Below are 53,760 nucleotides of genomic sequence, written 5' to 3' on the forward strand. Positions count from 1 at the left end.
ACCCACCAGCGTCTCGCCGTCGTCGGTATAGGCGATGATGGACGGGGTCGTGCGTGCGCCTTCGGCGTTCTCGATCACCTTGGGGCTGTCGCCGTCGAGCACGGCCACGCAAGAGTTGGTGGTCCCCAGGTCAATACCGATGATGCGTCCCATAGGAAATCCTCGAAATTTTGCTGTTACGTGATTCGTTCGTTCGCGGCGTTTACCGCGGGATGCTGTCTATCTGGGGGCCCTCGACGCCATTTCAAGGGCCTCGCGCCGATTTCGCCTCGGCTTATTCGGCGGCCTGGCTGACCACCACCATCGCCGGGCGCACCAGGCGACCGTTGAGCAGGTAGCCCTTCTGCATCACGTCCATCACGGTGTTGGGCTCGAGCTCGGGGTTCGGCACCATGGCCATGGCCTCGTGGTACTGCGGGTCGAAGGGCTCGCCGGACGGCTCGACCTGCTCGACGCCGAACTTGTTGAGCACGTCGATCTGCATCTTCAGGGTCATGGAGACGCCCTCGCGGTGCGCCTCGGTGGCGTCCTCGCCCATGGCCTCGAGCGCCTTCTCCAGGCTGTCGACCACCGGCAGCAGCTCCTTGACGAACTTCTCCAGCGCGAACTTGCGCGCCTTCTCGGCCTCCTGCTCGGCGCGGCGGCGCACGTTCTGGGCCTCGGCGGCGGTGCGCATCGACTGGTCCTTGGCCTCGTCCAGGGCCTGCTCGAGCTCCTCGACCTTGGCCGCCAGCATCTCGGCCTCCGGGTTGTCGGAGGCCGCCTCGGCGCCCTCTTCGGCGGCCTCGGCGGCACCTTCCAGCTCGCCCTCGACGGGCTCCGGCTCGACCTGGGTGTCGGCCTCGTCCTGCTGGCGTGCCAGCTCGTCGTCCAGCGGGGTCTGCGGATCTTTGGCCATGCGTCTCTCCTGAAATGCCGGCCGGCGGCAGCGCCGCCAGCGAGACTGATATGTCGGTGAAAAAAGCCGTTGCCAGCTATATGGGGCTGGCCGCGTCGATCTCAAGGGACGCGAGTCGCGGGAATCGGGCCGTGCGTTGTTCCTCCGGCTGAACTACTGTATAAACGCACAAGCCAGTGGATGAATAACCAGTAGTTTCGCCAGTCGTTCCGAAACCGGCCCCGGGAGGCATCATGCTGACAGAGCTCGCCATTCGTGACTTCGCCATCGTCGACCATCTGGAGCTCGAGCTCGGCGGCGGCATGACCGCCATCACCGGCGAGACCGGGGCCGGCAAGTCGATCCTGCTCGGCGCCCTGGGGCTGTGCCTCGGCGAGCGCGCCGATGCCGGCAGCGTGCGCCACGGCGCCGAGCGTGCCGACCTCAGCGCGCGCTTCGACATCGCCGCTCTGCCCGCCGCCCGCGAATGGCTAGCCGGCCGCGAGCTGCCCGAGGACGACTGCCTGCTGCGCCGCGTGGTGACCCGGGGCGGGCGCTCCAAGGCCTGGATCAACGGCCAGCCCGCCACCGTCGCCGATCTCAAGGCGCTGGGCGGCCACCTCATCGAGATCCACGGCCAGCACGCCCACCAGGCGCTGCTCGGTGAAGAGACCCACCTGCGGCTGCTCGACGACTTCGCCGGCCACGACGACGCCGTGACCGCCCTCGCCGAGACCTTCCGCGAGTGGCGCGAGGCGAAGCGTCGTCTCAAGCGGCTGGCCGAGGACGGCGACGAGCTGCGCGCCCGCCGCCAGCTGCTGCGCTACCAGGTCGAGGAGCTCGACCAGCTGGCGCTGGCCGAAGACGAGCTTTCCGGCCTGGAGGCCGAACAGGAGGAGCTGGCCCACGCCGAGGAGCGCCTGCGCGAGGCCCAGTTCGCCGCCACCTGCTGCGACGGCGAGGAGGGCGGCGCCCTGCCGCTGCTGCAGCAGGCGGTGAATCATCTGTCCGCACTGCCCGGCAGCGACCGCGGCGCCCTGGCCGAGGCGCTGACGATGCTCGGCGACGCCTGCATCCAGGTCGAGGAAGCCGGGCGCGAACTCAACCATTTCGCCGCCGGCGTCGAACTCGACCCCGAACGCCTGGCCTGGGTCGAGGAGCGCCTCGGCGAGGTCCACCGCATCGCCCGCAAGCACCACATCTCGCCCGAGGAACTGGTCGCCCTGCACCAGCGGCTGGCCGCCGAGCTGGCCGAGCTGGAAGACGGCGGCGACGATCTGGAGGCGCTCGCCGCCGAGGTCGACACCCTGGAGACCCACTGGCGCCAACAGGCCGAGGACGTGAGCGCAAGCCGCCGCGACGCCGCCGCACGCTTCGGCACCGCCGTGCAGGACCAGCTGGCCTTCCTGGCCATGGGCAAGGCCCGCTTCGAGGTCGAGGTCAGCGAGCGCGATGCCCCGGCACCGGAGGGGCTCGACCGGGTGCGCTTTTTGATCAGCGCCAACCCCGGTCAGCCGGCCCGCCCGCTGGCCAAGGTGGCCTCCGGCGGCGAGCTGTCCCGCGTCAGCCTGGCCATCCAGGTGGTGGCGGCCCAGCATTCCACCATCCCCAGCCTGGTGTTCGACGAGGTCGACGTCGGCGTGTCCGGCGCCACCGCCGAGATCGTCGGCCAGCTGCTGCGCCGGCTGGGCGGCAATGGCCAGGTGATGACCGTGACCCACCTGCCCCAGGTGGCGGCCCAGGCCCACCAGCACCTGCACATCGCCAAGCAGGCCGAGGATGACACCACCCTGACCCGCATGGCGCTGCTCGACGAGGCCGGTCGCGTCGGCGAGCTGGCGCGCATGCTCGGCGGCATGACACTGACCGACCAGACCCTGGCCCACGCCCGGGAGATGCTCGACGCCAGCCAGCGCGCCCGCCACTAGAGCCACGGCGCTCGCCGTCACGTCATTCTTCCCATCAACGAAAACGGCCCCGATCCAGTGGATCGGGGCCGTTCGCTGTTCGGCGGTGCTCGTGCCGGGGCTTACTTCTTCAGGTTGAGTTCCTGACGGGTCGCCTTGGAGCCCTTCGGGCGTACGTAGAGCACCAGCGCATGATCGACGAGCTCGTAGCCGTGCTCCTCGGCGATCTCCTGCTGGCGGCGCTCGATGGTCTCGTCGAAGAATTCGACGATCTCCCCGCTGTCCAGGCACACCATGTGGTCGTGGTGCTCTTCCTGGGTCAGCTCGAAGACCGCGTGGCCGCCATCGAAGTTGTGGCGGGTCACCAGGCCGGCGGACTCGAACTGAGTCAGCACCCGATAGACGGTCGCGAGCCCCACGTCCTCACCCGCGTCCAGCAGCGTCTTGTAGACGTCTTCTGCGCTCAGGTGATGCTGATTGGTGGCATTCTCGAGGATATGCAGGATCTTGACGCGCGGCAGGGTCACTTTGAGACCGGCCTTGCGCAGTTCATGGTTCTGGTCGGCCATGGTTGCTCTTCGCAGTATCGGGTAGGGTCGGTTATGATCGACCGAAACCACGATAGTGAAGAACGGCCGCAAATGCAAAAGCTGAGCAGAATTGTCACCCTTTCCGTCGCCCTGACGCTGATCAGCGGCTGCAGCTACTTCGGCGTCTACAAGCGCGACCTGGCCCAGGGCAACCTGGTGACCCCGGCGATGACCGAACAGCTGCACGCCGGCATGACACGCCAGCAGGTCATCGATCTGATGGGCAGCCCGCTGCTCGAGGCACCCTTCGATGCCAACCAGTGGGACTACGTCTATCGCCTGGACAAGGCCTACGGCGACGTCGAGCAGCGCCGTCTGACGCTGACCTTCCAGGGCAACCGCCTGGCCTCCGTCGAGCACGAAGGCGACTTCTCCCGGCCGCCGGCGCTGATCTCCAAGCAGGGCATCGGCCCCGCTGGCGAGACCGACGGCTCGCGCGGCAACCTCTTCAACGTGGTGCCGAACGAGGAATAGACGAGGAAGACCTCAGGAAGAACGCGATGCGCGGGCGGCCCTGGCCGCCCGCGCCGCCTTGGGGTCGAGCTCGAGCGGGCGGTAGACTTCCACTCGGTCGTCATCCTCGAGCGCACGGGTCTCGGGATCGCGCAGCGCCTTACCGAAGATGCCGAGATCGGCCTCGCGGAAGGTCTCGGCCGGCACCTCGGGAAAGAGCGTCTCGAGCCCGGCCCGGGCCACCGCCTCGCGGGCCGTGGTGCCCTCGGGCACCGTCAGCTCGACGATGCGCTGGCGTTGCGGCAGGGCGAAGGCCACCTCGACACGCGGCATCTCAGTACCTCCCTCGGCCGTAGAGCTCGTCGGCACGACGGGTGAAGGAGTCCACCAGCTGGCCCGCCACCTGCTGGAAGAGCTTGCCGAAGGCCATACCCAGCAGGCGGTTGGCGAACTCGAACTCCATCTCCAGGCTGACCTTGCAGGCGCCATCGCCCATGGGCAGGAACTGCCAGCGGCCGCGCAGCCGCTTGAAGGGCCCATCGACCAGCGACAGCTCGATGCGATCGGGCTCGTGCAGGTCGTTGCGGGTAGTGAAGCTCTGCTCGATGCCGGCACGCCCCAGGGTCATCTCGCCGACCAGATGGACCTCATCCCGTTCGATCAGCCGCGCCCGGCGACAACCCGGCAGGAACTCCGGGTAGCGCTCGAAATCGTTGACCAGATCGAACATCTCCTGGGGGGTGTGCCGCACCAGGGCGGACCGATTGACCGTTGGCATTGACCTCTCCGCTGACTTCAAGGGGCCCAGGGCGTATCATGAGCGGTTATTTCGGCCTTGAATGGTATCACGCTTCCCCCCATATCGGAGGGGGCAGGCCGCCACCGGCAAGCACAGACACGAGGTTCCATGGCCAGCAAGAAAGGTAAAGGCAAGGGTCCCGGCAGCAACGCCATCGCGCTGAACAAGAAGGCGCGTTTCGAGTACCACATCAACGAGACCTTCGAGGCCGGCCTGTCGCTGGCCGGCTGGGAGGTCAAGAGCCTGCGCGCCGGCAAGGCGCAGCTCACCGACACCTACATTCTGGTCAAGAACGGCGAAGCCTGGCTGCTGGGCAGCCACATCACGCCGCTCAACACCGCCAGCACGCATGAGGTGGCCGACCCGACCCGCACGCGCAAGCTGCTGCTGCACAAGAAGGAGATCGCCCGGATCTTCTCGCGCACCCAGGACAAGGGACACACCTGTGTGCCGCTCAAGCTGTACTGGAAGGGCAACAAGGTGAAGTGCGAGCTGGCGCTGGTCTCGGGCAAGAAGCTGCACGACAAGCGAGCCACGGAGAAGGACCGTGACTGGCAGCGTCAGAAGGGCCGTATCATGCGCGAACAAAACCGCGCCTGAGGTGTCATAAGTTCGGCCATCCTGATAAGATGGCGACGTTTTGGGGGCGACATGGCTTCGACGCCGATGACAACCCCTGAGGTGCATGCCGAGAGCGTGATGTATCTCGTAAATCCAACATCACGATTAAATAGTCGCAAACGACGACAACTACGCTCAGGGCGCGCTGGCAGCTTAAACGCCGCTAGCTTCTAGTCCTACCCGGCGGTGATGTGCCCATTCATCACCAAAGGGCACGAGCTCAGATTGATGGGATCGCGGTTGGCCTTGTCCTCGCGTCAACCGTTAAATCTTAGAGGAATCGCGTTTCTGGATCCTGCCCGTCGGAGCCAGCGACGTTAAATCAAATGACGGAACTAAGCATGTAGAGCCGATGGGCGAGTGTCGGCGGACGCGGGTTCGATTCCCGCCGCCTCCACCAACACCAGAAAAGAGCCACCCTATCCGGGTGGCTTTTTTCGTTTGGGCGCTCTATCGAGCACCGCCGACGCCGTGCCGGCCCTCTCTCGACAACCTGGGCCCGATGCCCGCCGCCCCACCAGACTCAGAGAAAGGCCACCCTCCACGGGTGGCCTTTTTCGTTTGCGCATCCCCAACCCGCCGACGCGGTGTCGGCCCTCTCTCGACAACCCGGGCTCGATCCCCACCGCCTCTACCAAGCTCAGAGAAAGCCCCCAGCGCGACTGGCCTTTTTCGTTTGGGCACACCCAGTGCTGACGGGATATCACGTATAGAACCTAGCTTGCCTGGGGCGTGACCCGCTGCGATATGATGAGTCCTCCACCGCCGGACGCGAGCCCCGCATGGCCGACCATCTTCCGCCCATCCCCGAATGCCCCGAACCCGACTGGGCCGCCGTCGAGCGCCGACCGACCCTCGAATGCGACGAGCCGCTGGTGCCGGTCAGCCTGGCGCCCGCGCCGCTTCGTGCCTATCCCGTCTACGCCCGGCTCGGCATTCCCGGCGCCGTCCACGAATGCTACGTGCGCGAGGGCGTCTATCGCCGGCTGCTGGCGGTGGCCCGCGCCCTGCCCGAGGGGCTCAGCCTGCTGGTGCTGGACGGCTGGCGGCCCTGGCGGGTGCAGCAGTACCTCTTCGACACGCTGCAGGAGACGATTCAGGCACGCCATCCGGAGCTCGATGCCGAGGCCCTGGCGGCGCGCACCCGGGAATTCGTCGCCCTGCCGAGCCAGTCGCCGGAGGCGCCGAGCCCGCACCTGACCGGCGGCGCCGTGGATGTCACCCTGTGCGATGCCGACGGCCTGCCGCTGGACATGGGCACGCTGTTCGACGAGGCCGTGCCGGCCTCGCACAGCGCCGCCCTGGAACGCCGGGACGCGCCCGACGATGCCCAACGCCGTGCCCGCGACCATCGCCGCCTGCTGTATCACGCCATGGCCGCCGAGGGTTTCACCAACCTGCCGAGTGAGTGGTGGCACTTCGACCTCGGCGACCCGCTGTGGGCCCACTACGGCGACCATCCCGCCGCCCGCTACGGCCCCACCCGACCGATGACGCTGGAGAGCCGCTGGCGGCGCGGCGTCTAGCGCGACCTCATTTTCTCATGGCCAGACACGGCGACGCCGGGCCACTCGCGTGGCCCGGCGTCGCTCGGTTCGGCGCTTCTGCTGGAGGAATCAGGCCGTGGCGTGCATCGCCAGGGCGGTATCCAGCATGCGGTTGGAGAAGCCCCACTCGTTGTCGTACCAGGCCATGACCTTCACCAGGCGACCGTTGGTCACGCGGGTGTGGTTGCTGTCGAAGGTGGAGGAGTTGGCGTCATGATTGAAGTCGATGGACACCAGCGGCTGGGCGTTGACCGCCAGCACCGGCGACGCCTGGGCCGCCTCGGCGACGATGGCGTTGATCTCTTCCCTGGTGGTGTCGCGACCCGCGGTGAAGGTCAGGTCCACCAGCGAGACGTTGATCACCGGCACGCGCACCGCCAGGCCGTCGAGCTTGCCATCCAGCTCCGGCAGCACCAGCCCCACCGCCGCGGCGGCACCGGTCTTGGTCGGAATCATGGAGTGCGTGGCGCTGCGGGCCCGGTAGGGGTCCGTGTGGTAGACGTCGGACAGGTTCTGGTCGTTGGTGTAGGCGTGCACCGTGGTCATCAGGCCGTTCTCGATGCCCACCGTCTCGTTCAGCACCTTGGCCACCGGGGCCAGGCAGTTGGTGGTGCAGGAGGCGTTGGACACCACCTTGTGCTCGGCGGTCAGCACGTCCTCGTTGACGCCGAAGACCACGGTGGCATCGGCGTCCGGGCTCGGCGCGGACACCAGCACGCGGCCGGCGCCGGCCTCGAGGTGCTTGCCGGCATCGGCACGCTTGGTGAACAGGCCGGTGCACTCCATCACCAGGTCCACGCCCAGGCGCTCCCAGGGCAGCTGGGCCGGGTCGCGCTCGGAGCGGATCTCGATGCGATCGCCGTCGACCGTCAGGCTGCTCTCGTCGTGGGAGACCTCGAACGGGAAGTGGCCGTGCACGGTGTCGTGGCGCAGCAGGTGGGCGTTGAGGGCCGGATCGCCCAGGTCGTTGATGGCGACGACCTGCACCCGGTCGCGATAGCCACCCTCGTACAGGGCACGAAACACGTTGCGACCGATACGACCGAAACCGTTGATGGCGATCTTGAGCGTCATGGCGTGATCCTCTCGAAACCAGTTGCCGACTTGTCAGGTGGGAGCGTGTCGAACCAGGGCAGGCGGCGGGCAGAGGCGCCTGCCGTCTCGTGGGCGGCTCGAAGGCTCGTCATGCCTCCAATGTGGATCAGGATGACGCCCGAGACAAGTTGTTTTTAGTAATTTTACAACACAGATCCCCTCGCCACCCCTACGCCCCCCGGTTAGAATCGCGAAACCAAAGGGTTTCAATGAAGAAAGCCGCAACACGGCGCCTCGGGCTCGACTTTCGTCGCGGACGCTTTGTTTCGTAATATCACCACTACTACGCTATCTTGACCCTTTCACTTCTCGCCTCGCCGCAACGGCCGCGCCCACAGGAGAACCGGCATGTCTGATCGCCCCACCCCCCTCCGCCGCACCAAGATCGTCGCCACCCTCGGCCCCGCCAGCGACCGGGAGGGCGTGCTGGAGCAGATGATCGCCGCCGGCGTCGACGTGGTGCGCCTCAACTTCTCCCACGGCGCCGCCGACGACCATCGCCGCCGTTTGAGTGCGGTGCGCGAGATCGCCGCCCGCCAGGGCCGAAGCGTCGCCGCCCTCGGCGACCTGCAGGGGCCCAAGATCCGCATCGCCCGCTTCACCGAGGGCAAGGTCGTGCTGGAGGAAGGCGCACCCTTCGTCATCGACGTGGCCCTCGAAGGCCAGGCCGGTGACGCCAGCCGCGTCGGCTGCGACTATCGCGAGCTGGCCGACGACGTCACCGCCGGCGACCGCCTGCTGCTCGACGACGGCCGGGTGGTGCTCGACGTCGAACGCGTCGACGGCAGCGCCATCCACACCACCGTGGCGGTGGGCGGCGAGCTGTCCAACAACAAGGGCATCAACAAGCAGGGCGGCGGCCTCTCCGCCCCGGCGCTGACCGACAAGGACCGCGCCGATCTGGAGACCGCCATGGCCATCGGCGTCGACTACCTGGCCGTGTCCTTCCCGCGCAGCGCCGCGGACATGCAGGAGGCGCGGGACCTGCTGGGCGAGGCCGGCCGCGACATCGGCCTGGTGGCCAAGCTCGAGCGCGCCGAGGCGGTGGCCGACGACACCACCCTCGACGGCATCATCGAGGCCAGCGAGGCGGTGATGGTGGCTCGCGGCGATCTCGGCGTGGAGATCGGCGACGAGACGCTGATCGGTACCCAGAAGCGCATCATCAAGCACGCCCGCAGCCTCAACCGCGCGGTGATCACCGCCACCCAGATGATGGAGTCGATGATCGACTCGCCCTTGCCGACCCGCGCCGAGGTGTTCGACGTGGCCAACGCCGTGCTCGACGCCACCGACGCGGTGATGCTTTCCGCCGAGACCGCCGCCGGCGACTTCCCGGTGGAGACCGTGGAGGCCATGGCCCGGGTGTGCCTGGGCGCCGAGCGCGAGCGAATCGCCCAGTCCTCCGGCCACCGCATCCACGAGGGCTTCTCGCAGATCGACGAGACCATCGCCCTGTCGGCGATGTATGCCGCCAACCACCTGGAAGGCGTGGCCGCCATCGCCTGCATGACCTCGACCGGCTATACGCCGCTGATCGCCTCGCGCATCCGCTCCGGGCTGCCGATCGTCGGGCTGGCGCACAGCCCCGTCGCCCAGCGGCGCATGGCGCTGTATCGTGGGGTGATCTCGCTGCCCTTCGACACCAGCGAGATGTCGGCCGACGAGCTCAACGACCAGGCCCTGGCCCGGGTGGTGGCTCAGGGCATCGCCGCCCAGGGGGATCACGTGATCCTCACCCGCGGCGATCACATGAACGCCCACGGCGGCACCAATACCCTGAGGATTCTCGAGGTGGAAGCCCAGCATGAATGAGACACGCCCGCGGCGGGACATCCGCCGCACCCTGCCGGCCCGCAAGCGCATCGCGCTGATCGCCCACGACGGCAAGAAGCCGGAGATGCTGGCCTGGGCCAAGCGCTGGCGGGAGACCCTGGCCCGCCACGAACTGGTCGGCACCGGCACCACCGCGACTCGTCTCGCCCGGCAGCTGGGGCTCGAGATCGAGCCGCTGATGAGCGGGCCGCTGGGCGGGGATCAGCAGATCGGCGCGCGCATCGCCGAACAGGGCCTCGACCTGCTGGTGTTCTTCTGGGACCCCTTCGCGCCCCAGCCCCACGATCCCGACGTCAAGGCGCTGCTGCGCCTGGCCGCGCTGTGGAACGTGCCGGTGGCCTGCAACCCGGCCAGTGCGGACTTCCTGCTCAGCTCGCCCTCGCTCGACCGCGACGTCGAGATCGACATCCCCGATGCCGGCGGCTGGATCTCCACGCGCACCGACTAATCGCCGCCAAGAAGCGACACGAGAACGACCACAACGAGGACACCTTGCATGTTTCAGCTCACCCGCAGCGTCACCTGGCAGGCCCTGAAGCGTCTGCATGCCGACACGGCCCATGATCGCATCGCCGACTACTTCACCGCCGATCCGCAGCGCTTCGACAAGATGAGCCTGCGCGTCGGCGGCCTGTTCCTCGACTACTCCAAGCACCACATCTCGGCGGCGGTGCTGGAGAAGCTGCTCGAGCTGGTCGATCACTCGGCGCTGGTCCAGCGCCGCGCCCAGATGTTCTCCGGCGACATCATCAACGTCACCGAGGACCGCCCGGTGCTGCACACCGCGCTGCGCAACGTCGGCGAAGGGCCGCTGATGGTCGACGGCCAGGACGTGATGCCGGAGATCCAGCGCACCCGCGAGCAGATCCGGCGCTTCTCCGAGGCGGTACGCAGCGGCGAGTGGAAGGGCTACAGCGGCGAGCGCATCAAGGACGTGGTCAACATCGGCATCGGCGGCTCGGACCTGGGCCCCAACATGGCCTGCCGCGCGCTGCTCAAGTACCGCCACCCGGAGCTCAACTTCCACTTCGTCTCCAACGTCGACGGCGCCCACATCCAGAAGGTGCTCAGCGGTCTCGATCCGGCCACCACGCTGTTCATCGTCTCCACCAAGACCTTCTCCACCCAGGAGACGCTGCTCAACGCCAAGACCGCGCGGCGCTGGTTCCTTGAGCACGCCGGCGAGGACGCCGACGTGGGCGCGCACTTCGTCGCCGCCTCCACCAACCGCAAGGCGGCGATGGCGTTCGGCATCCGCGAGGAGAACGTCTTCGAATTCTGGGCCTGGGTCGGCGGGCGCTACTCCATGTGGTCGTCGATCGGCCTGCCGATCGCCCTGGCCGTAGGCTTCGAGGGCTTCATGGAGATGCTCGAAGGCGCCTACGAGATGGACCAGCACTTCCTGAACGCGCCCCACGACGCCAACATGCCGGTGCTGATGGCGCTGATCGGGATCTGGTACATCAACTTCGCCGGCGCCGAGACCCACGCCATCGTGCCCTACGATCAGGCGCTGCATCAGCTGCCGTCCTTCCTGCAGCAGCTCGACATGGAGTCCAACGGCAAGTCGGTGGACATCTTCGGGCATCCGGTCGACTACAAGACCGGGCCGATCGTCTGGGGCCAGACCGGCTCCAACGGCCAGCACGCCTTCTTCCAGCTGCTGCACCAGGGCACCCGCTACGTGCCGATCGACTTCATCGCCTCGCTCAAGCCCGAGCCCGGCATGGAGGACCACCACTTCGCGCTGCTGACCAACATGCTGGCCCAGGCCAACGCCTTCATGGAGGGCAGCCAGAAGGGCAGCGACCTGGACCCCTACAGCTGCCCGGGCAACCGCCCCTCCAGCACCCTGCTGCTCGACGAGCTGACGCCGAAGAACCTCGGCGCGCTGATCGCCCTGTACGAGCACAAGGTCTTCGTCCAGGGGGTGATCTGGAACATCAACTCCTTCGACCAGTGGGGCGTGCAGCTGGGCAAGCGCATCGCCGGCGAGATCAGCGAGCGCATCGACGAGCACAGCCAGGACTTCGACGGCTCCACCCAGGGCCTGCTGACCCTGGTGCGCGAGCACTTCCCGAGCCAGAAGCGCCAGGCCGACGCCGGCGAGGCCCCCAAGGCCAAGCCGGAACCGAAACCCAAGCGCAACAAGGCCTCGAGCTGATGCCGCGATGAACCGAAGCAGGGCTTCGGGCGCTTATGATCCTCAGACATGGGGCGAACGCCGGTGACCTGAGGCGTTGCTTCGGGCGCCTATAACCTCAGACGCGGGGGGCGGGCGCCTATAAAGCGCCGCGCCCGACCCGCTGCCCCCACCAGGCGGCGCCCAGCCACAGCGGCACGCTGCCGACGCCATAGGCCAGCGCCAGCCCGGGGCGCGACGTCTCCAGCAGATAGAGCGTCTCCAGGCCGAACAGCGAGAAGGTGGTGAAACCGCCGCAGAAGCCGGCCACCAGGAAGGGCTGCCAGCGGGCAGCATGGCCGGTGAGGCGGCGGGCCGCCCGGGCGGCGAAGGCGGCGATCAGCCAGGAGCCGATCAGGTTGACCGCCAGCGTCCCCCACAGGAAGGCGCTGCCCAGCGCCTGCATCACGCCGAGCCCCACCAGATGGCGCGCCAGCGCCCCCAGACCACTGCCGAGCCCTACCGCCAGATAGCTCCGCCAGCCCGTCATGCGCCGCCTCCGGCCAGCCACCAGCCCAGCGCCGCAGCGGCCACGCCCGCGATCAGGGTGACCAGCACGTTGACCGCGGCCGGGCCGGGGCGCCCTTCCTGCCACAGGGTCAGGGTCTGCAGGCTGAAGGACGACACCGTGGTGAAGCCGCCCAGCCCGCCGACCGCCAGCAGCGACCAGGCGGGCGATGCCGTCATCGGCCAGCCCAGCGCCGGCGCCAGGGCGCCGATCGCCAGACAGCCCAGCACGTTCACCGCCAGGGTGCCCCAGGGGAAACCGCGCCCCAGCCAGCGTGCCGCCAGCTCGCCCACCGCCAGACGGGCCATGCCGCCCAGCGCGCCTCCCATCGCCACCAGGCCCAGCCCCAGGATACCGACGCTCATGGTGCGTCTCCGCGTGAATTCGCGACCATGCTAGCCGAGCCGAGAAGGCACCACAAAAAACGCCACCCCGGGGAGGGATGGCGCAACGTCATGCTTGCTTGCAGGAAACGTCGCCGTTCAGGCTTGAAGACCAAGGTGACACAATATTCGACATATGTACAACTCTCGTACACCATTGTAATACCGCCGAGACTCGACGCCTTTCCCCCAGACTGGGAAGATGCCGACTATTGCCATGCTTCACACCCACGCCACGACAAGGAGGCCCATCGCGTGACGCTCCCCAGACGAACCCTCTATCTGATCAGCGGCTGGCTGCTGGCCTGCCTGCTGCTGGTCTCGGGCCCGCTGCAGGCGCAGTCGCCCGAGGGCCAGCAGGCGGCCAACGCCACCCTGGCCAGCCTGCTGGAGAACCCCGAGACCCGTCAGCAGCTGATCGACCAGCTGCGCGCCCAGGCCCAGGCGCCGGCCGAGGCCGCCACCGAGGCGGCCCAGGACGTCGCCAGCGAGCCCTCGCTGCCCCGCCAGCTGGCCGACGCCACCAGCCACATCGTCGATGAGCTAGGCGGCCAGATCGGCGGCGCGGTCGATACCCTGGCCGGCCTGTTCGGCGGCAACCTGGTCGATGACGGCGGCTTCGACATGAGCGCCGTCACCAGCGCCGCCATCAACCTGGGCCTGGTAATCCTGGCGACCTTCGTGCTGTTCCTCGCCATCCGCCGCCTCGCCAGGCCATTCTTCACTCGGCTCAGCCAGTGGTCGCTGAACGGCCAGGGCCTGCAGCCGCTGCTGCGGCTGGTGATCTGCGTTGCGGTGGCGGCGCTGATCGACGCCCTGGTGGTGGCGCTGGCCTACGTCGGCGGCAACCTGGTGGCGACCTTCGCGGTGGGCGAGAGCGGCGAGCTGTCGACCCGCGCCTCGCTGTTCCTCAACGCCTTCCTGGTCATCGAACTGCTCAAGGCCGCGGTGCGCATGCTGTTCGCCTCGCACTACGAGGGGCTGCGCCTGCTGCCCATCGGCGCCGCCAACGCCAGCTACTGGAACCGCTGGATCGCCCGGCTGATCGGCCTGGCCGGCTACGGCCTGATGGTGGTCGTGCCGCTGGTCAACGCCTACCTGTCACCGGCGCTGGGCAGCGCCGTGGGCACCCTGATCATGCTTGGCGCCTACGTCTATGCCGTGGCCGTGGTGATGCGCAATCGCCAGGCGCTGCGCCAGGCCCTGAACCATAAGGCCGGGCAGACCACCATGACCGCCAGCCGGGTCTCGCTGCAGCTGTTCGCTCGTACCTGGCACCTGTTCGCCCTGGCCTACTTCACGGTGGTGCTGGTGCTGACGCTGACCCGGCCCGAGACCGCCCTGCCCTTCGTGCTGCTGGCCACCCTCAAGACGCTGGTCACGGTGCTGGCGGGCATGCTGGTGTCCTCCTTCCTGACACAGACCATCGGCCGGCGCATCCGCCTGGGCGATGACCTGCGCCGCAAGCTGCCGATGCTCGAGGCGCGACTCAACCACTACGTGCCCACCGCGCTGCGAGTGGTGCGCGCGGTGATCCTGATCGTGGTGGCAATGCTGGTGCTGAACGCCTGGGGCGCCTTCGACCTCGCCGCCTGGTACGCCTCCGAGGCGGGTCGCGGCCTGATCGGCAAGCTGCTCAGCGTGTTTGTGATCCTGGTGGTGGCTGCCGCCGCCTGGCTGGGACTGGCCAGCCTGATCGAGCACAAACTCAACCCCGAGACCGGCGGCGGCGTGCCTTCGGCCCGCGCCCAGACGCTGCTGGCGCTGTTCCGCAACGCCCTGGCCATCGCCCTGGTCACGCTGACGGCAATGATCGTGCTGTCCGAGATCGGCATCAACATCGGGCCGCTGATCGCCGGCGCCGGTGTGCTGGGCCTGGCCATCGGCTTCGGCGCCCAGAAGCTGGTGCAGGACATCATCACCGGCGTCTTCATCCAGGTGGAGAACGCCATGAACACCGGCGACGTGATCACGGTGGGCGGCGTCACCGGGGTGGCCGAGAAGCTGAGCATCCGCTCGGTGGGCATCCGCGATCTGAACGGCACCTACCACATCGTGCCCTTCTCCAGCGTCGACACCGTGTCCAACTACATGCGTGATTTCGCCTACCACGTCGGCGAGTACGGCATCGCCTACCGCGAGGACATCGACGAGGCGATCCAGGTGCTTCGCAATGCCTTCGAGGATCTCAAGGCCGACGAGGAGCACAACGTCAACCTGCTGGAGCCGCTGGAGGTCGCCGGAGTCATCGCACTGGCCGACAGCTCGGTGAACATCCGCGTGCGGATCAAGACCACGCCGGGCACCCAATGGGCCACCGGCCGCGCCTTCAACCGGCTGGTCAAGCTGCACTTCGACGCCGCGGGCATCGAGATCCCCTTCCCGCACACCACGCTGTACTTCGGCGAGGACAAGGACGGCGGCGCACCGCCGGCCCGGGTGCGCGTGCTCGAGAAAAAAGCATCGCGCCAGAGCAGCCAGAGCGACGTGGAGGAAGAGGTGCACTTCGGCCCCGCCGACACCCAGAACTCCCAGGAGGTCCACAACGACGAGGACGGCTGAGGCCGTCCGGGGCCTTGCCGAGCCCCGAACGCTCGGCACCCATCGGGCGCCAGCGAGACACTCAAGCCGCAATGAAGAAGGGGCTGCCGGTCGGCAGCCCCTTCTTTCGTTTCCGCTGGCTTCGCGGGTGTCGCCCGTCGACTCAGGAGGCCTGCCGGCTACCGTTGCGCGCCAGGGTATCCTCGGGCTCGGTGGGCTGAGGCAGCGAGGGCAGCGACTTGTCGAGCATCTCGACGCTCTGGCGGTAGTAGAGCTGACTCTTGTTGTGCTCGCCCAGGTTAGCGTAGAGCCTCGCCAGCTCGGCGCACACCACCCCGCTCGGACGCTGACGCTGGCTGGCCTCGAAGTACTCCTGGGCCTTGCCCCAGTAGGCGTTGCGCAACGACAGGCGACCCAGGGTCAGCAGCAGGTCCGGGTCATTGGGCCGCTCCTGCAGCCACTTCTCGGCCACCACCAGCTGGCGGGCGGCGTCCACCTCGAGCAGGCCGTAGCGCAGCACCAGGCGGCTGTCCCACTGCTCCTTGAGCGAGTGGCGCAGCAGGCGCTCGGCGATGCCCTGCTCGTTGCCGCGCACCAGCGCCTCGGCGTAGAGCACGATCAGCTCGACGTTGTTGCGCAGCGGCTCGGGCATGTCGGCCCACAGGTTGCGGACGCGCTCGATATCGCCCGGCTGACGCGCCTCGCGGCCGATCAGCTCGCGGTAGGCCTGCAGTTCGAGCTGATCGCGCTCCTCCGGCGAGATCAGCTGCTGGGCCCCCAGCCGCGGCATCAGGCGGCGCAGGCCGTCCCAGTCGCTGAGGCTGATGTAGGCCTGCTTGAGCTGCTTGAGCACCTGCGGGTGATTGGGCAGATGGCGGTCCAGGCGGGTGAGGATGGCCAGCGCCTCCTCGTACTGCTGGCGATCCAGCATCAGCTGGGCCTGCATCATGCCCACCGCGGTGTCGGCGCCCTCGGTGCTGAGGTGAGCGCGCTTGAGCAGGGTGTCGGCCTGCTCGTAGCGGCCCTGGTAGTGGGCCGCCAGCGCCGCGGAGAGGTAATTGACCAGCGGCGTGCTGGAATCGTCCGCGGCCTTGACCAGCGACTTCTCGGCGCGCTTCCAGCGGCCCTCGGCCAGCGCCACCAGGCCGCGCACGGTGCGCTTCATGGCGGTGCGGTTGCGTGAGCGGCTGTTCCACACCTTGAAACGCGACACCGGCCGCGACAGGCGCATCAGCAGGCGCAGCGCGAAGTGCAGCACGATGAAGGCGGCCAGCAGCAGCACCAGGCCGAACCAGAAGGAGGTCTGGTAGGAGGTGTCGCCGACCCGCACCAGCCAGTAGCCGGGCACCGACATCATCAGCTGGCCGAACAGGGCCCCCACCGCGAGCCCGACGACGATGAGCAGGATCAGCTTTCTCATGACGCGCCTCCCTGGCCGTTGCCGCTAGCCTCGAAGCGACGATCGACGAACTCGGCCAGCGCCTGCTGGGAGGCACTGATGTCCGGCAGCTCGGGGCGGATGGTGCGACCCTGGAGCGCCTCGAGCTGGTTCAGGACCGCCTGCACGCCCTCGTCGTCGGTATCGTAGTAGCCGTCGATCAGGGTCAACGCCTTGTCGAGGCTGGCGTCGTAGAGTTCCTGCTCTTCCTTGAGCAGTGCCAGCTGGGCCTGCTCGAGGATCAGCCGCACGCTCTGGCGCAGGTAGGACTCCTGCTCCGGCGTGATCAGCGCTTCCATCGCCTCGCCATGCTGGCGCACGGTGACCAGGTCCTTGAGCTCCTCGCCGAAGCGCGAGAGCTGCTGCTGCCAGCCGCCGCTCGGCGCCTCCTCGATGGTGGAGTTGGCGGCGATCTCCTCGATGTCCTGGGCCAGCGGCAGCCCGGCGATCCGCTCCTGCTGGGCGTTGAGCGCCAGGTAGAGGCCGGTGCGGTCGACCCGGGGCACGGCCTCCAGCGCGGCCAGCTCGGAGGCGATCTCGCGGCGCACCGGCAGCAGCGCCGGGTTGTCCGCCTCGCGCAGCCGGGCATCGGCGGTGCGCAGCAGCGCCATGGCACCCTCGACGTCACGCTCGAGCTGCAGGCGCTGGTTGGCCAGGCGCAGCAGATAGGCGGCCTCGGCGTGGAGCCAGTCGCGCTCGTCGGTCTGCTGTTCGCTGGCCAGCTCCTCGAGCACCCGGTCGAGGGCGTCGTCGACGCTGCCGCGGTAGTCGGAGAACTCGCTGCGCAGGTCGCTGATGGCGGCATCGCGCTCGCTCTGGCCGTTCTCCAGCCGCGAGGCCAGGTCATCCAGCGCGCCCTGGGTCGCGGGCTGCTCGGGCAGCGCGGCCAGGTCCTGGCGCTGGGCGTCGAGGCGCTGCCAGACCTGCCAGCCGAAGTAGGCGCCGCCGGCGCCGAGCAGGATCACCAGGCCCAGCGCCACGGCGCCGGCCTTGCTTCCACCGGACGCGTCGGGCTTGGCGGACGCCTGCTGAGAAGATGCCTTGTCGCCGTTCGACTCGCTGCCCTTGGCCGCGCCGCCGCCCTTGCCACGACGCCGGGACCGGCGTGAGGAAGTGCCGCTGCTCGGGTTCGCCTCGGCCTCGACCTGGGGCGACGAGTCGGCGCCATTCCCGGCGCCGGAGGGCGTCTGTTGTTCGTCCTGATCGTTTTGTTGCTTGCTCATCTGTCGCTAGCCCTTTTCGAGATCGTCATGATCGACATCGGCCCTCTCCGGGTCTGCCTCGGCCACGGCCTTCGCCAGCGTGGCGGGCGTGGCTCCCGCCGCCACCACGGGGCGACGAAACCCCAGCGTGCCGGCCAGTGTAGCCAACCGGGTACTGGACACGATTAGCGGTTGGTGCAAGGCGGCGCGCGAGCACCATCTTGCCAGATGTTCGAGGATTTCTCCGCTGGTCACCACCAGGGCGCGATAGTCGCCCGTGGCGAGCCGGCCGGCGAACGCCGCGTCGGGGTCGAGCAGGCGGCGGCGATAGAGCGCCAGCCGGGTCAGTCGCCCCCCCCTTTCGGCGAGCGTCTCGCCGAGCAGCGCCCGGCCGCCCTCGCCCGCCGCCAGCAGCACCTTCTGCTCGTCGAGTCGCGCGAGCGACCCCAGGCCGAGCAGCGCCTCGCTGGTATCGCCGCCGCCGGCCGGCGGCACATGCACGCGCACGCCCAGCTCGCGGTGCAGCACCTCGGCGGTGGCCGCGCCCACGGCATAGTAGTCGATGCCCACCGGCAGCTGCGGCCAGTAGCGGTCCAGCGCCTCGGCCAGGCATTCGGCGGCGAAGGGACTGACCACCACCACCCGCCGGAACTGATCGAAGTCCAGCCAGGCGGCCCGCTGCTCGGCGGTTTCCGGCAGAGCCTCTAGGGCCATGGCCTCGCCGTGCTCGACGGCGAAGCCCCGCGAGGCGATGGCCTCGGCCAGCGCCGCGGCCCGGGGGCCGGGGCGACAGATCAGCACCGGCGCGCTCGCCATCAGCCGGCGCCGTAGACCTCGGCGAGGATGTCGCCGGCGCCCATCTCGAGCAACTCCTCGGCGACGCGGATGCCGAGCGCCTCGGGCTCGTGGATCGAACCGCGGCCCTCGGCGCGCAGCACCTCGGTGCCCTCGGGGTTGCCGACCAGGGCGCGCAGCCACAGGGTCTGGCCGTCGTCCTCGAACACCGCATGGCCGCCGATCGGCACCTGGCAGCCGCCCTCGAGGCGGGTGTTCATGGCGCGCTCGGCGCGCACTCGGGTGGCGGTGGCCGGATCGTCCAGCGGCGCCAGCAGCGAGATCAGCTCGGCGTCGTGCATGCGGCACTCGATGCCCAGCGCGCCCTGGCCGCAGGCCGGCAGGCAGACCTCCGGTGGCAGCTCCATGGTGATGCGGTCGCCGAGCCCCAGGCGCTTGAGCCCAGAGGTGGCCAGCAGGATGGCGTCGAACTCGCCGTCGTCGAGCTTGCCGAGGCGGGTCTGGACGTTGCCGCGCAGGCTCAGCACCTCGAGGTCGGGGCGCGCCTCGCGCATCTGCAGGCCGCGGCGCAGGCTGGAAGTGCCGACGCGCGCGCCTTCGGGCAGTTCGTCCAGCGAGGCGTAGTGGTTGGAGACGAAGGCATCGGTGGGCTCGGCGCCCTCGAGGATCACCGACAGCCCCAGGCTCTCGGGGAAATGCATCGGCACGTCCTTCATGGAATGCACCGCGATGTCGGCGCGGCCGTCGAGCATCGCCTCCTCGAGTTCCTTGACGAACAGCCCCTTGCCGCCGACCTTGGCCAGCGGCGTGTCGAGGATCTTGTCGCCGCGGGTGGACATCGGCACCAGCTCCACCTTGAGCTCGGGGTGCGTCGCCATCAGGCGGTCACGGACGTATTCGGCCTGCCACAGGGCCAGCTGGCTCTTGCGGGTGGCGATACGCAACGTTGTCATGGCTTGCACAGGCTTCTCTCCGTCCCGGTTCATAGCGCCGGCGCCTCCCATCGCGCGGGCGCCCGGTGATCTCTGATATCACTTCATCATAAAGGACCCGGCAGGCCAGGAAAATCGCCGCCCCGCCAGGACCGCCTTCCGATCGTCGCCGCCAGGCATGCGCGGGGCGCCGGGGCGACGGCCGGGGAAGCGCCCGCCCCCCTCGCCTGACCCGCGGACTCTGGTACACTTTCCGCCATGTCAAGCCGGCACGGCCCGCCGCTCGCCGCCTCCCTCTTACCGTCATGCAGGATGCCAGCCCGATGAGCCAAACCCCGACGAACGATAGCACCAACCAGTCCTGGGGCGGCCGCTTCAGCGAGCCCACCGACGCCTTCGTCGCCCGCTTCACCGCCTCGGTCGGCTTCGACCAGCGTCTGGCCCACCACGACATCCAGGGCTCGCGCGCCCACGCCACCATGCTGGCACGGGTCGGGGTGCTCACCGAGGACGAGCGCGACGCCATCCTGGCAGGCCTCGACGAGGTCCAGGCGGAGATCGAGGCCGGCACCTTCGAGTGGTCGGTGGACCTCGAGGACGTGCACATGAACATCGAGGCGCGGCTCACCGACAAGATCGGCATCACCGGCAAGAAGCTGCACACCGGCCGTTCGCGCAACGATCAGGTGGCCACCGACATCCGCCTGTTCCTGCGCGACGAGATCGATACCGTGGCCGCCGAACTCGCCCGCCTGCGCCAGGGACTGATCGCGCTGGCCGACCGCGAGGCCGACACCATCATGCCCGGCTTCACCCACCTGCAGACCGCGCAGCCGGTGACCTTCGGCCACCATCTGCTGGCCTGGCAGGAGATGCTCGCCCGCGACCACGAACGCCTGCTCGACTGCCGCAAGCGGGTCAACGTGCTGCCGCTGGGCGCCGCCGCCCTGGCCGGCACCACCTACCCGATCGACCGCCACGTGACCGCCGAGCTGCTGGGCTTCGACCGCCCCGCCGAGAACAGCCTCGACGCCGTCAGCGACCGCGACTTCGCCATCGAGTTCACCGCCTTCGCCAGCACCCTGCTGATGCACCTGTCGCGCATGAGCGAGGAACTGGTGCTGTGGACCAGCGCCCAGTTCGACTTCATCGACCTGCCCGACCGCTTCTGCACCGGCTCCTCGATCATGCCGCAGAAGAAGAACCCGGACGTGCCCGAGCTGGTGCGCGGCAAGACCGGCCGCGTCTACGGCCACCTGATGGGCATGCTGACGCTGATGAAGTCCCAGCCACTGGCCTACAACAAGGATAACCAGGAGGACAAGGAGCCGCTGTTCGACGCCGTGACCACCGTGCAGGACTGCCTCAAGGCGTTCGCCGACATGGTGCCGGCCATCGAGGCCAAGGCCGACAGCATGCGCGAGGCCGCGCGCAAGGGCTTCTCCACCGCCACCGACCTGGCGGACTACCTGGTGTGCCGCGGCGTGGCCTTCCGCGACGCCCACGAGATCGTCGGCCAGTCCGTGGCCTACGGACTGCGAGAGGGCAAGGACCTCTCCGACATGAGCCTCGAGGAGCTGCGCCAGTTCTCCGACGTCATCGAGCAGGACGTGTTCGAGGTGCTGACCCTCGAGGGCTCGGTGGCCGCCCGCAATCACATCGGCGGCACCGCCCCGGACCAGGTACGCGCCGCCGCCCAGCGGGCCCGCGAGGCCCTGGCCGCGCTGACCGCTGCCGACACCCGGGGAGGCGAGGGCTGATGCGCCGCCTCGCTCCCCTCGCCCTGCTGACGCTCGCCCTGCTGACGCTCGCCCTGCTGGCCGGCTGCGGCCAGAAGGGCCCGCTCTACCTGCCCGGCGACGAGGCCGCCGCGGAGCGCTACGCGCCCCAGAATGACCCGCAGGACGACGCCCAAGGCAACGACGATGCCCAGGGCGACGACGCCAACGCCGACGACACACGCAGCGCCGAGGAAGACTGATGGACCATTTCGAATATCGCGACGGCGTGCTCCACGCGGAAGACGTGGCCCTGCCGCGCCTGGCCGAGGAATTCGGCACGCCCTGCTACGTCTATTCCAAGGCCACCCTGGCGCGTCACTTCCGCGCCTACACCGAGGCCCTGGGCAGCCACCCGCACCTGATCTGCTACGCGGTGAAGGCCAACTCCAACCTGGCGGTGCTCAACCTGCTGGCGCGGCTCGGTGCCGGCTTCGACATCGTCTCGGTGGGCGAGCTGGAGCGGGTGCTGGTGGCCGGCGGCGATCCGGCCAGGATCGTGTTCTCCGGCGTGGCCAAGGAGGAGAACGAGCTCGAGCGCGCGCTGTCGGTGGGCATCAAGTGCTTCAACGTCGAGTCGCGGGCCGAGCTTGAGCGCCTCGAGGCCGTGGCTCGGGGCATGGACAAGGTCGCCCCGGTCTCGCTGCGGGTCAATCCCGACGTCGACGCCGGCACCCACCCCTACATCTCCACCGGGCTCAAGGACAACAAGTTCGGCATCCCGGTGGACGAGGCCTACGAGGTCTACCGCCAGGCCGCCGCCATGGAACACGTCCGGGTGGCCGGGCTGGACTGCCACATCGGCTCCCAGCTCACCGACACCACGCCCTTCCTCGACGCCCTCGATCGCCTGCTGGTGCTGCTCGAGAAGCTGCGCGAGGACGGCATCGAGATCGAGCATCTGGACCTTGGAGGCGGCCTCGGCGTGACCTACCAGGACGAGCGCCCGCCGCAGCCGTTCGACTACGCCTCCGCGCTGCTCGAGCGGCTGTCGTGCTGGCCGGGCAGCGAGCGCCTGACCCTGCTGTTCGAGCCGGGCCGCTCGATCGCCGCCAATGCCGGCGTGCTGCTGACCCGCGTCGAGTTCCTCAAGCCCGGCGAGACCAAGAACTTCGCCATCGTCGACGCGGCCATGAACGACCTGATCCGGCCCTCGCTGTACCAGGCCTGGCAGGCGATCCTGGCGGTCGACACCACCGGCGAGCGCGCCAGCGACACCTACGACGTGGTCGGCCCGGTGTGCGAGACCGGCGACTTCCTCGGCAAGGACCGCGAGCTGGCCATCGCCCCGGGCGACCTGCTGGCGGTGCGCTCCGCCGGCGCCTACGGCTTCGTCATGGCCTCCAACTACAACAGCCGCCCGCGCCCGGCCGAGGTCATGGTCGACGGCGATCGCGCCCACCTGGTGCGCCGCCGCGAGCGCCTCGAGGACCTGTGGGCCGGCGAAGCGGTGCTGCCGGACGACAGCGCGGAGACGCCTTGATGCTGCTGCAGTTCACCAAGATGCACGGGCTGGGCAACGACTTCATGGTGGTCGACCTGATCAGCCAGCGGGCGCGGCTGCGCGACGAACAGATCCGCGCCCTGGCCGACCGCCGCTTCGGCATCGGCTTCGACCAGCTGCTGGTGGTCGAGCCGCCGCGCGACCCCGACATGGACTTCCGCTACCGGATCTACAACGCCGACGGCAGCGAGGTGGAGAACTGCGGCAACGGTGCCCGCTGCTTCGCCCGCTTCGTGCGTGACCAGCGCCTGACCCACAAGCACGAGATCCGCGTCGAGACCGCCGGCGGCCCCCTGACCCTGGTGGTCGAGGAGGACGAGCGGGTGCGCGTCGACATGGGCACCCCGCGCTTCACCCCCGAGGCGCTGCCCTTCGAGGCCGACGAGGATCGCCCGCGACACGCGCTCACCGTCGAGGGCGAGACCCTCGAGGTCGGCGTGGTATCAATGGGCAATCCTCACGCGGTGCTGCGGGTGGACGACGTCGACGGCGCCCCGGTGGAGCGCCTGGGCCCGCTCATCGAGCATCACCCGCGCTTCCCGAAACGGGTCAACGCCGGCTTCATGCAGGTCGTGTCGCCGCATGACATCAGGCTGAGGGTGTACGAGCGCGGCAGCGGCGAGACCCTGGCCTGCGGCACCGGCGCCTGCGCCGCGGTGGCCACCGGCATCCGCCTGGGCTGGCTCGAGAGCCCGGTCACCGTGCACCTGCCCGGCGGCGACCTGGAGATCGCCTGGTCCGGCGACGACGCCCACCTGACCATGACCGGACCCGCCACGCGGGTCTTCGAGGGACGCGTGCCCCTGGCATAAAGACCGACAACACCGCGCGCCCAACGCAGAGGAGAGATCGCCCATGAGCCAAGCCGCCCCCGAGCCGCGCAAGACCCTGGACCCCGACGTCGTCGCCCAGTGGCTGGCCCGCCATCCGGACTTCTTCGTCGGCCGCGAGGGCCTGCTGCAGCAGCTCCGGGTGCCGCATCCCGAGGCCCGGGGCGCCACCTCCCTGCTGGAACGCCTGGTGCACGACCTGCGCGGCCGCGCCGAGCAGGCCGAAAACCGGCTCGAGCAGCTGCTCGAGTCGGCCCGCCACAACGAGGCCCAGTACCGGCGCACCCGCGAGCTGGTGCTGGCGCTGCTCGAGGCCGAGGACGGCGACGCCCTCGGCCAGGCGCTGGCGACCCAGTTCAGCGAACGCTTCCAGACCCCGGCGCTGGCGCTGTGGTGCCCGGCCTCGCTCACCGACGACGAGCCGACCCCGCCCCAGGCCCCCCGCCAGGTGCTCGACGATCACGCGACCCGGCGCCTCAATGCGCTGCTCGACGGCCGCACCAGCCGCTGTGTACGGCTCACGCCCGGCGACTGGAAGCGCCTGCTGCCCCATGCGCCGGCGCCCGAACAGGCCGGCTCCTGCGCCCTGGCGCGGCTGACACTGGGCGAGCCCATGGGCTACCTGGTGCTGGCCAGCCCCGCCCCGGACCACTTCCGCGCCAGCATGGACACCCTGTTCACCGAGTACGTCGGTGACGTGGTCGCCCGCCTGCTGGTGCGGCTGGCACCCGCCCGCCATGGCTGACGACACCCTGCTGGCGCGTCAGGTCGAGGCCTGCCTCGCCGAGCTCGCCCGCACCGCGAGCCCGGCCACGGTGAGCGCCTACCGGCAGGACCTGGCGGCGCTGACCGACTTCCTCGACGCCCAGGGCGTGGACGACGGCGGCGCGCTGGACGTGGCCCTGATGCGGCGCTTCCTCGGCGGCGAGCGGGCCCGCGGCCTGGCACCGCGCAGCCTGGCCCGCCGCCGTGCCGCCGTGGCGCGCTTCGCCGAATGGCTGCGCCGCGACGGCCGGCTGGCCCACAACCCGACTGAACTGGTGCGCACGCCCAAGGCGCCCAAGGACCTGCCGCGCCCAGTGGACGTGGACGCCCTCGCGCGCTTCCTCGACACGCCCCACGACGGCTCGCCGCTGGCGGTGCGTGACCAGGCCATGCTCGAGCTGTTCTACTCCAGCGGGCTACGCCTGGCCGAACTGGCGGCGCTGGACCTGAGCGACCTTCAGCCCCAGCGGGTGCGGGTGCTGGGCAAGGGCGGCAAGCCGCGTCAGGTGCCGGTGGGCGGACGCGCCCGCCAGGCCCTGGACGCCTGGCTAAGCGTGCGCGGCGCCCTGGCGGGCGACGGCGAGAGCGCGCTGTTCGTCGGCGCCCGCGGCCGTCGCCTCGGCCATCGGGCGATCCAGCAGCGCCTGGCCCAGCTGGCGCGGCGACGCGGCCTGGACGAGCACCTGCATCCGCACCGCCTGCGCCATTCCTTCGCCAGCCACCTGCTCGAATCCAGCCAGGACCTGCGCGCGGTCCAGGAACTCCTGGGCCATGCCCACCTGTCTACCACTCAGGTCTACACCCGGCTGGACTGGCAGCATCTGGCCACCGGGTACGACGCCGCACATCCCCGGGCGCGACGCCGCCCCGACGACAGCGACACTTCCCCATGACCCGACGCCCTCTCCACCACCCCGGCCACCACCCCGGCCAGCGCCCGCTACAGGCCCTGACCTTCGATCTCGACGACACCCTGTGGGACAACCAGGGCGTGATGGCCCTCACCGAGGACGGCCACTACGCCTGGCTCGACGAGTCTCTCGCCGCCTGGCTCGCCGAACGCGGCGAGCACGCCCTGGGCCGCTTCGCCGAGCGGCAGCCGATCGAGGCCTACCAGCGCCGCCGGCGCGAGCTGGCTGAGCGCCATCCGCTGCGGCGTGGCGACTTCACCTGGATTCGCGAGCAGGCGCTGTGTGCACTGCTGGAGGAATTCGGCCTGCCGCGCTCGGCGGCCTGGATGTGGGCGCTGGCGGCCATGGAACACTTCCATCACCTGCGCCTGCGCGTCTCGCCCTATCCGGAGGTGGAGCCGATGCTCGAGGACCTGCGCAGCCGCTACCGGCTGGCCTCGATCACCAACGGCAACCTGGCCTTCCACCGGCTCGAGCTGTCGCGCCACTTCGAGGTCTCGATCGCCGCCGGCGAGATGCACGCCCCCAAGCCGGACCCGCGCTGCTTCCTGATGACGCTGGCCAAGCTCGGCACCACGCCCGAGCGGGCGATGCATATCGGCGATTCCTGGCAGGAGGACATCCTGCCGGCGGTGCGGCTGGGCATGCAGGCGGCCTGGATCGCCGGCGACACGCCCCACGGCGAGGCGATGCCCGCCGGCGTGCACCGGCTCTCGCATATCCGCGAGCTGCCGGCGCTGCTGGAGAGGCTGGGGCGAGCGTGATCCGCGTGGGAAATGGGAACCCCGAGGAAAAACGCGGCGAGCGACGGCCAGGGCTATGTCCGCTCCCGGCGGACATACGCATTTCCCACCTCCCTGTGGGTCAAGGCAACCGACGCCGCAGAAGCGGAGTTTACGAGCAGTCAATGAGCATTCTAAGGCGGCGGTTAACGCCGCCTGGCCGAGCGCAGTCCGTTTTTACCGGGGTTCGGCCAAGAGCCAGTCGTCGAGGCGCTGATGCACCTCCTCGATGCCGTCCTTCTTGAGCGACGAGAACAGCTGCACGGTCACCAGATCCTCCCACTCGCGCAGCCGCGAGCGCACCTGCTGCAGGGCGTTCTTGGCAGCGCCACGCTTCAGCTTGTCGGCCTTGGTCAGCAGGATATGCACCGGCATGTCGGCCTCGTCGGCCCAGCCGAGCAGGGTCTGGTCGAACTCGGTGAGCGGATGGCGCACGTCCATCAGCAGCACCAGCCCCCGCAGCGAGGCACGCCGGCGCAGGTAGTCGGAGAGGTGACGCTGCCACTCCAGCTTCACCTGCTCGGGGACCTTGGCATAGCCGTAGCCCGGCAGGTCGACCAGGCGATGCTCGTCGCCCTCGTCCAGCGAGAAGAAATTGATCAGCTGAGTACGGCCCGGGGTCTTGGAGGTGCGCGCCAGCGCCTTCTGGCGCGTCAGGGCGTTGATGGCGCTGGACTTGCCGGCGTTGGAACGGCCGGCGAAGGCGACCTCGGCCCCGGCATCGGCGGGACATTTCGCCAGCGTCGGCGCACTGGTGATGAAGCTGGCTGCCTGATAATTGAGGCGCGACATGGCGGGGTTCCTGACGTCGATCAAGGGCGTCGCGGGTTGCATTTCCGCGATTCCGGTGTTCCTTTTATACTGCAGTCGATTTTGTCTGCGGCCGGGGGCGGCAGTATACACCGTGCACCCAACGCCAGCGACAGGCGACCCCGCCCGCTCCACTCCAAAACGGCAGTGTGGATTCGCGATGAGAAAGCTTCTGGCAAGCCTGGCCATTACCCTGGGCGCCTCCGGCGCCACCCATGCCGCGTCCCTGGCCGACGCCGACGCCGCCGCGGGTCGCGACAAGGCCGCGGCCTGCGCCGCCTGCCACGGCCAGGACGGTATCGGCATCACCCCGGCCTTTCCCAACCTGGCAGGCCAGCAGGCCTCCTATCTGGCCAAGCAGATCATGGACATCCGCGATGGCAACCGCCAGGTGCCGCAGATGGTTGGCCAGGTGGACGGTTTCTCCGATCAGGACGCCTGGGACGTGGCCGCCTACTATGCCGGCATGGAGCCGGCGCTGGGCCAGGCCGACCCCGATCCCGCCCTGGTCGAGCGCGGCCGCGAGCTGTACCGCGCCGGCGACATGGAGAAAGGCCTGCCGGCCTGCGCGGCCTGCCACACCCCGACCGGCGCGGGCATCGGCAGCGCCGGCTACCCGGCCCTCTCGGGCCAGCAGCGCGACTATGTCGTCACCACCCTGCAGGCCTTCGCCGCCGGCGAGCGCGCCAACGATCCAAGCGCTATCATGCGCGACATCGCGGCCAAGATGAGCGAGCGCGACATGGAGGCGGTCGCCAACTACGTGCACGGGCTGCACTGAGCCTGGCCGCGTCGAGACCGCCGGCGCCAGGGAACCCCTGGCCCGGCGGCGACTCCAAGGTCGCGAACGCCGTTCTCGAACGACGGCGCCAGGCACACGTCATATCAAGGAGAGACTCCCCGAATGCTCAAGTCACTGATGGTCGCCGTGGCCGGCCTCGGCCTGTCCACTTTCGCCTCCGCCGCGCCGGTCGCCGGCCAGGACTACACCGTGCTCGACGAGCCGGTCCAGACCCAGGTCGCCGACGGCAAGATCGAGGTCACCGAGGCCTTCTGGTACGGCTGCCCGCACTGTTACGCCCTGGAAGACAGCCTCAACGCCTGGGTCGACGAACTGCCCGAGGACGTCGAGTTCCAGCGCATGCCGGCCACCATGGGCGGCGCCTGGAACCGCCACGCCACCGCCTTCTATGCGGCGCAGCAGCTGGGCATTCAGCAGCAGATGCACAGCGATTTCTTCGACGCCATCCACGAGCAGGGCGCCCAGCTGACCGACAGCGAGGACATCGCGGCCTTCTTCAGCCAGTACGGGGTCAGCGAGGACGAGGCCCTCGACGCCCTGGACGCCTTCGGCGTGAAGTCCCAGGTCAACCGCGCCCATGCGCGGATGCGCAGCATGAAGCTGATGGGCGTGCCGGCGCTGATCGTCGACGGCCGCTTCGTGGTCAGCCCGAGCACCGCCGGCAGCCTCGACAACATGCCGCAGATCGCCGGCGCCCTGGTCGACCAGGTGCGCGAGGAGCGGGCCGAATAACATGACCCATCCGGCCGAGGACAGGGGCCTGGCCCTGCAGGGGAAGCCCCTGAAGCTGCTGACCTTCAACCTGCAGGTGGGCATCCAGACCTCGGCCTACCATCACTACCTGACCCGGGGCTGGCAGCACCTGCTGCCCCACCCCCGCCGCGGCGAGCGCCTCGACGCCATGGGCGAGGTGCTCGGCGGCTTCGACATCGTCGGCCTGCAGGAGGTGGACGGCGGCAGCTTCCGTTCCGGCCACGTCAATCAGGTCGAATACCTGGCCAGCCACGCCGGCTTCCCCCACCACTACCAGCAGCTGAACCGCAACCTGGGTCGCGTGGCCCAGCACAGCAACGGCCTGCTGTCGAAGCTGACCCCGGCGCGCATCGAGGAGCACCGCCTGCCCGGCACCCTGCCCGGCCGCGGCGCCATCCACGCCCGCTTCGGCGACGGCCCCGACGCCCTGCACGTGTTCGTCGCCCACCTGGCACTGAGCCATCGCGGCCGCGTGCGCCAGCTCGACTACCTCAGCGAGCTGATCCAGCCCCTGCGCCACGTGGTGGTGATGGGCGACCTCAACTGCACGCCGGACCAGATCCACGCCCATTCGCGCTTCCGCGAGGCCCTGCCGCTGCATCCGGTGCGCCCACCGCTGAGCTATCCCTCCTGGCAGCCCCGCCGCGCCCTGGATCACATCCTGCTCTCCGACTCCCTGGAGGCCGACCGGGTCGAGGTGCTGGAGCACCTGTTCTCCGACCACCTGCCGGTGGCGATCGAGATCCAGCTGCCCGACGCCTGCCGCACCAGCCTGGGCCGCGCCTAGCGCCCCGGCATCGGGACAGGGGTAAGACCAATGTCCCACCCGGCCTTCTGACAGGCGTTGACCAATTCCCGTATAGTCGGCTGGGCCGTTTCAACGCACGGCGCTAATATCTCGACATCCTTGCAACCTCGAGCGATCGCCCATGCCTTCCACCCACGAGCTCCCGAGCCTCCTGGCCCGGCTCGACCGCTTCTCCGAGTGGCTCGGCCGCGGCCTGTCCTGGCTGATCCTGCTGATGATGCTGGTCCAGTTCCTGATCGTGGTGCTGCGCTATGCCTTCAGCATCAACAGCATCCCCATGCAGGAATCGGTGATGTACATGCACGCCACGGTGTTCATGCTGGCCGCCGGCTACACTCTGCGCCACGGCGGCCACGTACGGGTGGACATCTTCTATCGGGCCATGACGGCGAAGCGCAAGGCGCTGGTCGATCTGCTGGGCACGCTGTTCCTGCTGCTGCCCTTCATGACCTTCGTGATCCTGTCCAGCCTGGGCTACGTCAGCAAGTCCTGGGCGATCCTCGAGACCTCGCCGGACACCGGCGGCATCCCCGGCATCTTCCTGCTCAAGACCCTGATCCCGGTGTTCGCCGGGCTGATGATCCTGCAGGGCCTGGTCGAGGCCTCGCGTAACCTGCTGATCCTGATCGGCCGCATCGATCCCGAGGCCGACGTCCCCGACCACCACGAGGAGCACCTGTGATGCTGGAGTTCATGCCACTGGTGCTGTTCGCCGTGATCTGCACCGTCCTGATGTTCGGCTACCCGGTCGCCCTGTCGCTGGCCGGCACCGCCCTGGCCTTCGCCGGCCTGGGCTTCGGCCTCGAGGCGCTGGGCGTCGACGCCAACTTCGACGGCGGCTACCTGGCCGCCTTCCCCAACCGCCTCTACGGCATCATGAGCAACCAGACGCTGCTGGCGGTGCCGCTGTTCGTGCTGATGGGGGTGCTGCTGGAGAAATCCCGGGTCGCGGAGACGCTGCTCGAGGCCATGGCGTTGCTGTTCGGCTCGCTGCGCGGCGGCCTCGGCATCTCGGTGACCGTGGTCGGCATGCTGCTGGCCGCCTCCACCGGCATCGTCGGCGCCACCGTGGTCACCATGGGCCTGATGTCGCTGCCGACCATGCTCAAGCGCGGCTACAGCATGCCGCTGGCCACCGGCACCATCTGCGCCACCGGCACCCTGGGCCAGATCATCCCGCCTTCCATCGCCCTGGTGCTGCTGGGCGACGTGCTGTCCTCCGCCTACCAGCAGGCCCAGCTGTCGATGGGCATCTTCAGTCCCAAGACCGTCTCGGTGGGTGACCTGTTCATGGGCGCGCTGGTGCCCGGCCTGATCCTGGTGGGGCTGTATATCGTCTACGTCGCCGTGACCGCCTGGATCAAGCCCGCCTCCGCCCCGGCCGTCGATCGCCGCGACCTGATGGAGGAGCTCGGCCACCAGGGCGGCCTCGGCCTGCTGCTGCTCAAGGGGCTGGTGCCGCCGATCGTGCTGATCGTGGTGGTGCTGGGCTCGATCCTCGGCGGTTTCGCCACGCCCACCGAGGCCTCCGCGGTTGGCGCCTTCGGCGCGCTGGTGCTGGCCCTGGCCTATCGCCGCCTGGACATGGCCACCCTCAAGGAGGTGCTGCGCTCCACCGTGGACGTCACCACCATGGTGTTCCTGATCCTGATCGGCGCGGCGCTGTTCTCGCTGGTGTTCCGCGCCTACGGCGGCGAGGAGCTGGTCACCCACCTGTTCGAGAGCATGCCCGGCGGCGTGGTCGGCGCCACCATCATCGTGATGCTGGTGATCTTCCTGCTCGGCTTCATCCTCGACTTCATCGAGATCACCTTCGTGGTGGTGCCGATCGTCGGCCCGATCCTGCTGGCCATGGGCCTCGACCCGGTGTGGCTGGGCATCATGATCGCCATCAACCTGCAGACCTCGTTCCTGACGCCGCCGTTCGGCTTCGCGCTGTTCTACCTGCGCGGGGTGGCCCCGGATTCGGTGCCGACCTCGGCCATCTACCGCGGCGTGATGCCGTTCATCGCCCTGCAGCTGGCGATGCTCATCGCGCTGTCGTTCTTCCCGCAGCTGGCCACCTGGTTGCCGCAGCAGTTCTAGCGGCACCGGCCCCAGCGCAGCGTTGGCGCCCCGTGGACGAGACGCGGGCGCCGACGACTACAGTGTCGGAAGCGACTCACCGTCCTTCCCACGACGGCTCGGCCCGGCCGAGCCTTGTGCAAGCCCTGCCCTGCCGGAATCCCCGGTTCAACAACGCCACAACAGATCTAGGGAGCAAGCATGCAACGCACGTCACTCGCCAACGCCATTACCCTCGCCGGTGCCGCCACCGGCCTACTGCTCGTCGGAGCCCAGGCTCAGGCCCAGGAGACCTTCGAGTGGAAGATGGTGACCTCCTGGCCGAAGAACTTCCCCGGCGTCGGCCAGGGCCCCGAGCGCCTCGCCGAGCTGGTCGACCAGATGTCCGACGGCCGGCTGACCATCGAGGTGTTCGGCGCCGGCCAGCTGGTGCCGGGTTTCGAGGTCTTCGACGCCGTGTCCGAGGGTACCGCCGAGCTGGGCCACTCCGCCTCCTACTACTGGAAGGGCAAGGCGCCGGCGGCCCAGTTCTTCGCCGCCGTGCCGTTCGGCATGAACGCCCAGGAGATGAACGCCTGGCTGCACTACGGCGGCGGCCTGGAGCTGTGGAACGAGCTCTACGAGCCGTTCGGGGTCGACGTCATGGCCGCCGGTGCCTCCGGCGTGCAGATGGGCGGCTGGTACAACGAGGAGATCAACTCGGTCGACGATCTCGACGGCCTGAAGATGCGCATGCCGGGCCTGGGCGGCGAGGTCATGAACCGCATGGGCGTGGCGATCGTCAACATGCCCGGCGGCGAGATCTTCACCTCGCTGCAGTCCGGCGCCATCGATGCCACCGAGTGGATCGGCCCCTACAACGACCTGGCCTTCGGCCTCCACCAGGCCGCGGACTACTACTACTATCCGGGCTGGCACGAGCCGACCGTGATGTTCGAGGCGATCGTCAACGACGAGGCCATGGCATCGCTGCCGGATGATCTCCAGGCGATCCTGCGCACCGCCATCCGCGACGTGAACGCCGACGTGCTGGACGAGTACACCGCCCGCAACAACGACGCCCTGGAGACGCTGATCAACGAGCACGACGTCGAGCTTCGCCGTCTGCCGGACGACGTGCTGGCCCAGGCCAAGGAGCACTCCGCGGACGTGGTCGCCGAGCTGGCCGAGTCCAGCGAGATGGCCGGCAAGATCTACGAGTCCTACCGTGCCTTCCAGGAGAAGGTGGAGAACTACCACGCCATCTCCGAGCAGGCCTACTACAACGCCCGCAACCCGGAAGGCGACACCACCAGCGCGGAGTAAGGCCGCCGGCCCGGTCACCATCACGGCGACCGGGCGCATCAGACGGGCTGATCCGGCGACAGGTCTGCGAGGGGCGCTGTAAACCCGTCCATGGGCGCTAACTTTTGCCCTGCGACGCTCTCGCATCCTGCTTCGCTTGCAAGACCGGTGCTGGCCATCCGTGGCCAGCCCGTTCGGCGAGGCTCGCCTCACCCATGGCAAAAACCCCCTCTACGACCTGTCCCCGGCGCCCGTCCTGATGACACCTCTTCCCAGCAGGGCGGCCTTCGGGCGGCCCTGCTGCGTTTGAAGGGTCCAGACTATCCGCAGTAGGACGCCAGCCAGGCCTCGGCCATCGCCAGCACCAGCGCATAGCGCCCGCCCTTGGCGACCAGGATCCACAGCGTGGCCCGCCACCAGGGCAGTCGGAAGATGCCTGCCAGCACGGTCAGCGGATCGCCGATCACCGGCGCCCACGAGAGCAGCAGGCTGGCCTCGCCGAAGCGCCGGTAGCCGCGCTCCGCCCGCGCCAGGCCCCGCGGCGAGACCGGGAACCAGCGGCGATCCTGAAAGTGCCGGGCATAGCGGCCCAGCGCCACGTTGATCAGGCTGCCCAGCACGTTGCCCGCGGTTGCCGCCGCCCACAGCGCCGGCAGCGCCCCGCCCTGGCACCACTGCCGGGCCAGCCATGCCTCGGAGCCGCCCGGCAGCAGGGTGGCACTGGCCAGGGCGATCATAAAGAGGCTCAGCATGGCCGCCTGCCCGGCCGCTGGCGTATGCTAGGCGCCGGATTCACGCCACGAGACGACATACGATGTCCTCCATTCCCCATACGCTTACCATCGCCGGCTCCGACCCCTCCGGCGGCGCGGGCCTGCAGGGCGACCTCAAGACGCTCTCGGCGCTGGGCACCTACGCCACCAACGTCATCACCGCGGTGATCGCCCAGAACACCCGGGGCGTGGCCGCCGTCCACCCGGTGCCGGCGACGGTGATCGGCGAGCAGCTCGAGAACCTGCTCGACGACGTGCGCATCGACGCGGTGAAGATCGGCATGGTCGCCGACCGAGCCGTGGCCGAGACACTGGCCGAGGTGCTCGGCCGCCGCCGCCCGCGCTGGATCGTACTCGACCCGGTGATGGTGGCCAAGAGCGGCGACATCCTGGTCGACGCCGCCGGCATCGCCGCGGTGCGCGACGTGCTGGTGCCGCTGGCCGATGTCATCACGCCCAACCTGCCCGAGGCCGCGGTGCTGCTCGACGCCGAGACGCCGCGCAGCCCGGACGCCATGGAGGCCATGCTGCCCGCCCTGCAGGCCCTCGAGGCGCCCTACGTGCTGCTCAAGGGCGGCCACCTGAGCGGCGCGACCTGCCCCGACCTGCTGGCCACGCCCGAACGCAGCCAGTGGCTGCCGGCGCCGCGCATCGCCACCGAGAACCTGCACGGCACCGGCTGTGCGCTGTCCTCGGCCATCGCCGCGCAGCTCGCGCATCTCCCGCCCGGCGCCGACGGCGACGCCATCGTCGGCGCCATCGGCGAGGCCAAGCGCTGGCTGCATGCCGCCCTCGATGCCAGCCCGCAGCTGACGGTGGGCCAGGGCCGCGGGCCGGTGCATCACTTCCACGCCCTGTGGTAACGAGGCGCAACCGGGCAGTACCGAAAAACCCAGCTTGCAGGGGCGGCGGCAGCCACCCATCCTGAAACGGTCATCTTCCGGCCGTACGAGGGTTGTGCCATGTCCCGCACCCTGCTGTTCGCCTGCGATCTCTCCGCCGAGAACCGCGCCGCCTTCGCCCGCGCCATCCGGCTGGCGAACGAGACCGGCGCCCGGCTCGACGTCGTCCACGTGCTCGACCCCTACCTGCCCCGGCGGGTCCTGCACGACCTCGAGGAAGCCGTGGTGGCGGACATCGCCGCCACCCTCACCGACATCCGCGAGGATTACGCCCTCGCCGAGCCGGCCAACCTGATCCAGACCGTGGCCGGCGCGCCCTACGCCGAGATCATCCGCGAGGCCCACGAGCGCGAGGCCGACATGATCATCCTCGGCGCCCACCGCAAGCGCGGCCAGCCGGACCTGGTCACCGGCACCACCCTGGCCCGAGTGCTACGCGGCGCGCCCTGTCCGGTGCTCTCGGTGAGCCACCCCGCCACCCAGTCGTGGCAGGACATCCTGGTGCCGGTCGACTTCTCGCTGACCTGCCGCCGCACCCTGCGCGAGACCCTCAAGCGCTTCCCCGAGAGCCGGCTGACCCTGCTGCACGCCTGGAACATCCCCGGCGAGCGGGAGCTGGGCTCGTCGAGCGACTACGCCCGCTGGCGCGACCGTGAGGTCGCCACGCTGCGCCGCCACCTGGAGCAGGAGACCGAGCAGCTGATGGGCGAATTGGAGCGCGTGCCCGAAGTGGAGCTGGAGCTCGAACAGGGCGACCCGCTGGACGTGCTGCTGACTCGCCTGCGCCGCCAGCCGCCCCAGCTGCTGGCGCTGGGCAGCCGCGGCCAGCTCGGCCGCCAGAGCCAGATCACCGAGCGACTCCTGGCCGAGCCGCACTGCGACGTCATGCTGTGCCGCAGCTGGTAACGGCCTCACGCGAAGGGCCATAGTTATACAGAACCATTACAGAAGAGCGGTGTCGGTATGAGCGACAGCCACTCTGGAGGATGTCTTCATGCCGATGCTGCGCCTGCCCTTCGCCGCCCTCATGTTTGCCCTGGCGCTGGCCACGGGCCTTGCCGCCATGCCCGCCGGCGCGGAGGTGGTGGTCAAGAACGCCCGCTTCGCCGCCGTCCAGCAGGTCGATGGGCGCCCCTTCCGGATGATCGGCCACGGGCTGTTCCGCTACATGATCTGGGACGCCTACGCCGGCGCCTACTACCAGGCCGAAGGCTTTCCACGGCCCGCGCCCCAGTCGGGCAACGTGCCGCGGCGCCTGGAACTCGAGTACTTCCACGCCATCGAGGCCGGCGACTTCGCCGAGGTCACCCGCGATACCCTCCGCGACCAGCTCGGCGCGGCCGACTTCCGATCGCTCGAGCCGGCGCTGTCGGCCTTCAACGCCCGCTACCGCGACGTCTCGCCGGGCGACCGCTACGCCCTGACCTGGGACGGCGAGACCCTGAGCCTGGCCCTGAACGGCGAGTCGCTCTATGCGCGGCCAGAGCCGGCGCTGGCCGATGCCCTGTTCGGCATCTGGCTCGGCGAGGCGCCGCTGGGCGACGGCTTCCGGGACGACCTGCTGGGGCGCTGACCGCCGGCGTGCTAGGCTGCCGGCTTTTGCCAGCCGCCGAGGGCGGGAAGAAGAAGGAAGGCACCATGAAAGCCCTGATCCAGCGCGTTCGCCACGCCAGCGTCACCGTCGACGACCGCGAGACCGGCGCCATCGACCACGGCCTGCTGGCGCTGATCGGCGTCGAGAAGGGGGATGACGAGCAGAGCGTCGAGCGGCTGCTGCACAAGCTGCTGCACTACCGGGTGTTTTCCGACCCGGACGGCAAGATGAACCTCAACCTGCAGCAGGCCGAGGGCAGCCTGCTGCTGGTGTCGCAGTTCACCCTGGCCGCCGACACCCGCAAGGGGCTGCGCCCTGGCTTCTCCAGCGCCGCGCCGCCCGCCGAGGGCCAGCGGCTGTTCGAGGCGCTGGTCGAGCGCGCCCGGGCCGCCTGGCCGAAGGTCGCCACCGGCGAGTTCGGCGCCGACATGCAGGTGGCGCTGGTCAACGACGGTCCGGTGACCTTCCTGCTCGAGAGCTGAACCGGCGCCTCAGGTCGCCTCGCGCAGCTCCGCTTCCATCGCCTCCAGCGATTCCTCCGCCGCCAGCCAGGCCTGCTCCAGCTCGCCGAGCCGCGACGCCAGCTCGGCCTGCTCGGCGAGCCGCTGGGAGAGTTCGTCCTTGCGCGCCTCGTCGGTGTAGAGCTCGGCGTCGCCCAGGGCGTCCTCCACCTTGCCGAGCGAGGCCTGCACCTTCTCCATCTCGCGCTCGGCGCGATCGCGCTCGCGCTTGAGCGGGCGCAGCTTCTCGCGCAGCTCGGCGGCGGCGCGACGCGCGGCCTTGCGATCCTCCTTCGGCGCCTCGGCGGCCTCCTGACGCTCGACCTTCTGGGCCCGGGCCTCGCGGCGCTCGTTCTCGAGCCGCGTCTTGAGCCAGGCGCGATAGTCGTCGAGGTCGCCGTCGAAGGGCGTGACCCGGTGGTCGGCGACCCGCCAGAACTCGTCCACGGTGGCGCGCAGCAGGTGGCGATCGTGGGAGACCACGATCACCGTGCCCTCGAAGCTGGCCAGCGCCTCGGTGAGCGCCTCGCGCATCTCCAGGTCCAGGTGGTTGGTCGGCTCGTCGAGCAGCAGCAGGTTGGGCTTCTGCCAGGCCACCAGCGCCAGCGCCAGCCGCGCCTTCTCGCCGCCGGAGAAGCGCCCCACCTCGGCGAAGGCGTCGTCGCCCTTGAAGCCGAAGCCGCCCAGGAAGTTGCGGATGTCCAGATCCGCGGCCCGCGGCGACAGCCGCTGCACGTGGATGAAGGGCGTGGCCGAGAGGTCGAGCCCCTCGAGCTGATGCTGGGCGAAGTAGCCGATGGCCAGGTGCTCGCCGGGCACCCGACGCCCGCCGAGCAGCGGCAGCTCGCCGGTCAGCGACTTGATCAGCGTCGACTTGCCGGCGCCGTTGGGGCCGAGCAGGCCGATGCGCTGCCCCGGCTGCAGGGTCATGTCGACGCCCTCGAGCTGGACGGTCTCGCCGCCCTCGCCGCGATAGCCGAGCCGCGCCTCGTCCAGCACCAGCAGCGGGTGCGAGGTGCGGTCGGCGGACGGCAGCGTGAAGTGGAAGGGCGAATCGACGTGGGCCACGGCGATCTCGCCCATGCGCTCGAGCATCTTCAGCCGGCTCTGGGCCTGGCGGGCCTTGGTGGCCTTGTAGCGGAAGCGGGCCACGAAGCGCTCGATCTCCTCCTTGCGCGCCTGCTGCTTGGCCGCCTCGGCCTGCTGCAGGGCCAGCTTCTCGGCACGGGTGCGCTCGAAGGTGGAGTAGTTGCCGCGATACAGCACCAGCGAGCGGCGATCGAAGTGCACGATGTGATCGCACACGGCGTCCAGGAAGTCGCGGTCGTGGGAGATCAGCAGCAGGGTGCCCGGATAGCGGGTCAGCCACTGCTCGAGCCACAGCAGGGCGTCGAGGTCCAGGTGGTTGGTGGGCTCGTCGAGCAGCAGCAGGTCGGAGGGCATGAACAGGGTGCGCGCCAGGTTCACGCGCATCCGCCAGCCGCCGGAGAAGTCCGACAGCGGCCGCGCGAGGTCGCCCTGGTCGAAGTCGAGCCCGACCAGCAGCTGGGCGGCCCGGGCCGGGGCGCTGTAGCCGTCCAGCGCCTCGATGGTGCCGTGCAGCTCCGCCTCGCGGTGGGCGTCGCCCTTGTGCTGGGCCCTGGCCAGCGCGGCTTCCGCCTCGCGCAGGGCCCGGTCGCCGTCGAGCACGTAGTCCTGGATGCTGCGGTCGAGGGCCTCGACCTCCTGGGCCATGTGGGCGATGCGCTGGCCGCCGCTCATCTCGAGCTCGCCGCGATCGGGGGCGAACTCGCCGCGCAGCAGGCCGAACAGGCTCGACTTGCCGGCGCCGTTGGGCCCGACGATGCCCGCCTTGTGGCCGGCGTGCAGGGTCAGGTCGGCGTCCTCGAGCAGCGCTTGGGTGCCGCGTTGCAGGGAAACTTGGCGCAGTGCAATCATGAAGGCTCCACAGGAAGGCATAGGGCCGCCGCCGTGACGACAGCCGAATCATGACGCCCGATTCTACCGAATTGCCGGCCGCTCTGCGGGCCCGGCTCGCCGCCGATCCGCTATGGGACGTCGCCCTGGCGCTCTACGCCCGCCCCGGCGCGGAAGCCGCCTGCCTGCACCTGCAGGACGACGCTGGCGTCGAGGTGATCGAGCTGCTGTGGCGGCTGTGGCTGTTCCGCCACGGGCTGGCCGCCGGCCCGATGCCCGATGCGGTGGCCCGCTGGCAGGCCGAGGTGACCGCGCCGCTGCGCCGGCTGCGCCGCTCGCTCAAGGCCGAGGCCGCCGAGCGCGAGAGCGTCGCCTCGCTGCGCCAGCGGATCAAGGCCTGCGAGCTCGACGCCGAGCGTGAGGCCCTGGCGCGGCTGGAAGCGCATAGCCTCGACGACAACGCCACTCATCGGCCTCTATCACCCAGTGATGACCTGCGAGATGCACTGCCTTTTTATTCCCGACTGACAAAACCGTCTCATCTTGCGGCGCTAGGAAGGTTGAATGACCAACTTGACCCTTCATGATCGCCCCACTAGCCTGAACAAACACTGCAAAAACAAAACGTTCTTTTCGTTAGCAATATCATCGTGATGTTGCTGGCAGAACCTGCAGAGGAAGCGCATCAATGAAGTCACAAAAGCTGCTGGCCACCGCGGGCATCGGTGCCCTGATGCTGGGCATGTCGACGTCCGCCTTCTCGGACAACTGGCGCTACGCTCACGAGGAGTACGAGGGCGACGTACAGGACGTCTTCGCCCAGGAATTCAAGCGCTACGTGGAGGAGAATTCCGACCACAACGTGCAAGTCTATCGCTTCGGTGAGCTCGGCGAGTCCGACGACATCATGGAGCAGACCCAGAACGGCATCCTGCAGTTCGTGGACCAGTCCCCCGGCTTCACCGGCGCCCTGATCCCGGCGGCCCAGATTTTCTTCATTCCGTATCTGATGCCGACCGACATGGACACCGTGCTCGAGTTCTTCGACGAGAGCAAGGCCATCAACGAGATGTTCCCCGAGCTCTACGCCGAGCACGGCCTGAAGCTGCTGCAGATGTTCCCCGAGGGGGAAATGGTGGTCACCGCCGACGAGCCGATCACCGAGCCCGCGGACTTCGACAACAAGAAGATCCGGGTGATGACCAATCCGCTGCTCGCCGAGACCTACAACGCCTTCGGCGCCACCCCGACCCCGCTGCCCTGGGGCGAGGTGTACGGCGGCCTGCAGACCGGCATCATCGACGGCCAGGAGAACCCGATCTTCTGGATCGAGTCCGGCGGCCTCTACGAGGTGTCTCCGAACCTGACCTTCACCGGTCACGGCTGGTTCACCACCGCCATGATGGCCAACCAGGACTTCTACGAAGGCCTGTCCGACGAGGACAAGCAGCTGGTGCAGGACGCCACCGACGCGGCCTATGACCACACCATCGAGCACATCCAGGGCCTCGCCGAGGACTCGCTCGACAAGATCATGGAAGCCTGCGACGAGTGCACCGTGACGCGCCTGAACGACGAGCAGATCGCCACCTTCAAGGAGCGCGCGCCCCAGGTCGAGGACGCCTTCCTCGAGATGACCGGCGAGGACGGCGCCGCGCTGCTCGAGCAGTTCAAGGCCGACCTCGAGGCCGTGCAGCAAGCCGAGGAGTGATCGCGATCACCCGACCGGCACGATGGGGGCAGCCTGGCTGCCCCCGTTTTGTTTCCGCCCGGGCAACGTTCAACCAACGTTGATCCGCGGGGCCTATGGCATGGCCTCCAGCCGTTACGCTGCTCCATAGGGATGTCGCTCGCGCGTCATGCCGTTCGCCACGATTCCAGGGAATTACGCCCATGACCGACGAAGATTCCGAAAAGCACTATCGTTCCGGACTGCCGGGCTTTCTCGGCGTCATCGACACCTTCATCAGCAAGGTCGAGGCGGTGATCCTCGCCCTCGGCGTGCTGCTGATGGCCGCCAACACCATCGCCAACGTCATCGGCCGCTTCGTCTTCGGCGAGAGCATCTTCTTCTCCGGCGAGATCAACCGCATCCTGATCATCATGATCACCTTCGCCGGCATCGGCTATGCGGCGCGCCACGGCCGGCACATCCGCATGTCGGCGATCTACGATGCCCTGCCGGTGGGCGGGCGCCGCGCGCTGATGATCGCGATCTCGCTGTTCACCTCCCTGGTGATGTTCTTCCTGCTCTATTTCTCGGTGCTCTACATCCTCGACCTGCACGACAAGGGCCGCATCCTGCCGGCGCTCGGCTTCCCTATCTGGATCATCTACGTCTGGGTGCCGCTGGGCTTTCTGATCACCGGCATCCAGTACCTGCTCACCGCCATCAAGAACATGACGTCCCGCGACGTCTACCTGTCGACCTCGGTGCTCGACGGGTACAAGGATACGGAAACGGAAGTCTGATGATGGGCACGACCCGGGGGAACGCACGATGACGACAATAATGGTGGTGACCATGATCGCCCTGCTGCTGCTGGGCTTTCCGATGATGATCCCGCTGATCACCGCGGCGGTGATCGGCTTCTTCATGATGTTCAACGGCCTGGGCCAGATGGAGACGCTGATCCAGCAGATGATGGCCGGCATCCGGCCGGCCTCGCTGATCGCGGTGCCGATGTTCATCCTCGCCGCCGACATCATGACCCGCGGCCAGTCGGCGGAGCGCCTGATCAACATGGTGATGTCCTTCATCGGCCACGTGAAGGGCGGTCTGGCGGTCAGCACCGCGGCCTCCTGCACCCTGTTCGGCGCCGTCTCCGGCTCCACCCAGGCCACCGTGGTGGCGGTGGGCTCGCCCCTGCGCCCGCGGATGCTCAAGGCCGGCTACTCGGACTCCTTCACCCTGGCGCTGATCATCAACGCCAGCGACATCGCCTTCCTGATTCCGCCCAGCATCGGCATGATCATCTACGGGGTGATCTCCGGCACCTCCATCGGCGAGCTGTTCATCGCCGGCATCGGGCCCGGCCTGCTGATTCTCGCCATGTTCTCCGCCTACTGCGTGGCCTACGCCGTGATCCGCAAGGTGCCCACCGAGCCCAAGGCCGGCTGGGGCGAACGCCTGGGCGCGGTACGCATGGCGCTGTGGCCGCTGGGCTTCCCGGTGATCATCGTCGGCGGCATCTATGGCGGTATCTTCAGCCCCACCGAGGCCGCCGCGGCCTGCGTGCTGTATGCCATCCTGCTCGAGTTCGTGGTGTTCCGCTCGCTCAAGATCAATGACATCTACGCCATCGCCAAGTCCACCGGCCTGATCACCGCCGTGGTGTTCATCCTGGTCGCCGTCGGCAACGGCTTCTCCTGGATCATCTCCTTCGCCCAGATTCCCCAGGCGATCCTCGAGGCGGTGGGCATCAACGAGGCCGGCCCCACCGGGGTGCTGATCGCGATCTGCATCGCCTTCTTCGTGGCCTGCATGTTCGTCGACCCCATCGTGGTGATCCTGGTGCTGACGCCGATCTTCGCCCCCGCCATCGAGGCCACCGGCCTGGACCCGGTGCTGGTCGGCATCCTGATCACCCTGCAGGTGGCCATCGGCTCGGCGACGCCACCCTTCGGCTGCGACATCTTCACCGCCATCGCGATCTTCAAGCGGCCCTACCTGGACGTCATCAAGGGCACGCCGCCGTTCGTGTTCCTGCTGGTCCTCGCCGCCGCCCTGCTGATCATGTTCCCGCAGATCGCCCTGTTCCTGCGCGACCTGGCCTTCAGCGGCTGACCGGGACCCAAAGGAGAGCTCATGATGTTCAAGCGGATCATGGTACCGGTGGATGGCTCCAAGGGCGCCATCAAGGCACTGGACAAGGCCGTCGCGCTGCAGCGGCTCACCGGCGCCGAACTCTACCTGCTGTGCGTGTTCAAGCATCACAGCCTGCTCGAGGCCTCGCTGTCCATGATCAGGCCCGAGAAGCTCGACATCCCCGACGATGCCCTCAAGGAGTACGCCACCGAGATCGCCGTGCAGGCCAAGGCGCACGCCGCCGAGCTCGGCGTGCCCGCCGACAGGGTGCGTGCCTTCGTCAAGGGGGGCCGCCCCTCGCGCACCATCGTGCGCTTCGCCCGCAAGCGCGACTGCGACCTGATCGTGATCGGCGCCCAGGGCACCAACGGCGACAAGGGTCTGCTGCTGGGCAGCGTGTCGCAGCGGGTGGCGGGCTCGGCCCACTGCCCAACCCTCGTGGTCTAGGGCCGCCGGCGCGCCTCCTGCCGGGTCGGTTTCCGCGCCGTCGAGACGGGTGCGGAACCGATCCGGCCCTGTTAGAGTCCCAAGAACCCCATTCACCGATGGCGCCAAGGCGCCGGAGTACAAGGCATTTTCATGAAGCGACTGCTGACCACCGCATCCCTGACGGCGCTGCTGACCGCTGCCCCGCTGGCACTGGCCGCCCCCGAGACCGACGGCGAGAAGCTCGGCTACAGCCTCGGCGTGACCCTGGGCAAGAGCATCCAGCAGGACGTCTCCGATCTCGATGTCGACGCCTTCACCCAGGCCGTTCGCGATGTCTTCGACGACAACGAGCTGGAGATGACCGAGGACGAGATGAACGCCACCATGCAGGCCTTCCAGCAGCAGGCCATGCAGCAGCGCGCCGCCGAGGCCCAGCAGCTGGCCGAGGAGAACCAGGCCGCCGGCGAGGCCTATCAGGCCGAAAACGCCGAGAAGGACGACGTGAACGTCACCGCCTCCGGCCTGCAGTATCGCGAGATCGAATCCGGCGACGGCGCCTCGCCCAGCGACGGCGACACCGTCAAGGTCAACTACGAAGGCCAGCTGATCGACGGCACCGTCTTCGACAGCTCCTACGAGCGCGGCGAGCCGGTCAGCTTCCAGGTCGGCCAGGTCATCGAAGGCTGGCAGGAAGCCCTGAAGCTGATGAGCGTCGGCGACACCTGGGAAGTCGTGATCCCGGCCGAACTCGGCTATGGCAGCCGCGGCCAGGGCCCGATCGGCCCCAACGAGACCCTGGTGTTCAAGGTCGAGCTGCTCGACGTGAACCCGGACAACGCCGAAGGCTGATCGCCCCACGGCGAGCGCGCCTCGATGGCGCGACCGGCGGCCGGCCTCCCTCGGGGCCGGCCGCCTTGCGTTGGGCGGCCTGACACGCCGCGCTCACCTCTCGACCAGGGAATGGCATCGTCATGGAAAGCATCATCGGCGCCCTCGGGCCCCTGTTCCTGCTGATCCTGCTCGGCGCCCTGCTGGGCCGTGGTCCCTGGCCCGGCGGCGACTTCTGGTCGCGCCTCGAGGGCCTGATCTACTACCTGCTGTTCCCGGCGATGCTGGTGGCCACCCTGGCCGAGGCCGACATCCGCGCGGTGCCGGTCGCCCGCCTCGCCCTGGTGCTGCTCGGTGGCCTGCTGCTGCTGGCCGTCGGCCTGTGGACGCTGCGGCCGCGGCTGGGGCTCGGCATGCCGGCCTTCACCTCGGTCTTCCAGGGCGCGCTGCGCTTCAACACCTACGTGGGCGTGGCCGGCGCCGCCGCCCTGCACGGCCCGGCCGGCGCCACCGTGGCGGCGGTCGCCGTGGCGCTGATGGTTCCACTGGTCAACGTACTGTGCGTGCTGACCTTCCTCGCTGCCGGCACCCTGGGCAAGGGCGGCGTGGGCGCCAGCCTCCGGGCCCTGGCCCGCAACCCGCTGATCCTGGCCTGCCTGGCCGGGGCGGGGCTCAACCTCTCGGGGATCGGCCTGCCCGGCTGGAGCCACGACGCGGTGGCCCTGCTCGGCCGGGCGGCGCTGCCGCTGGGCCTGGTGGCGGTGGGCGTGGCGCTCCGCCCCCAGGCGGTGCTGCGCCGGGACGGCGGCCTCTGGACCGCCACCCTGATCAAGCTGGCGCTGCTGCCGGCCCTGGTGCTGGGGCTGACCACCCTGCTCGGCCTGGACGCGGTGAGCCGCGACGTGGCGCTGCTCTTCGCCGCCCTGCCCACCGCCACCTCGGCCTATATCCTGTCGCGACAGCTGGGCGGCGACGCCGAATTGATGGCCGCGTTGATTACCGTCCAGACCCTGCTGGCCATGCTGAGCCTGCCGCTGTGGCTGCGCCTGATCGCCTAGCCAGCGACATCAAATAAAAAATATTCTCGTTACGCTTGACGCATCAAATGAGAATGATTTACCTTTCATTCATGGCATCGCCGAGGTGCGTGTCAGACCCGCGGGGCCCTGCCAGTCCTCCGCGGGGGATTCTCCTCCTCATTGCTAGTCACGGTCTTTCGCCGCCCCGCCCAGGGCGGCTTTCTTTTGCGCGCGACCTTTCCGCACTGGCTCCGAGCGCCCGCGGCACCATGACGTGCCCTCACCGCACGCGTGCGTCAGCTCCGCTGGCCCAGGCGCGCCTTGATCATCTCTCCCAGCGCCTCCACCGCCGGCCAGGAGGCCGCATTGACGCCTCGCCCGTAATGCAGCTCGGCCTGGCAGTCCGCCAGCCGCGGCAGGCCCTCGGCCTCACCCAGCTCGCGCATGGCCGGCGTCAGGCGATCACGCTCCAGGATGCTCACCGCCAGCCCCGCCTCCACGGCAGTCTCCAGCGCATGGATGCTGGTACTGGTGAAGACCGCATGCCAGGGGCGCCCGCCGGCCTCCAGGGCCTCGATGCCGAGCTGGCGGTAGGGACAGTCCACCGGATGCAGCGCCAGCGGCAACGGGGCCTCCGGCGCCAGCGCCAGGTCCCGGGCGCCGGCCCATACCGGCGAGGTACGCCACAGCGGCTCACCGCCGCTGAGTCGATGAGGACGGTCCAGCGCCACGACCAGCGACAGCTGGCCCCGCTCCAGGCGGCGGGCCAGCTCGCCGCTGGTCGCGGTCACGGCCTCCAGCACCACGTCAGGATGGCGGGCCAGGAAGTCCGGCAGCAGGCGCCCGACCAGGCGGCTGGCGTAGTCCTCGGGCATACCGAAGCTGACCCGGCCGGACAGGCCGCGGCCGCTGATCCGAGCCACCAGGCCGTCGTGATGGCGCAGCAGCTCCCGGGCCTCGCCGAGCAGCGCCTCGCCGCTGGCGGTGAGCGTCATGCCCCGGGCACCGCGCACCAGCAGCCGGGCCTCCAGGCGCGTCTCGAGGCGCTTGATCTGCATGCTCAGGGCACTGACGGTGCGGTGGCGCTGCTCGGCCGCCGCGGCCAGCGAGCCCAGCCGCGCCACCGCCACGAAGCTGCGCAGCGCCTCCAGGTCCAGGGTCTGGGAAGAGACTTCAACCATACTGAACACTCACTGAAAAAAGTTGCGATTCACTGAAGACATTAGCCGGCGCAGACTCGCCCCTGCAAGTTCGCGGGAGGAGACCGACATGCTGGCGAGACAATGGGTTCAGTGGGCACCGCCCCAGCCGCAGCAGCTGGGGAGCCTGGCGATCGCTGTGGGCTTCGTGATCTGCTGGAGCAGCGGCTTCGTGGGCAGCCGTCTGGCCGTGGCCGCCGAGTCGCCGGCGCTCTCGCTCTACGCCTGGCGCTTCGCGCTGGCCACCCTGCTGGCCGGCCTGTGGACGCTGATCGCGACCCGCGCGAAACGCACTCGAGCACCGGGCGCCCTGGCCCACGAGGCCCTGGTCGGCAGCCTCACGGTGGGCGGCTATCTGCTGGCCATGCTGCTGGCGGTGGAAAGCGGCGTCAGTGCCGGCGTGGCGGCCCTGATCGGCGCCCTGCAGCCCCTGGCCGCGACGCTGATGGCCGGCCGCCTGCTGGGCGAGCGTCCGCGGATGGCCCAATGGCTGGGACTGGGCGTGGCGACCCTGGGGGCGGGGCTGAGCGTGATGGACGATCTCGGCGGCGTCGGCGGGGCACCGCTCTGGGCCTACGGACTGCCGCTGCTGGCGGTGATCGCGGTGAGCCTCGGCAGCGTGCTGAGCGCCGGGCGGCCGGCGACCCTGCCCATGGCGACGCGCCTGACCGCCCAGCTGGCGGCGGCCACCCTGGTGTTCGCCCTCGCCGCCTGGCTGAGCGGCGAAGGACTGCCCGCCCCGGCGCTGGAGGCGGAGACCCTGGCGGCCCTGGCCTGGCTGATCCTGCTGGCAACCTTCGGCGGCTACGGTTTCTTCAACGCCAGCCTGCAGCGCTTCGGGGTCAGCCAGAGCGCCGCGCTGGTGGCCCTGACACCGGCCGCCACCCTGGCCGCCACGGCGCTGATGTTCGGCGAATGGCCGGGCATGCTGGGCGCCGCCGGCATGGCCCTCGGGCTGCTCGGCGCCGTGAGCGCCCTGGCGAGCGGTCGGCGCCGCGGGCGAGGCGCCGGCGGCCATGTCGCCACGGCCCGCCCGGTCACGGAGCGGGAAGCGCGTCGACGGGTCCGACCGAACGCCCCGACCACGCGGCGAGGCTGAGCGCGCGGGAAGGGATCAGTCGGCGCGACGGAAGATCAGGTCCCAGACGCCGTGGCCGAGCTTCTCGCCGCGCTGCTCGAACTTGGTCAGCGGGCGGAACTCGGGGCGCGGCACGTAGGGGGCCGTCTCGTCGGTGGCGGTGTTCTGGTAGCCCGGCGCCTCGACCATCACCTCGGCCATCCACTCGGCGTAGGCCTCCCAGTCGGTGGCCATGTGCAGGGTGCCGCCGGGCTTGAGGCGCGTGCGCACCAGCTCGACGAAGGCCGGCTGGACGATGCGCCGCTTGTGATGCTTCTTCTTGGTCCAGGGGTCGGGGAAGAACAGCTGCAGGGTGTCGAGGCTGCCCTCGGGCAGGCACTGCTCGAGCACCAGCAGCGCGTCCTCACGATAGACCCGGAGGTTGGTCAGGCCGCGCTTGTCGGCCTCGTCGAGCAGCTTGCCGACGCCGGGCGCATGCACCTCGATGCCGATGAAGTCGGTGTCGGGATGGGTCTCGGCCTGCTCGATCAGCGAGCCGCCCATGCCGAAGCCGATCTCCAGCACCACCGGAGCGCGACGCCCGAACAGCGTCTCGAGGTCCTGGCGGCCGTCCTCGAGGGTCAGCCCCAGACGCGGCCACACCTCCTCGAGGCCGCGGGTCTGGGCGGCGGTCATGCGCCCGGCGCGCAGCACGTAGCTCTTGATCCCGCGGCGATGCAGCGGGGCGTCGGGGCCCTCGGGAGCGTCGGTCGAGGGCGTGTCGGGGCGTTGTTCGTCGTTCATGCGCGGCGTTGAAACTCGTGAAGGTCGAAAGACAGGATCAGGCGTTGATACGCCCGGCCAGCGGCGAGGACGGCTCGGCGCCCTGGCGGCGCGGCATGCGTCCGGCGAGGAAGGCCTCGCGGCCGGCCAGCACGGCCCGCTTCATGGCGCCGGCCATCAGCACCGGCTGGCGGGCGTGGGCGATGGCGGAGTTCATCAGCACCCCGTCGCAGCCCAGCTCCATGGCCTGGGCGGCCTCGGAGGCGGTGCCGATGCCGGCATCCACCAGCACCGGCACGCTGGCCTGCTCGATGATCAGGCGGATGTTGTGCGGATTCTGGATGCCGTGGCCGGAGCCGATCAGCGAGCCCAGCGGCATCACGGCGCAGCAGCCGAGACGCTCCAGCTCGCGGGCAACGATGGGATCGTCGCTGGTGTAGACCATGACGTCGAAGCCGTCGTTGACCAGGGTCTCGGCGGCGGCCAGGGTCTCCACCACGTTGGGATACAGGGTGGTGTCGTCGCCCAGCACCTCGAGCTTGACCAGGTTGTGGCCGTCGAGCAGCTCGCGGGCCAGCCGGCAGGTGCGCACCGCATCCTGGGCGGTGTAGCAGCCGGCAGTGTTGGGCAGCAGGGTATAGCGCTCCGGGGACACCACGTCGAGCAGATTGGGCGCCGAGGCATCCTGCCCCAGATTGGTGCGACGCACGGCGAAGGTCACCACCTCGGCCCCGCTGGCCGCAATGGCCTCGCCGGTCTCGTCGACATCGCGGTACTTGCCGGTACCCACCAGCAGGCGCGAGGCGAATTCACGGCCGGCGACGCGCAGCGGCGCGTCCTGGAAGAAGTCGGTCATCTTGTCATGGCTCCTGTGCAGGGATCTCGGGGCGGGCTCAGCCGCCACCGATGGCATGGACGATCTCCACCCGGTCGCCGTCGGCCAGGCGCGTCCCGTCGTGAGCGCTTCGGGGGACGATCTCCTCGTTGACCTCCACGGCGATGCGCCGTCCGGCCAGGCCGAGGGTCTCGACCAGCTGGGCCACGGAGGCCTCGGCCTCCAGGGTGCGCGCCTCGCCATTGAGCTGGATCTGCATGGCATCCTCCGGGGCTGCGATTTCGCGGGCCCATATTGTAGCGCCTCGGGGCGCCCCCGGGTACGGTAGGGCGCAGACCTGGCGGGGCCGATCTGGCAACAGGCCGCCGCGGGGCGCTGTGGCCCCATCCTTGGGCGCTACCTTTTGCCGTCCCTGGCAAAAACCCCGCTCTGGCCTGTCCCCAGCCCCTGCTCAGACATCACGGGAACACATCCCAACGGGAGAAAGACAGCATGCGGGATCGCGGCTGGTGGATGGCAGTGGCGCTGTGCGGCGCCCTGACGGTGATGGCCGGGGCCTTCGGCGCCCATGCCCTGAACGGCACCCTGACGCCGAGGCTGATGACGGTGTTCGAGACCGGGGTGCGCTACCAGGCCTGGCACACCCTGGCGATGCTCGCCGTGCTGGCCTGGCGCACCGCACGGCCGCTGGCCGGCCAGCGCTGGGTCCTTGGCCTGTGGCTGGCCGGCATGACGCTGTTCTCGGGCTCGCTCTACGCCCTGGCGATCAGCGGCGTGAAGGTGCTCGGCGCCATCACGCCGATCGGCGGCGGGCTGCTGATCCTCGGCTGGCTGGCGCTGGCCGTGGCGGCCTGGCGCAGTCAGTCGGCATCGGGCAAGGCATAAGTCGCGGTGACCAGCGCCACCGGCGCCTCCTCGCCGTCGGAGAACAGCTGCACCTCGCCCACCGCCAGCCGTCGCCCCAGCTTGAGCAGCCGGGCGTTGGCGATCAAGTCGCGATCGCCCCGCGGGCGACGCAGGAAGCGGCAGTGCAGGTCGCTGGTGACCGCCATCGGCTCGGGGCCGATCTGGGCCAGGATCGCCACGTAGAGGCAGACGTCGGCCAGCCCCATCAGAGTCGGGCCGGAGACGCTGGCACCGGGACGCAGGTGCTCGTCCTCGATGGCCAGGCTCATGGTGGCGCGGCCCTCGCCGACGCCCTCGATGGTGCCGGCACGCTGGGGAAACACCTCGTCGAGGAATTCCTCGATGGCGGCGGCGGTCATCACGGTCATGGGCGCGCTCCCTGCGGCTGAACGATGGCCACAAGATAGCCCAGCCCGCGCGCGACGCACACCCGGGGCATCTCCCTTTTCCCTTCTCTCGTTTTCTCGCCCCCAACGAAAGCCGCCCCCATGAAGGGGGCGGCGAACGGCATGCTGGCGAGAGGCGATCAGCCGGCCTTGTGGACGGCGCGCCAGTGGTGCAGCAGCGGCTCGGTGTAGCCGGAGGGCTGCTCGATACCCTTGAAGATCAGGTCCGAGGCGGCCTGGAAGGCGTGGGAGCCGGCGAAGTCGGCGCTCATCGGCGAGTAGGCCGGGTCACCGGCGTTCTGCTCGTCGACCACCTTGGCCATGCGCTCCAGGGTGGCGCGCACGCGAGCTTCGTCGACCACGCCGTGGTACAGCCAGTTGGCCACGTGCTGGCTGGAGATGCGCAGGGTGGCGCGGTCTTCCATCAGGCCCACGTCATGGATGTCCGGCACCTTGGAGCAGCCGACGCCCTGCTCGACCCAGCGCACCACGTAGCCGAGGATGCCCTGGCAGTTGTTGTCCAGCTCCTGCTGCAGCTCGTCCTCGGACCAGTCGGTGTTCTCGGCCACCGGCACGGTCAGCAGCTCGTCCAGCAGGTCCGGCTCGCCCTGGGCCTCCAGCTCGCGCTGCACCTCGGCCACGCTGACCTGGTGGTAGTGCAGGGCGTGCAGGGTGGCGGCGGTCGGCGACGGCACCCAGGCGGTGTTGGCACCGGCCTTGGGATGGCCGATCTTCTGCTCGAGCATGGCCGCCATCAGGTCCGGCATGGCCCACATGCCCTTGCCGATCTGGGCGTGGCCGCGCAGGCCGCAGGCCAGGCCGACCTGAACGTTGTTGCGCTCGTAGGCACCGATCCAGGCGGCGCCCTTCATGTCGCCCTTGCGCACCATGGGGCCGGCCTGCATGGCGGTGTGCATCTCGTCGCCGGTGCGGTCGAGGAAGCCGGTGTTGATGAACACCACCCGCGAGGTCGCCTCATTGATGCAGGCCTTGAGGTTGACCGAGGTGCGGCGCTCCTCGTCCATGATGCCCATCTTGAGGGTGTCACGCTGGAGGCCCAGCAGGTCCTCGACGCGGCCGAACAGCTCGTTGGTGAAGGCCACTTCCTTCGGGCCGTGCATCTTCGGCTTGACGATGTAGACCGAGCCCTCGCGGGAGTTGCGGGCCTCGCCCTCGCCCTTCTGCAGGTCGCGGATGGACAGCAGGCTGGTCATGACCGCGTCGAGGATGCCTTCCGGCAGCTCGTTGCCGTCGGCGTCCAGCACCGCCGGGGTGGTCATCAGGTGGCCGACGTTGCGCACGAACAGCAGCGAGCGGCCGGGCAGGGTCACCTCGCCGCCGTCCGGCGCGGTCCAGGTGCGATCCGCCGCCAGCTTGCGGGTGAAGCGCTTGCCGCCCTTCTCGATCGGCTCCTCGAGGTCGCCGGCCATCAGGCCCAGCCAGTTGGCGTAGACGCCGACCTTGTCCTCGGCGTCCACCGCCGCGACCGAGTCCTCGCAGTCCATGATCGAGGTCAGCGCGGCCTCGACGACCACGTCCTTGACGCCTGCCGCATCGGTCTTGCCGATCGGATGGGTGGCGTCGATCTGGATCTCCAGGTGCAGGTCGTTGTTGGCCAGCAGCACCGAGGTCGGGGCGTCGGTCTCGCCCAGGTAGCCGACCAGCTTGCCCGGCTCCTTGAGGCCGGTCTCGCGGCCGCCTTCCAGGCTCACCACCAGGTGGCCGTCGCGCAGCGCGTACTTAACGGCCTCGGCGTGGGAGCCGGTGGCCAGCGGCGCGGCACGGTCGAGCACGCCGCGGGCGTAGGCGATGACCTTCTCGGCGCGCTTCGGGTTGAAGCTGTCGCCGCGCTCGGCGCCGTCTTCGTCGGCGATGGCATCGGTGCCGTAGAGCGCGTCGTAGAGGCTGCCCCAGCGGGCGTTGGCGGCGTTGAGGGCGTAGCGGGCGTTGTTCACCGGCACCACCAGCTGCGGGCCGGCCTGCACGGCGATCTCGCGGTCGACCTTGGTGGTAGTGACCTTGACCTCGGCGGGGGCCGGCTGCAGATAGCCGATGCGCTCGAGGAAGCCGCGATAGGCGGCCATGTCACGCACCGGGCCTGAATTCTCGCGGTGCCAGGCGTCGAGCTCGGCCTGCAGGGCATCGCGCTCGGCGAGCAGTTCGCGGTTCTTCGGTGTCAGATCATGAAAGAGGGCGTCGACGCCGGCCCAGAAGGCCTCGGGATCGACGCCGGAGCCCGGCAGGGCCTGCTCATTGATGAAGCGGTCCAGCTCGGCGGCCACCTGCAGACGGTGGCGAGTGATACGTTGGGTCATGGGTCGTTCTCCTATGCGAGGCGTTTCGGCGCTCCCCAAGCGCCAATCGGCCGGACAGGCAATGGTGACTGCGTGGCCTCAGTATTGTGGAAAATACTTCCACATGTAAACCCGAAGCCTGCGAACCACCCCCGGAACTCGACCAATAGACGAGGCCGGAGACGTTGGAAGGCGACGCTGGTGACCGTCCCGACGGGACGCTAGCATGGGCATCCACACGGAGGACTCGATGACCGACTTCACCCCCCTGCAGGCGCTCGGCCCCATCGCCCCGGCCGACCCCGCCGGCCACCCGCTCCAGGGCTACCTGGGCCACTACGGCCTGGCGCCGCTGCTCGCCGAGCGGGTGGGCCTGCAGGTGGGGTACGTGGACGCCCACGGCTTCCGGCTGTGGACCCAGATCTGGCGCCCGCCATCGCCGCGCGGCACCGTGTTCGTGGTGCACGGCTACTACGATCATCTGGGCCTCTATCGTCACCTGCTCGAGTGCCTGCTCGAGCGCGGCTGGCAGGTGGTGCTGTGGGATCTGCCCGGGCACGGGCTGTCCAGCGGCCCCCGCGCCACCATCGCCGACTTCGATGACTATGGCAGCTGCCTGGACAACCTGCAGACCCAGTTGACCGCCCGCGACCTGGCGCCCCGGCCCTGGGTCGGCATCGGCCAGAGCACCGGCGCGGCGATCCTGGCCACCGACGCCCTGCGCCGGGGCGACGACGGCCACTGGAGCGGCCTGGCCCTGCTGGCGCCGCTGGTGCGCCCCTGGGGCTGGAACCAGTCGAGCTGGCTGCACCGCCTGCTGGGCCCCTTCGTGCGTTCGGTGCCGCGCCGCTTCCGCGAGAACTCCACCGACAGCGACTTCGCCACCTTCCTGCGCGAGAGCGACCCGCTGCAGCCGGACCGCCTGGCCATGGAGTGGGTGGACGCCATGCGCCGCTGGATGCCGCGGCTGCTGGCCATGCCGGCCAGCCCGCTGCCGACGCTGATCCTGCAGGGCGAGCAGGATCTGACGGTGGACTGGGAATGGAACCTGGAGGTGCTGACGCGCAAGTTCCCGCGGGCCGAGATCCATCGCCACCCCGAGGCCCGCCATCACCTGGTCAACGAGGCCGAACCGATCCGCCGGGTGCTGTTCGAGGAGCTCACGCGGTTCCTCGCCGGCCTCGAGGAGGCCGACATTCCCTCTTCCACCACCCGCAGGGTCTCCCGCCGATGAGCCGTCGCCGCTTGCCGCTGCTGCCTCTCCTCCTGCTGACGGTGCTGCCGCTCGCCGGCTGCGCCGTCGGCACGCCGGACGCTCCCCAGACGGTTCGCCAGGCCCTGTTCGGCCTCGGCGAACGCGCCGCGCAGCGGGTGGCCGAGGCGCCACCGCTGCCACGACCGTCCTCCGACGAGGTGCTGCTGCTGGCCGCCCCCGAGGTCGATGACGCGCTCGGCGTCGGCGAGAACCGCCTGCTGGAAAGCCTGACCCGCTCCCTGCTGGGCCTCGGCCAGGGGCCCCAGGTGCTCGACTGGCAGCCCGCGCTGGCCTCGGGCGCCGCGGCCAACCAGTGGCGGCTGGACAGCCGGCTGGTCAGCGCCGGCCCCCGGCTGGCACTGTCCGACCGGACCCTGCTGCCGTATCGCCTGGAGCTGACCCTGCGCCGCCCGGGCGACGCCACCCCGTTGTGGCAGACGCGGCTGGATGGCGCCCTGGACGCCACCGCGCTCTGACG

At 69.3% G+C, this 53,760-nt stretch carries 56 protein-coding genes, 1 other RNA gene and 1 pseudogene (1 of these 58 running past the window's edge); 37 read left to right on the forward strand and 21 right to left on the reverse strand.

Annotated features, from left to right (window positions below; all coding sequences use genetic code 11):
* Together dnaK and grpE are read right to left on the reverse strand one after the other, a co-directional pair.
* Positions 1 to 153 carry the beginning of a molecular chaperone DnaK gene (gene dnaK / locus QWG60_RS15820; protein WP_046079348.1) on the reverse strand. Its footprint begins 1,776 nt before the window's first position, so the window shows 153 of its 1,929 coding nt (coding positions 1-153); the start codon lies at positions 151 to 153; its stop codon lies off the left edge, out of view.
* Positions 154 to 274: 121 nt separating this feature from the next.
* On the reverse strand, positions 275 to 898 hold the full coding sequence (grpE, locus tag QWG60_RS15825; protein ID WP_035592963.1) for a nucleotide exchange factor GrpE: 624 nt from the start codon (positions 896 to 898) through the stop codon (positions 275 to 277).
* A gap of 233 nt (positions 899 to 1,131) precedes the next feature.
* On the opposite strand from grpE, the gene recN reads away from it, so the two are divergent.
* The gene (gene recN / locus QWG60_RS15830) at positions 1,132 to 2,805 is read left to right on the forward strand and encodes a DNA repair protein RecN (protein ID WP_146908833.1); all 1,674 of its coding nucleotides are present in this window, start codon (positions 1,132 to 1,134) and stop codon (positions 2,803 to 2,805) included.
* A 101-nt stretch (positions 2,806 to 2,906) separates the two neighbouring features.
* Here recN and fur read toward each other — a convergent pair whose 3' ends face one another.
* On the reverse strand, positions 2,907 to 3,353 hold the full coding sequence (gene fur, locus QWG60_RS15835; protein ID WP_046079346.1) for a ferric iron uptake transcriptional regulator: 447 nt from the start codon (positions 3,351 to 3,353) through the stop codon (positions 2,907 to 2,909).
* 72 nt (positions 3,354 to 3,425) lie between these two features.
* On the opposite strand from fur, the gene QWG60_RS15840 reads away from it, so the two are divergent.
* Positions 3,426 to 3,848: an outer membrane protein assembly factor BamE gene (locus QWG60_RS15840; RefSeq protein ID WP_046079345.1), complete on the forward strand. Its 423-nt coding sequence runs from the start codon at positions 3,426 to 3,428 to the stop codon at positions 3,846 to 3,848.
* Positions 3,849 to 3,860: 12 nt separating this feature from the next.
* On the opposite strand, the gene QWG60_RS15845 is transcribed toward QWG60_RS15840, so the two are convergent.
* Together QWG60_RS15845 and QWG60_RS15850 are read right to left on the reverse strand one after the other, a co-directional pair.
* A complete protein-coding gene (locus QWG60_RS15845; protein WP_146908835.1) occupies positions 3,861 to 4,160 on the reverse strand; it encodes an RnfH family protein in 300 nt (99 codons plus the stop codon).
* A gap of 1 nt (position 4,161) precedes the next feature.
* Positions 4,162 to 4,605 (reverse strand): type II toxin-antitoxin system RatA family toxin, encoded by a 444-nt coding sequence (locus tag QWG60_RS15850; protein ID WP_046079343.1) that lies wholly within the window; start codon positions 4,603 to 4,605, stop codon positions 4,162 to 4,164.
* 129 nt (positions 4,606 to 4,734) lie between these two features.
* On the opposite strand from QWG60_RS15850, the gene smpB reads away from it, so the two are divergent.
* The 3 genes from smpB to QWG60_RS15865 all read left to right on the forward strand — a co-directional run bounded on the left by smpB (position 4,735) and on the right by QWG60_RS15865 (position 6,773).
* Positions 4,735 to 5,226: an SsrA-binding protein SmpB gene (gene smpB, locus QWG60_RS15855; protein WP_035592957.1), complete on the forward strand. Its 492-nt coding sequence runs from the start codon at positions 4,735 to 4,737 to the stop codon at positions 5,224 to 5,226.
* Between the two features lie 42 nt (positions 5,227 to 5,268).
* Positions 5,269 to 5,647: a transfer-messenger RNA gene (ssrA, locus tag QWG60_RS15860) on the forward strand.
* A gap of 382 nt (positions 5,648 to 6,029) precedes the next feature.
* Positions 6,030 to 6,773 (forward strand): M15 family metallopeptidase, encoded by a 744-nt coding sequence (locus QWG60_RS15865; protein WP_186810070.1) that lies wholly within the window; start codon positions 6,030 to 6,032, stop codon positions 6,771 to 6,773.
* A gap of 90 nt (positions 6,774 to 6,863) precedes the next feature.
* Here the strand turns inward: QWG60_RS15865 and gap are convergent, their stop codons facing one another.
* Positions 6,864 to 7,868: a type I glyceraldehyde-3-phosphate dehydrogenase gene (gene gap, locus QWG60_RS15870; protein WP_107180932.1), complete on the reverse strand. Its 1,005-nt coding sequence runs from the start codon at positions 7,866 to 7,868 to the stop codon at positions 6,864 to 6,866.
* Between the two features lie 369 nt (positions 7,869 to 8,237).
* Here gap and pyk point away from each other — a divergent pair, with 369 nt between their 5' ends.
* From pyk to pgi, 3 genes are read left to right on the forward strand one after another with little or no spacing between them, the layout of a single operon-like run.
* Positions 8,238 to 9,704: a pyruvate kinase gene (gene pyk / locus QWG60_RS15875; RefSeq protein ID WP_290130906.1), complete on the forward strand. Its 1,467-nt coding sequence runs from the start codon at positions 8,238 to 8,240 to the stop codon at positions 9,702 to 9,704.
* The gene (locus QWG60_RS15880) at positions 9,697 to 10,173 is read left to right on the forward strand and encodes a methylglyoxal synthase (RefSeq protein ID WP_146909369.1); all 477 of its coding nucleotides are present in this window, start codon (positions 9,697 to 9,699) and stop codon (positions 10,171 to 10,173) included. Before pyk ends, QWG60_RS15880 begins: the two co-directional genes overlap by 8 nt.
* Positions 10,174 to 10,221: 48 nt before the next feature.
* The gene (pgi, locus tag QWG60_RS15885; RefSeq protein WP_146909371.1) at positions 10,222 to 11,889 is read left to right on the forward strand and encodes a glucose-6-phosphate isomerase; all 1,668 of its coding nucleotides are present in this window, start codon (positions 10,222 to 10,224) and stop codon (positions 11,887 to 11,889) included.
* Between the two features lie 118 nt (positions 11,890 to 12,007).
* On the opposite strand, the gene QWG60_RS15890 is transcribed toward pgi, so the two are convergent.
* Both QWG60_RS15890 and crcB read right to left on the reverse strand, forming a co-directional pair.
* The gene (locus QWG60_RS15890) at positions 12,008 to 12,397 is read right to left on the reverse strand and encodes a fluoride efflux transporter FluC (RefSeq protein WP_107182166.1); all 390 of its coding nucleotides are present in this window, start codon (positions 12,395 to 12,397) and stop codon (positions 12,008 to 12,010) included.
* A complete protein-coding gene (gene crcB / locus QWG60_RS15895) occupies positions 12,394 to 12,780 on the reverse strand; it encodes a fluoride efflux transporter CrcB (protein WP_046079337.1) in 387 nt (128 codons plus the stop codon). The genes QWG60_RS15890 and crcB overlap by 4 nt, the downstream gene beginning before the upstream one ends.
* 273 nt (positions 12,781 to 13,053) lie before the next feature.
* On the opposite strand from crcB, the gene ybiO reads away from it, so the two are divergent.
* Positions 13,054 to 15,360, forward strand: a complete 2,307-nt coding sequence (gene ybiO, locus QWG60_RS15900; RefSeq protein ID WP_046079336.1) for a mechanosensitive channel protein — start codon at positions 13,054 to 13,056, stop codon at positions 15,358 to 15,360.
* 142 nt (positions 15,361 to 15,502) lie between these two features.
* Here the strand turns inward: ybiO and QWG60_RS15905 are convergent, their stop codons facing one another.
* Genes QWG60_RS15905 through hemC form a run of 4 tightly spaced genes read right to left on the reverse strand, consistent with a single transcriptional unit; the run spans position 15,503 to position 19,727 of the window.
* Complete coding sequence (locus tag QWG60_RS15905; protein WP_035599865.1) at positions 15,503 to 16,759, reverse strand: heme biosynthesis HemY N-terminal domain-containing protein; 1,257 nt, start codon at positions 16,757 to 16,759, stop codon at positions 15,503 to 15,505.
* The gene (locus QWG60_RS15910; RefSeq protein WP_146909373.1) at positions 16,756 to 18,000 is read right to left on the reverse strand and encodes a uroporphyrinogen-III C-methyltransferase; all 1,245 of its coding nucleotides are present in this window, start codon (positions 17,998 to 18,000) and stop codon (positions 16,756 to 16,758) included. The genes QWG60_RS15905 and QWG60_RS15910 overlap by 4 nt, the downstream gene beginning before the upstream one ends.
* A 6-nt stretch (positions 18,001 to 18,006) precedes the next feature.
* A complete protein-coding gene (locus QWG60_RS15915; protein ID WP_046079334.1) occupies positions 18,007 to 18,795 on the reverse strand; it encodes a uroporphyrinogen-III synthase in 789 nt (262 codons plus the stop codon).
* A complete protein-coding gene (hemC, locus tag QWG60_RS15920; protein ID WP_379826101.1) occupies positions 18,795 to 19,727 on the reverse strand; it encodes a hydroxymethylbilane synthase in 933 nt (310 codons plus the stop codon). The genes QWG60_RS15915 and hemC overlap by 1 nt, the downstream gene beginning before the upstream one ends.
* A gap of 302 nt (positions 19,728 to 20,029) precedes the next feature.
* Between hemC and argH the strand changes: the two genes are divergently transcribed.
* From argH to QWG60_RS15955, 7 genes and pseudogenes are all read left to right on the forward strand, one after another.
* Positions 20,030 to 21,466 (forward strand): argininosuccinate lyase, encoded by a 1,437-nt coding sequence (argH, locus tag QWG60_RS15925; RefSeq protein ID WP_035599857.1) that lies wholly within the window; start codon positions 20,030 to 20,032, stop codon positions 21,464 to 21,466.
* Positions 21,466 to 21,585: pseudogene (lptM, locus tag QWG60_RS16840) on the forward strand (LPS translocon maturation chaperone LptM); the annotation flags it as partial. The gene argH and the pseudogene lptM, both read left to right, overlap by 1 nt.
* A gap of 101 nt (positions 21,586 to 21,686) precedes the next feature.
* Positions 21,687 to 22,967 carry a diaminopimelate decarboxylase gene (gene lysA, locus QWG60_RS15935; RefSeq protein ID WP_107182169.1) on the forward strand — a complete coding sequence of 427 codons (1,281 nt, stop codon included), beginning with the start codon at positions 21,687 to 21,689 and terminating at the stop codon, positions 22,965 to 22,967.
* Positions 22,967 to 23,800, forward strand: a complete 834-nt coding sequence (gene dapF / locus QWG60_RS15940; RefSeq protein ID WP_046079329.1) for a diaminopimelate epimerase — start codon at positions 22,967 to 22,969, stop codon at positions 23,798 to 23,800. Before lysA ends, dapF begins: the two co-directional genes overlap by 1 nt.
* 43 nt (positions 23,801 to 23,843) lie before the next feature.
* Positions 23,844 to 24,563 (forward strand): DUF484 family protein, encoded by a 720-nt coding sequence (locus QWG60_RS15945; protein WP_146909379.1) that lies wholly within the window; start codon positions 23,844 to 23,846, stop codon positions 24,561 to 24,563.
* The gene (locus QWG60_RS15950; protein ID WP_046078790.1) at positions 24,556 to 25,476 is read left to right on the forward strand and encodes a tyrosine recombinase XerC; all 921 of its coding nucleotides are present in this window, start codon (positions 24,556 to 24,558) and stop codon (positions 25,474 to 25,476) included. The genes QWG60_RS15945 and QWG60_RS15950 overlap by 8 nt, the downstream gene beginning before the upstream one ends.
* The gene (locus tag QWG60_RS15955; RefSeq protein ID WP_146909381.1) at positions 25,473 to 26,258 is read left to right on the forward strand and encodes an HAD family hydrolase; all 786 of its coding nucleotides are present in this window, start codon (positions 25,473 to 25,475) and stop codon (positions 26,256 to 26,258) included. The genes QWG60_RS15950 and QWG60_RS15955 overlap by 4 nt, the downstream gene beginning before the upstream one ends.
* A 195-nt stretch (positions 26,259 to 26,453) precedes the next feature.
* Here the strand turns inward: QWG60_RS15955 and yihA are convergent, their stop codons facing one another.
* Positions 26,454 to 27,068, reverse strand: coding sequence for a ribosome biogenesis GTP-binding protein YihA/YsxC (gene yihA / locus QWG60_RS15960; protein ID WP_046078792.1), 615 nt, complete (start codon positions 27,066 to 27,068; stop codon positions 26,454 to 26,456).
* Between the two features lie 178 nt (positions 27,069 to 27,246).
* Between yihA and QWG60_RS15965 the strand changes: the two genes are divergently transcribed.
* The 6 genes from QWG60_RS15965 to QWG60_RS15990 all read left to right on the forward strand — a co-directional run bounded on the left by QWG60_RS15965 (position 27,247) and on the right by QWG60_RS15990 (position 32,818).
* The gene (locus QWG60_RS15965) at positions 27,247 to 27,867 is read left to right on the forward strand and encodes a c-type cytochrome (RefSeq protein WP_046078793.1); all 621 of its coding nucleotides are present in this window, start codon (positions 27,247 to 27,249) and stop codon (positions 27,865 to 27,867) included.
* Between the two features lie 123 nt (positions 27,868 to 27,990).
* Positions 27,991 to 28,620 carry a thiol:disulfide interchange protein DsbA/DsbL gene (locus QWG60_RS15970; protein WP_035595074.1) on the forward strand — a complete coding sequence of 210 codons (630 nt, stop codon included), beginning with the start codon at positions 27,991 to 27,993 and terminating at the stop codon, positions 28,618 to 28,620.
* A gap of 1 nt (position 28,621) precedes the next feature.
* The gene (locus QWG60_RS15975; protein ID WP_107182173.1) at positions 28,622 to 29,428 is read left to right on the forward strand and encodes an endonuclease/exonuclease/phosphatase family protein; all 807 of its coding nucleotides are present in this window, start codon (positions 28,622 to 28,624) and stop codon (positions 29,426 to 29,428) included.
* A gap of 142 nt (positions 29,429 to 29,570) precedes the next feature.
* Positions 29,571 to 30,131 carry a TRAP transporter small permease subunit gene (locus tag QWG60_RS15980; protein ID WP_035595067.1) on the forward strand — a complete coding sequence of 187 codons (561 nt, stop codon included), beginning with the start codon at positions 29,571 to 29,573 and terminating at the stop codon, positions 30,129 to 30,131.
* Positions 30,131 to 31,534, forward strand: a complete 1,404-nt coding sequence (locus QWG60_RS15985; protein WP_046078794.1) for a TRAP transporter large permease — start codon at positions 30,131 to 30,133, stop codon at positions 31,532 to 31,534. The genes QWG60_RS15980 and QWG60_RS15985 overlap by 1 nt, the downstream gene beginning before the upstream one ends.
* A 180-nt stretch (positions 31,535 to 31,714) precedes the next feature.
* Positions 31,715 to 32,818 (forward strand): TRAP transporter substrate-binding protein, encoded by a 1,104-nt coding sequence (locus QWG60_RS15990; RefSeq protein WP_046078795.1) that lies wholly within the window; start codon positions 31,715 to 31,717, stop codon positions 32,816 to 32,818.
* A 299-nt stretch (positions 32,819 to 33,117) separates the two neighbouring features.
* On the opposite strand, the gene QWG60_RS15995 is transcribed toward QWG60_RS15990, so the two are convergent.
* Positions 33,118 to 33,549, reverse strand: coding sequence for a YqaA family protein (locus QWG60_RS15995; RefSeq protein WP_046078796.1), 432 nt, complete (start codon positions 33,547 to 33,549; stop codon positions 33,118 to 33,120).
* 62 nt (positions 33,550 to 33,611) lie between these two features.
* Here QWG60_RS15995 and thiD point away from each other — a divergent pair, with 62 nt between their 5' ends.
* The 4 genes from thiD (at position 33,612) to dtd (ending at position 36,548) form a co-directional block, all read left to right on the forward strand.
* Positions 33,612 to 34,433 carry a bifunctional hydroxymethylpyrimidine kinase/phosphomethylpyrimidine kinase gene (gene thiD, locus QWG60_RS16000; RefSeq protein WP_035595052.1) on the forward strand — a complete coding sequence of 274 codons (822 nt, stop codon included), beginning with the start codon at positions 33,612 to 33,614 and terminating at the stop codon, positions 34,431 to 34,433.
* A gap of 99 nt (positions 34,434 to 34,532) precedes the next feature.
* Positions 34,533 to 35,378: a universal stress protein gene (locus QWG60_RS16005; RefSeq protein WP_107182175.1), complete on the forward strand. Its 846-nt coding sequence runs from the start codon at positions 34,533 to 34,535 to the stop codon at positions 35,376 to 35,378.
* 88 nt (positions 35,379 to 35,466) lie between these two features.
* Positions 35,467 to 36,045: a chalcone isomerase family protein gene (locus tag QWG60_RS16010; RefSeq protein ID WP_035595050.1), complete on the forward strand. Its 579-nt coding sequence runs from the start codon at positions 35,467 to 35,469 to the stop codon at positions 36,043 to 36,045.
* A 65-nt stretch (positions 36,046 to 36,110) separates the two neighbouring features.
* Complete coding sequence (gene dtd, locus QWG60_RS16015; RefSeq protein WP_046078799.1) at positions 36,111 to 36,548, forward strand: D-aminoacyl-tRNA deacylase; 438 nt, start codon at positions 36,111 to 36,113, stop codon at positions 36,546 to 36,548.
* A gap of 9 nt (positions 36,549 to 36,557) precedes the next feature.
* On the opposite strand, the gene QWG60_RS16020 is transcribed toward dtd, so the two are convergent.
* A complete protein-coding gene (locus tag QWG60_RS16020; RefSeq protein WP_146909384.1) occupies positions 36,558 to 38,504 on the reverse strand; it encodes an ABC-F family ATP-binding cassette domain-containing protein in 1,947 nt (648 codons plus the stop codon).
* Between the two features lie 50 nt (positions 38,505 to 38,554).
* Between QWG60_RS16020 and QWG60_RS16025 the strand changes: the two genes are divergently transcribed.
* The 7 genes from QWG60_RS16025 (at position 38,555) to QWG60_RS16055 (ending at position 44,606) form a co-directional block, all read left to right on the forward strand.
* Positions 38,555 to 39,070, forward strand: a complete 516-nt coding sequence (locus QWG60_RS16025; protein ID WP_146909386.1) for a TIGR02444 family protein — start codon at positions 38,555 to 38,557, stop codon at positions 39,068 to 39,070.
* Positions 39,071 to 39,171: 101 nt separating this feature from the next.
* Entirely contained in the window at positions 39,172 to 40,194 is a 1,023-nt protein-coding gene (locus QWG60_RS16030; protein WP_046078801.1) for a TRAP transporter substrate-binding protein, read from the forward strand.
* A 182-nt stretch (positions 40,195 to 40,376) separates the two neighbouring features.
* Positions 40,377 to 40,955, forward strand: coding sequence for a TRAP transporter small permease (locus tag QWG60_RS16035; RefSeq protein ID WP_046078802.1), 579 nt, complete (start codon positions 40,377 to 40,379; stop codon positions 40,953 to 40,955).
* A gap of 28 nt (positions 40,956 to 40,983) precedes the next feature.
* The gene (locus QWG60_RS16040; protein WP_146909389.1) at positions 40,984 to 42,270 is read left to right on the forward strand and encodes a TRAP transporter large permease; all 1,287 of its coding nucleotides are present in this window, start codon (positions 40,984 to 40,986) and stop codon (positions 42,268 to 42,270) included.
* Positions 42,271 to 42,294: 24 nt separating this feature from the next.
* A complete protein-coding gene (locus QWG60_RS16045; RefSeq protein ID WP_035595181.1) occupies positions 42,295 to 42,738 on the forward strand; it encodes a universal stress protein in 444 nt (147 codons plus the stop codon).
* 132 nt (positions 42,739 to 42,870) lie between these two features.
* Positions 42,871 to 43,569, forward strand: a complete 699-nt coding sequence (locus QWG60_RS16050) for an FKBP-type peptidyl-prolyl cis-trans isomerase (protein ID WP_146909391.1) — start codon at positions 42,871 to 42,873, stop codon at positions 43,567 to 43,569.
* Between the two features lie 122 nt (positions 43,570 to 43,691).
* A complete protein-coding gene (locus QWG60_RS16055; protein WP_046078805.1) occupies positions 43,692 to 44,606 on the forward strand; it encodes an AEC family transporter in 915 nt (304 codons plus the stop codon).
* Between the two features lie 257 nt (positions 44,607 to 44,863).
* Here QWG60_RS16055 and QWG60_RS16060 read toward each other — a convergent pair whose 3' ends face one another.
* The gene (locus tag QWG60_RS16060) at positions 44,864 to 45,748 is read right to left on the reverse strand and encodes a LysR substrate-binding domain-containing protein (RefSeq protein WP_046078806.1); all 885 of its coding nucleotides are present in this window, start codon (positions 45,746 to 45,748) and stop codon (positions 44,864 to 44,866) included.
* An 88-nt stretch (positions 45,749 to 45,836) separates the two neighbouring features.
* Between QWG60_RS16060 and QWG60_RS16065 the strand changes: the two genes are divergently transcribed.
* Positions 45,837 to 46,865 carry a DMT family transporter gene (locus QWG60_RS16065; RefSeq protein WP_146909393.1) on the forward strand — a complete coding sequence of 343 codons (1,029 nt, stop codon included), beginning with the start codon at positions 45,837 to 45,839 and terminating at the stop codon, positions 46,863 to 46,865.
* A 15-nt stretch (positions 46,866 to 46,880) separates the two neighbouring features.
* On the opposite strand, the gene trmB is transcribed toward QWG60_RS16065, so the two are convergent.
* Genes trmB through thiS form a run of 3 tightly spaced genes read right to left on the reverse strand, consistent with a single transcriptional unit; the run spans position 46,881 to position 48,700 of the window.
* Positions 46,881 to 47,627, reverse strand: coding sequence for a tRNA (guanosine(46)-N7)-methyltransferase TrmB (gene trmB / locus QWG60_RS16070; RefSeq protein WP_046078807.1), 747 nt, complete (start codon positions 47,625 to 47,627; stop codon positions 46,881 to 46,883).
* Between the two features lie 37 nt (positions 47,628 to 47,664).
* Positions 47,665 to 48,462 carry a thiazole synthase gene (locus QWG60_RS16075; protein WP_035595017.1) on the reverse strand — a complete coding sequence of 266 codons (798 nt, stop codon included), beginning with the start codon at positions 48,460 to 48,462 and terminating at the stop codon, positions 47,665 to 47,667.
* A 37-nt stretch (positions 48,463 to 48,499) separates the two neighbouring features.
* The gene (thiS, locus tag QWG60_RS16080) at positions 48,500 to 48,700 is read right to left on the reverse strand and encodes a sulfur carrier protein ThiS (protein ID WP_146909395.1); all 201 of its coding nucleotides are present in this window, start codon (positions 48,698 to 48,700) and stop codon (positions 48,500 to 48,502) included.
* 233 nt (positions 48,701 to 48,933) lie between these two features.
* On the opposite strand from thiS, the gene QWG60_RS16085 reads away from it, so the two are divergent.
* Positions 48,934 to 49,326, forward strand: coding sequence for a DUF423 domain-containing protein (locus QWG60_RS16085; protein ID WP_146909397.1), 393 nt, complete (start codon positions 48,934 to 48,936; stop codon positions 49,324 to 49,326).
* Here QWG60_RS16085 and QWG60_RS16090 read toward each other — a convergent pair.
* Positions 49,302 to 49,715 carry a PaaI family thioesterase gene (locus tag QWG60_RS16090; RefSeq protein WP_035595012.1) on the reverse strand — a complete coding sequence of 138 codons (414 nt, stop codon included), beginning with the start codon at positions 49,713 to 49,715 and terminating at the stop codon, positions 49,302 to 49,304. The two genes, QWG60_RS16085 and QWG60_RS16090, sit on opposite strands and share 25 nt — an antisense overlap.
* 158 nt (positions 49,716 to 49,873) lie before the next feature.
* The gene (locus tag QWG60_RS16095) at positions 49,874 to 52,048 is read right to left on the reverse strand and encodes a malate synthase G (protein ID WP_146909399.1); all 2,175 of its coding nucleotides are present in this window, start codon (positions 52,046 to 52,048) and stop codon (positions 49,874 to 49,876) included.
* Between the two features lie 229 nt (positions 52,049 to 52,277).
* Between QWG60_RS16095 and QWG60_RS16100 the strand changes: the two genes are divergently transcribed.
* Positions 52,278 to 53,261 carry an alpha/beta hydrolase gene (locus tag QWG60_RS16100; RefSeq protein WP_035595179.1) on the forward strand — a complete coding sequence of 328 codons (984 nt, stop codon included), beginning with the start codon at positions 52,278 to 52,280 and terminating at the stop codon, positions 53,259 to 53,261.
* Entirely contained in the window at positions 53,258 to 53,758 is a 501-nt protein-coding gene (locus QWG60_RS16105) for a hypothetical protein (RefSeq protein WP_146909401.1), read from the forward strand. Before QWG60_RS16100 ends, QWG60_RS16105 begins: the two co-directional genes overlap by 4 nt.
* The last annotated feature ends 2 nt before the right edge of the window (positions 53,759 to 53,760 follow it).

The sequence above is a fragment of the Halomonas halophila genome, assembly GCF_030406665.1.
GTDB lineage: Bacteria > Pseudomonadota > Gammaproteobacteria > Pseudomonadales > Halomonadaceae > Halomonas > Halomonas halophila.

Bases quoted from the DNA above. Each gene is read 5' to 3' on its own strand.
- grpE (WP_035592963.1), bottom strand. From the start codon at position 898: ATGGCCAAAGATCCGCAGACCCCGCTGGACGACGAGCTGGCACGCCAG.
- recN (WP_146908833.1), top strand. From the start codon at position 1,132: ATGCTGACAGAGCTCGCCATTCGTGACTTCGCCATCGTCGACCATCTG.
- fur (WP_046079346.1), bottom strand. From the start codon at position 3,353: ATGGCCGACCAGAACCATGAACTGCGCAAGGCCGGTCTCAAAGTGACC.
- QWG60_RS15840 (WP_046079345.1), top strand. From the start codon at position 3,426: ATGCAAAAGCTGAGCAGAATTGTCACCCTTTCCGTCGCCCTGACGCTG.
- QWG60_RS15845 (WP_146908835.1), bottom strand. From the start codon at position 4,160: ATGCCGCGTGTCGAGGTGGCCTTCGCCCTGCCGCAACGCCAGCGCATC.
- QWG60_RS15850 (WP_046079343.1), bottom strand. From the start codon at position 4,605: ATGCCAACGGTCAATCGGTCCGCCCTGGTGCGGCACACCCCCCAGGAG.
- smpB (WP_035592957.1), top strand. From the start codon at position 4,735: ATGGCCAGCAAGAAAGGTAAAGGCAAGGGTCCCGGCAGCAACGCCATC.
- QWG60_RS15865 (WP_186810070.1), top strand. From the start codon at position 6,030: ATGGCCGACCATCTTCCGCCCATCCCCGAATGCCCCGAACCCGACTGG.
- gap (WP_107180932.1), bottom strand. From the start codon at position 7,868: ATGACGCTCAAGATCGCCATCAACGGTTTCGGTCGTATCGGTCGCAAC.
- pyk (WP_290130906.1), top strand. From the start codon at position 8,238: ATGTCTGATCGCCCCACCCCCCTCCGCCGCACCAAGATCGTCGCCACC.
- QWG60_RS15880 (WP_146909369.1), top strand. From the start codon at position 9,697: ATGAATGAGACACGCCCGCGGCGGGACATCCGCCGCACCCTGCCGGCC.
- pgi (WP_146909371.1), top strand. From the start codon at position 10,222: ATGTTTCAGCTCACCCGCAGCGTCACCTGGCAGGCCCTGAAGCGTCTG.
- QWG60_RS15890 (WP_107182166.1), bottom strand. From the start codon at position 12,397: ATGACGGGCTGGCGGAGCTATCTGGCGGTAGGGCTCGGCAGTGGTCTG.
- crcB (WP_046079337.1), bottom strand. From the start codon at position 12,780: ATGAGCGTCGGTATCCTGGGGCTGGGCCTGGTGGCGATGGGAGGCGCG.
- QWG60_RS15905 (WP_035599865.1), bottom strand. From the start codon at position 16,759: ATGAGAAAGCTGATCCTGCTCATCGTCGTCGGGCTCGCGGTGGGGGCC.
- QWG60_RS15910 (WP_146909373.1), bottom strand. From the start codon at position 18,000: ATGAGCAAGCAACAAAACGATCAGGACGAACAACAGACGCCCTCCGGC.
- QWG60_RS15915 (WP_046079334.1), bottom strand. From the start codon at position 18,795: ATGGCGAGCGCGCCGGTGCTGATCTGTCGCCCCGGCCCCCGGGCCGCG.
- hemC (WP_379826101.1), bottom strand. From the start codon at position 19,727: ATGACAACGTTGCGTATCGCCACCCGCAAGAGCCAGCTGGCCCTGTGG.
- argH (WP_035599857.1), top strand. From the start codon at position 20,030: ATGAGCCAAACCCCGACGAACGATAGCACCAACCAGTCCTGGGGCGGC.
- lysA (WP_107182169.1), top strand. From the start codon at position 21,687: ATGGACCATTTCGAATATCGCGACGGCGTGCTCCACGCGGAAGACGTG.
- dapF (WP_046079329.1), top strand. From the start codon at position 22,967: ATGCTGCTGCAGTTCACCAAGATGCACGGGCTGGGCAACGACTTCATG.
- QWG60_RS15945 (WP_146909379.1), top strand. From the start codon at position 23,844: ATGAGCCAAGCCGCCCCCGAGCCGCGCAAGACCCTGGACCCCGACGTC.
- QWG60_RS15950 (WP_046078790.1), top strand. From the start codon at position 24,556: ATGGCTGACGACACCCTGCTGGCGCGTCAGGTCGAGGCCTGCCTCGCC.
- QWG60_RS15955 (WP_146909381.1), top strand. From the start codon at position 25,473: ATGACCCGACGCCCTCTCCACCACCCCGGCCACCACCCCGGCCAGCGC.
- yihA (WP_046078792.1), bottom strand. From the start codon at position 27,068: ATGTCGCGCCTCAATTATCAGGCAGCCAGCTTCATCACCAGTGCGCCG.
- QWG60_RS15965 (WP_046078793.1), top strand. From the start codon at position 27,247: ATGAGAAAGCTTCTGGCAAGCCTGGCCATTACCCTGGGCGCCTCCGGC.
- QWG60_RS15970 (WP_035595074.1), top strand. From the start codon at position 27,991: ATGCTCAAGTCACTGATGGTCGCCGTGGCCGGCCTCGGCCTGTCCACT.
- QWG60_RS15975 (WP_107182173.1), top strand. From the start codon at position 28,622: ATGACCCATCCGGCCGAGGACAGGGGCCTGGCCCTGCAGGGGAAGCCC.
- QWG60_RS15980 (WP_035595067.1), top strand. From the start codon at position 29,571: ATGCCTTCCACCCACGAGCTCCCGAGCCTCCTGGCCCGGCTCGACCGC.
- QWG60_RS15985 (WP_046078794.1), top strand. From the start codon at position 30,131: ATGCTGGAGTTCATGCCACTGGTGCTGTTCGCCGTGATCTGCACCGTC.
- QWG60_RS15990 (WP_046078795.1), top strand. From the start codon at position 31,715: ATGCAACGCACGTCACTCGCCAACGCCATTACCCTCGCCGGTGCCGCC.
- QWG60_RS15995 (WP_046078796.1), bottom strand. From the start codon at position 33,549: ATGCTGAGCCTCTTTATGATCGCCCTGGCCAGTGCCACCCTGCTGCCG.
- thiD (WP_035595052.1), top strand. From the start codon at position 33,612: ATGTCCTCCATTCCCCATACGCTTACCATCGCCGGCTCCGACCCCTCC.
- QWG60_RS16005 (WP_107182175.1), top strand. From the start codon at position 34,533: ATGTCCCGCACCCTGCTGTTCGCCTGCGATCTCTCCGCCGAGAACCGC.
- QWG60_RS16010 (WP_035595050.1), top strand. From the start codon at position 35,467: ATGCCGATGCTGCGCCTGCCCTTCGCCGCCCTCATGTTTGCCCTGGCG.
- dtd (WP_046078799.1), top strand. From the start codon at position 36,111: ATGAAAGCCCTGATCCAGCGCGTTCGCCACGCCAGCGTCACCGTCGAC.
- QWG60_RS16020 (WP_146909384.1), bottom strand. From the start codon at position 38,504: ATGATTGCACTGCGCCAAGTTTCCCTGCAACGCGGCACCCAAGCGCTG.
- QWG60_RS16025 (WP_146909386.1), top strand. From the start codon at position 38,555: ATGACGCCCGATTCTACCGAATTGCCGGCCGCTCTGCGGGCCCGGCTC.
- QWG60_RS16030 (WP_046078801.1), top strand. From the start codon at position 39,172: ATGAAGTCACAAAAGCTGCTGGCCACCGCGGGCATCGGTGCCCTGATG.
- QWG60_RS16035 (WP_046078802.1), top strand. From the start codon at position 40,377: ATGACCGACGAAGATTCCGAAAAGCACTATCGTTCCGGACTGCCGGGC.
- QWG60_RS16040 (WP_146909389.1), top strand. From the start codon at position 40,984: ATGACGACAATAATGGTGGTGACCATGATCGCCCTGCTGCTGCTGGGC.
- QWG60_RS16045 (WP_035595181.1), top strand. From the start codon at position 42,295: ATGTTCAAGCGGATCATGGTACCGGTGGATGGCTCCAAGGGCGCCATC.
- QWG60_RS16050 (WP_146909391.1), top strand. From the start codon at position 42,871: ATGAAGCGACTGCTGACCACCGCATCCCTGACGGCGCTGCTGACCGCT.
- QWG60_RS16055 (WP_046078805.1), top strand. From the start codon at position 43,692: ATGGAAAGCATCATCGGCGCCCTCGGGCCCCTGTTCCTGCTGATCCTG.
- QWG60_RS16060 (WP_046078806.1), bottom strand. From the start codon at position 45,748: ATGGTTGAAGTCTCTTCCCAGACCCTGGACCTGGAGGCGCTGCGCAGC.
- QWG60_RS16065 (WP_146909393.1), top strand. From the start codon at position 45,837: ATGCTGGCGAGACAATGGGTTCAGTGGGCACCGCCCCAGCCGCAGCAG.
- trmB (WP_046078807.1), bottom strand. From the start codon at position 47,627: ATGAACGACGAACAACGCCCCGACACGCCCTCGACCGACGCTCCCGAG.
- QWG60_RS16075 (WP_035595017.1), bottom strand. From the start codon at position 48,462: ATGACCGACTTCTTCCAGGACGCGCCGCTGCGCGTCGCCGGCCGTGAA.
- thiS (WP_146909395.1), bottom strand. From the start codon at position 48,700: ATGCAGATCCAGCTCAATGGCGAGGCGCGCACCCTGGAGGCCGAGGCC.
- QWG60_RS16085 (WP_146909397.1), top strand. From the start codon at position 48,934: ATGCGGGATCGCGGCTGGTGGATGGCAGTGGCGCTGTGCGGCGCCCTG.
- QWG60_RS16090 (WP_035595012.1), bottom strand. From the start codon at position 49,715: ATGACCGTGATGACCGCCGCCGCCATCGAGGAATTCCTCGACGAGGTG.
- QWG60_RS16095 (WP_146909399.1), bottom strand. From the start codon at position 52,048: ATGACCCAACGTATCACTCGCCACCGTCTGCAGGTGGCCGCCGAGCTG.
- QWG60_RS16100 (WP_035595179.1), top strand. From the start codon at position 52,278: ATGACCGACTTCACCCCCCTGCAGGCGCTCGGCCCCATCGCCCCGGCC.
- QWG60_RS16105 (WP_146909401.1), top strand. From the start codon at position 53,258: ATGAGCCGTCGCCGCTTGCCGCTGCTGCCTCTCCTCCTGCTGACGGTG.